The sequence below is a fragment of the Bradyrhizobium sp. CSS354 genome, from assembly GCF_029051725.1.
GTDB lineage: Bacteria > Pseudomonadota > Alphaproteobacteria > Rhizobiales > Xanthobacteraceae > Bradyrhizobium.
The window spans coordinates 566,390-621,377 of sequence record NZ_JAACFU010000003.1 but is presented as its reverse complement, the minus strand read 5'-3'; the positions used below and the strand labels follow the sequence as shown (position 1 = coordinate 621,377).

General features: G+C 64.8%; 55 protein-coding genes, 2 tRNA genes and 1 riboswitch (2 of these 58 cut by a window edge). Of the genes, 23 read left to right on the top strand and 34 right to left on the bottom strand.

The genetic code is table 11. The annotated features are described in order from the left end of the window. From GWG67_RS09975 to GWG67_RS09955, 5 genes are all read right to left on the bottom strand, one after another. On the bottom strand, window positions 1-153 hold the 5' portion of the coding sequence (locus GWG67_RS09975) for a phosphatase PAP2 family protein (RefSeq protein ID WP_275169131.1). 624 nt of this gene lie to the left of the window's left edge; the window shows 153 of its 777 coding nt (coding positions 1-153); it begins with the start codon at window positions 151-153; the stop codon falls past the left edge of the window. A 157-nt stretch (window positions 154-310) separates the two neighbouring features. Then, the gene (locus tag GWG67_RS09970) at window positions 311-805 is read right to left on the bottom strand and encodes a hypothetical protein (protein ID WP_275169157.1); all 495 of its coding nucleotides are present in this window, start codon (window positions 803-805) and stop codon (window positions 311-313) included. 123 nt (window positions 806-928) lie between these two features. Further along, window positions 929-2,122 carry a 23S rRNA (adenine(2503)-C(2))-methyltransferase RlmN gene (gene rlmN / locus GWG67_RS09965; protein WP_275169129.1) on the bottom strand — a complete coding sequence of 398 codons (1,194 nt, stop codon included), beginning with the start codon at window positions 2,120-2,122 and terminating at the stop codon, window positions 929-931. A gap of 182 nt (window positions 2,123-2,304) precedes the next feature. Beyond that, complete coding sequence (locus GWG67_RS09960) at window positions 2,305-2,967, bottom strand: invasion associated locus B family protein (protein WP_275169127.1); 663 nt, start codon at window positions 2,965-2,967, stop codon at window positions 2,305-2,307. Window positions 2,968-3,084: 117 nt separating this feature from the next. Beyond that, window positions 3,085-3,924 (bottom strand): SDR family oxidoreductase, encoded by an 840-nt coding sequence (locus GWG67_RS09955; protein ID WP_275169125.1) that lies wholly within the window; start codon window positions 3,922-3,924, stop codon window positions 3,085-3,087. 269 nt (window positions 3,925-4,193) lie between these two features. Here GWG67_RS09955 and GWG67_RS09950 point away from each other — a divergent pair, with 269 nt between their 5' ends. Next, window positions 4,194-5,168: an NADPH:quinone oxidoreductase family protein gene (locus GWG67_RS09950; protein ID WP_275169124.1), complete on the top strand. Its 975-nt coding sequence runs from the start codon at window positions 4,194-4,196 to the stop codon at window positions 5,166-5,168. A 179-nt stretch (window positions 5,169-5,347) separates the two neighbouring features. Here GWG67_RS09950 and GWG67_RS09945 read toward each other — a convergent pair whose 3' ends face one another. Both GWG67_RS09945 and GWG67_RS09940 read right to left on the bottom strand, forming a co-directional pair. Further along, window positions 5,348-5,728: a YkvA family protein gene (locus GWG67_RS09945; RefSeq protein WP_275169123.1), complete on the bottom strand. Its 381-nt coding sequence runs from the start codon at window positions 5,726-5,728 to the stop codon at window positions 5,348-5,350. 89 nt (window positions 5,729-5,817) lie between these two features. Next, on the bottom strand, window positions 5,818-6,120 hold the full coding sequence (locus tag GWG67_RS09940; RefSeq protein ID WP_275169122.1) for a 4a-hydroxytetrahydrobiopterin dehydratase: 303 nt from the start codon (window positions 6,118-6,120) through the stop codon (window positions 5,818-5,820). Window positions 6,121-6,273: 153 nt separating this feature from the next. Between GWG67_RS09940 and GWG67_RS09935 the strand changes: the two genes are divergently transcribed. Beyond that, complete coding sequence (locus GWG67_RS09935) at window positions 6,274-7,719, top strand: TAXI family TRAP transporter solute-binding subunit (protein WP_275169120.1); 1,446 nt, start codon at window positions 6,274-6,276, stop codon at window positions 7,717-7,719. Between the two features lie 89 nt (window positions 7,720-7,808). Further along, on the top strand, window positions 7,809-9,350 hold the full coding sequence (locus GWG67_RS09930; protein WP_275169118.1) for an alkaline phosphatase: 1,542 nt from the start codon (window positions 7,809-7,811) through the stop codon (window positions 9,348-9,350). Between the two features lie 10 nt (window positions 9,351-9,360). Here GWG67_RS09930 and GWG67_RS09925 read toward each other — a convergent pair whose 3' ends face one another. Next, window positions 9,361-9,762, bottom strand: a complete 402-nt coding sequence (locus tag GWG67_RS09925; RefSeq protein WP_275169116.1) for a response regulator — start codon at window positions 9,760-9,762, stop codon at window positions 9,361-9,363. 156 nt (window positions 9,763-9,918) lie between these two features. Between GWG67_RS09925 and GWG67_RS09920 the strand changes: the two genes are divergently transcribed. The 6 genes from GWG67_RS09920 (at window position 9,919) to GWG67_RS09895 (ending at window position 16,661) form a co-directional block, all read left to right on the top strand. Further along, complete coding sequence (locus tag GWG67_RS09920) at window positions 9,919-10,683, top strand: Crp/Fnr family transcriptional regulator (RefSeq protein ID WP_275169114.1); 765 nt, start codon at window positions 9,919-9,921, stop codon at window positions 10,681-10,683. Between the two features lie 79 nt (window positions 10,684-10,762). Then, window positions 10,763-11,479, top strand: coding sequence for a prolipoprotein diacylglyceryl transferase family protein (locus GWG67_RS09915; protein WP_275169112.1), 717 nt, complete (start codon window positions 10,763-10,765; stop codon window positions 11,477-11,479). Continuing rightward, window positions 11,460-12,890: a radical SAM protein gene (locus GWG67_RS09910; protein WP_275169110.1), complete on the top strand. Its 1,431-nt coding sequence runs from the start codon at window positions 11,460-11,462 to the stop codon at window positions 12,888-12,890. The genes GWG67_RS09915 and GWG67_RS09910 overlap by 20 nt, the downstream gene beginning before the upstream one ends. Beyond that, window positions 12,887-13,156, top strand: a complete 270-nt coding sequence (locus GWG67_RS09905) for a hypothetical protein (RefSeq protein ID WP_275169109.1) — start codon at window positions 12,887-12,889, stop codon at window positions 13,154-13,156. Before GWG67_RS09910 ends, GWG67_RS09905 begins: the two co-directional genes overlap by 4 nt. Before the next feature lie 256 nt (window positions 13,157-13,412). Further along, complete coding sequence (gene typA / locus GWG67_RS09900; protein ID WP_275169108.1) at window positions 13,413-15,239, top strand: translational GTPase TypA; 1,827 nt, start codon at window positions 13,413-13,415, stop codon at window positions 15,237-15,239. A gap of 174 nt (window positions 15,240-15,413) precedes the next feature. After that, window positions 15,414-16,661 carry an NAD(P)/FAD-dependent oxidoreductase gene (locus tag GWG67_RS09895; protein WP_275169107.1) on the top strand — a complete coding sequence of 416 codons (1,248 nt, stop codon included), beginning with the start codon at window positions 15,414-15,416 and terminating at the stop codon, window positions 16,659-16,661. Window positions 16,662-16,753: 92 nt separating this feature from the next. On the opposite strand, the gene GWG67_RS09890 is transcribed toward GWG67_RS09895, so the two are convergent. From GWG67_RS09890 to GWG67_RS09875, 4 genes are read right to left on the bottom strand one after another with little or no spacing between them, the layout of a single operon-like run. Further along, window positions 16,754-17,161, bottom strand: a complete 408-nt coding sequence (locus GWG67_RS09890) for a thiol-disulfide oxidoreductase DCC family protein (RefSeq protein WP_275169106.1) — start codon at window positions 17,159-17,161, stop codon at window positions 16,754-16,756. Continuing rightward, window positions 17,161-18,480: an SDR family oxidoreductase gene (locus tag GWG67_RS09885; RefSeq protein WP_275169104.1), complete on the bottom strand. Its 1,320-nt coding sequence runs from the start codon at window positions 18,478-18,480 to the stop codon at window positions 17,161-17,163. Before GWG67_RS09885 ends, GWG67_RS09890 begins: the two co-directional genes overlap by 1 nt. Window positions 18,481-18,488: 8 nt before the next feature. Beyond that, window positions 18,489-18,956 (bottom strand): DUF2269 domain-containing protein, encoded by a 468-nt coding sequence (locus GWG67_RS09880; RefSeq protein WP_275169102.1) that lies wholly within the window; start codon window positions 18,954-18,956, stop codon window positions 18,489-18,491. Continuing rightward, the gene (locus GWG67_RS09875) at window positions 18,953-19,852 is read right to left on the bottom strand and encodes a S9 family peptidase (RefSeq protein WP_275169100.1); all 900 of its coding nucleotides are present in this window, start codon (window positions 19,850-19,852) and stop codon (window positions 18,953-18,955) included. Before GWG67_RS09875 ends, GWG67_RS09880 begins: the two co-directional genes overlap by 4 nt. A gap of 262 nt (window positions 19,853-20,114) precedes the next feature. On the opposite strand from GWG67_RS09875, the gene GWG67_RS09870 reads away from it, so the two are divergent. After that, window positions 20,115-20,624 (top strand): GNAT family N-acetyltransferase, encoded by a 510-nt coding sequence (locus tag GWG67_RS09870; RefSeq protein ID WP_007598725.1) that lies wholly within the window; start codon window positions 20,115-20,117, stop codon window positions 20,622-20,624. A gap of 177 nt (window positions 20,625-20,801) precedes the next feature. Then, complete coding sequence (ppa, locus tag GWG67_RS09865) at window positions 20,802-21,338, top strand: inorganic diphosphatase (protein ID WP_275169098.1); 537 nt, start codon at window positions 20,802-20,804, stop codon at window positions 21,336-21,338. 37 nt (window positions 21,339-21,375) lie between these two features. Here the strand turns inward: ppa and GWG67_RS09860 are convergent, their stop codons facing one another. Genes GWG67_RS09860 through GWG67_RS09850 form a run of 3 tightly spaced genes read right to left on the bottom strand, consistent with a single transcriptional unit; the run spans window position 21,376 to window position 22,926 of the window. Continuing rightward, on the bottom strand, window positions 21,376-22,260 hold the full coding sequence (locus tag GWG67_RS09860; protein ID WP_275169096.1) for a bifunctional methylenetetrahydrofolate dehydrogenase/methenyltetrahydrofolate cyclohydrolase: 885 nt from the start codon (window positions 22,258-22,260) through the stop codon (window positions 21,376-21,378). A 10-nt stretch (window positions 22,261-22,270) separates the two neighbouring features. Next, window positions 22,271-22,615 (bottom strand): DUF167 domain-containing protein, encoded by a 345-nt coding sequence (locus GWG67_RS09855; RefSeq protein WP_275169094.1) that lies wholly within the window; start codon window positions 22,613-22,615, stop codon window positions 22,271-22,273. A 20-nt stretch (window positions 22,616-22,635) separates the two neighbouring features. Beyond that, on the bottom strand, window positions 22,636-22,926 hold the full coding sequence (locus tag GWG67_RS09850) for a YggT family protein (protein WP_007598721.1): 291 nt from the start codon (window positions 22,924-22,926) through the stop codon (window positions 22,636-22,638). Window positions 22,927-23,114: 188 nt separating this feature from the next. Here GWG67_RS09850 and GWG67_RS09845 point away from each other — a divergent pair. Next, window positions 23,115-23,190, top strand: a tRNA-Ala gene (locus GWG67_RS09845). Window positions 23,191-23,309: 119 nt separating this feature from the next. Here GWG67_RS09845 and GWG67_RS09840 read toward each other — a convergent pair. The 7 genes from GWG67_RS09840 to GWG67_RS09810 form a co-directional block, all read right to left on the bottom strand. Then, window positions 23,310-24,122: an enoyl-CoA hydratase gene (locus GWG67_RS09840; RefSeq protein WP_027514918.1), complete on the bottom strand. Its 813-nt coding sequence runs from the start codon at window positions 24,120-24,122 to the stop codon at window positions 23,310-23,312. A 123-nt stretch (window positions 24,123-24,245) separates the two neighbouring features. Beyond that, window positions 24,246-25,040 (bottom strand): glutamine amidotransferase, encoded by a 795-nt coding sequence (locus GWG67_RS09835; protein WP_275169093.1) that lies wholly within the window; start codon window positions 25,038-25,040, stop codon window positions 24,246-24,248. Window positions 25,041-25,167: 127 nt separating this feature from the next. Next, entirely contained in the window at window positions 25,168-25,947 is a 780-nt protein-coding gene (locus tag GWG67_RS09830; protein ID WP_275169091.1) for an SDR family oxidoreductase, read from the bottom strand. A gap of 228 nt (window positions 25,948-26,175) precedes the next feature. Next, a complete protein-coding gene (locus GWG67_RS09825; RefSeq protein ID WP_275169090.1) occupies window positions 26,176-26,664 on the bottom strand; it encodes a TerB family tellurite resistance protein in 489 nt (162 codons plus the stop codon). A gap of 194 nt (window positions 26,665-26,858) precedes the next feature. Beyond that, a complete protein-coding gene (locus GWG67_RS09820) occupies window positions 26,859-28,268 on the bottom strand; it encodes an adenylate/guanylate cyclase domain-containing protein (protein ID WP_275169088.1) in 1,410 nt (469 codons plus the stop codon). A 50-nt stretch (window positions 28,269-28,318) separates the two neighbouring features. Further along, window positions 28,319-29,686, bottom strand: a complete 1,368-nt coding sequence (locus tag GWG67_RS09815; protein ID WP_275169087.1) for a cytochrome P450 — start codon at window positions 29,684-29,686, stop codon at window positions 28,319-28,321. 34 nt (window positions 29,687-29,720) lie between these two features. Beyond that, window positions 29,721-31,088 carry a hydrolase gene (locus GWG67_RS09810; RefSeq protein WP_275169085.1) on the bottom strand — a complete coding sequence of 456 codons (1,368 nt, stop codon included), beginning with the start codon at window positions 31,086-31,088 and terminating at the stop codon, window positions 29,721-29,723. A 162-nt stretch (window positions 31,089-31,250) separates the two neighbouring features. On the opposite strand from GWG67_RS09810, the gene GWG67_RS09805 reads away from it, so the two are divergent. Further along, on the top strand, window positions 31,251-32,939 hold the full coding sequence (locus tag GWG67_RS09805; protein ID WP_275169083.1) for an MFS transporter: 1,689 nt from the start codon (window positions 31,251-31,253) through the stop codon (window positions 32,937-32,939). Between the two features lie 109 nt (window positions 32,940-33,048). On the opposite strand, the gene GWG67_RS09800 is transcribed toward GWG67_RS09805, so the two are convergent. Both GWG67_RS09800 and GWG67_RS09795 read right to left on the bottom strand, forming a co-directional pair. After that, window positions 33,049-33,261, bottom strand: coding sequence for a hypothetical protein (locus tag GWG67_RS09800; protein ID WP_275169082.1), 213 nt, complete (start codon window positions 33,259-33,261; stop codon window positions 33,049-33,051). A 196-nt stretch (window positions 33,262-33,457) separates the two neighbouring features. Continuing rightward, a complete protein-coding gene (locus GWG67_RS09795; RefSeq protein ID WP_275169081.1) occupies window positions 33,458-33,769 on the bottom strand; it encodes a hypothetical protein in 312 nt (103 codons plus the stop codon). 253 nt (window positions 33,770-34,022) lie between these two features. On the opposite strand from GWG67_RS09795, the gene GWG67_RS09790 reads away from it, so the two are divergent. Continuing rightward, entirely contained in the window at window positions 34,023-35,069 is a 1,047-nt protein-coding gene (locus tag GWG67_RS09790) for a polysaccharide deacetylase family protein (protein WP_275169080.1), read from the top strand. A gap of 72 nt (window positions 35,070-35,141) precedes the next feature. On the opposite strand, the gene GWG67_RS09785 is transcribed toward GWG67_RS09790, so the two are convergent. The 5 genes from GWG67_RS09785 to GWG67_RS09765 form a co-directional block, all read right to left on the bottom strand. Further along, window positions 35,142-35,537, bottom strand: a complete 396-nt coding sequence (locus tag GWG67_RS09785) for a hypothetical protein (protein WP_275169078.1) — start codon at window positions 35,535-35,537, stop codon at window positions 35,142-35,144. A gap of 220 nt (window positions 35,538-35,757) precedes the next feature. Further along, window positions 35,758-35,833: transfer RNA gene (locus tag GWG67_RS09780), tRNA-Thr, on the bottom strand. Window positions 35,834-35,933: 100 nt separating this feature from the next. Beyond that, complete coding sequence (locus tag GWG67_RS09775; RefSeq protein ID WP_275169076.1) at window positions 35,934-37,733, bottom strand: heme biosynthesis HemY N-terminal domain-containing protein; 1,800 nt, start codon at window positions 37,731-37,733, stop codon at window positions 35,934-35,936. 36 nt (window positions 37,734-37,769) lie between these two features. After that, window positions 37,770-39,017: a COG4223 family protein gene (locus tag GWG67_RS09770; RefSeq protein ID WP_275169074.1), complete on the bottom strand. Its 1,248-nt coding sequence runs from the start codon at window positions 39,015-39,017 to the stop codon at window positions 37,770-37,772. A 69-nt stretch (window positions 39,018-39,086) separates the two neighbouring features. Further along, window positions 39,087-39,833, bottom strand: a complete 747-nt coding sequence (locus tag GWG67_RS09765; RefSeq protein WP_275169072.1) for a uroporphyrinogen-III synthase — start codon at window positions 39,831-39,833, stop codon at window positions 39,087-39,089. Window positions 39,834-39,996: 163 nt separating this feature from the next. On the opposite strand from GWG67_RS09765, the gene tsaD reads away from it, so the two are divergent. The 3 genes from tsaD to GWG67_RS09750 are packed head-to-tail and all read left to right on the top strand — an operon-like array spanning window position 39,997 to window position 42,469. Then, the gene (gene tsaD, locus GWG67_RS09760; RefSeq protein WP_275169071.1) at window positions 39,997-41,070 is read left to right on the top strand and encodes a tRNA (adenosine(37)-N6)-threonylcarbamoyltransferase complex transferase subunit TsaD; all 1,074 of its coding nucleotides are present in this window, start codon (window positions 39,997-39,999) and stop codon (window positions 41,068-41,070) included. 2 nt (window positions 41,071-41,072) lie between these two features. Beyond that, window positions 41,073-42,053 (top strand): NAD(P)H-dependent glycerol-3-phosphate dehydrogenase, encoded by a 981-nt coding sequence (locus GWG67_RS09755; protein ID WP_275169070.1) that lies wholly within the window; start codon window positions 41,073-41,075, stop codon window positions 42,051-42,053. A 2-nt stretch (window positions 42,054-42,055) separates the two neighbouring features. Then, the gene (locus GWG67_RS09750) at window positions 42,056-42,469 is read left to right on the top strand and encodes an EVE domain-containing protein (protein ID WP_007598686.1); all 414 of its coding nucleotides are present in this window, start codon (window positions 42,056-42,058) and stop codon (window positions 42,467-42,469) included. Between the two features lie 81 nt (window positions 42,470-42,550). Here GWG67_RS09750 and GWG67_RS09745 read toward each other — a convergent pair whose 3' ends face one another. After that, window positions 42,551-43,645, bottom strand: coding sequence for an adenylate/guanylate cyclase domain-containing protein (locus tag GWG67_RS09745; RefSeq protein WP_275169068.1), 1,095 nt, complete (start codon window positions 43,643-43,645; stop codon window positions 42,551-42,553). A gap of 101 nt (window positions 43,646-43,746) precedes the next feature. Between GWG67_RS09745 and GWG67_RS09740 the strand changes: the two genes are divergently transcribed. Then, window positions 43,747-44,202 (top strand): SRPBCC domain-containing protein, encoded by a 456-nt coding sequence (locus GWG67_RS09740; RefSeq protein ID WP_275169066.1) that lies wholly within the window; start codon window positions 43,747-43,749, stop codon window positions 44,200-44,202. A 25-nt stretch (window positions 44,203-44,227) separates the two neighbouring features. Here GWG67_RS09740 and GWG67_RS09735 read toward each other — a convergent pair whose 3' ends face one another. After that, window positions 44,228-45,397 carry a DNA topoisomerase IB gene (locus GWG67_RS09735; RefSeq protein ID WP_275169065.1) on the bottom strand — a complete coding sequence of 390 codons (1,170 nt, stop codon included), beginning with the start codon at window positions 45,395-45,397 and terminating at the stop codon, window positions 44,228-44,230. Between the two features lie 400 nt (window positions 45,398-45,797). Between GWG67_RS09735 and acs the strand changes: the two genes are divergently transcribed. Next, entirely contained in the window at window positions 45,798-47,744 is a 1,947-nt protein-coding gene (gene acs / locus GWG67_RS09730; RefSeq protein WP_275169063.1) for an acetate--CoA ligase, read from the top strand. A gap of 437 nt (window positions 47,745-48,181) precedes the next feature. Further along, window positions 48,182-48,697: a L,D-transpeptidase gene (locus tag GWG67_RS09725; protein ID WP_275169062.1), complete on the top strand. Its 516-nt coding sequence runs from the start codon at window positions 48,182-48,184 to the stop codon at window positions 48,695-48,697. Between the two features lie 55 nt (window positions 48,698-48,752). Here the strand turns inward: GWG67_RS09725 and GWG67_RS09720 are convergent, their stop codons facing one another. Further along, a complete protein-coding gene (locus GWG67_RS09720; protein ID WP_275169060.1) occupies window positions 48,753-49,340 on the bottom strand; it encodes a thermonuclease family protein in 588 nt (195 codons plus the stop codon). A gap of 57 nt (window positions 49,341-49,397) precedes the next feature. Further along, a complete protein-coding gene (locus GWG67_RS09715) occupies window positions 49,398-49,607 on the bottom strand; it encodes a DUF1674 domain-containing protein (protein WP_275169058.1) in 210 nt (69 codons plus the stop codon). A 188-nt stretch (window positions 49,608-49,795) separates the two neighbouring features. On the opposite strand from GWG67_RS09715, the gene GWG67_RS09710 reads away from it, so the two are divergent. The 3 genes from GWG67_RS09710 (at window position 49,796) to purH (ending at window position 54,774) form a co-directional block, all read left to right on the top strand. Further along, window positions 49,796-51,142, top strand: a complete 1,347-nt coding sequence (locus tag GWG67_RS09710) for an RsmB/NOP family class I SAM-dependent RNA methyltransferase (RefSeq protein ID WP_275169056.1) — start codon at window positions 49,796-49,798, stop codon at window positions 51,140-51,142. Between the two features lie 157 nt (window positions 51,143-51,299). Next, window positions 51,300-53,018, top strand: coding sequence for a heparinase II/III family protein (locus GWG67_RS09705; protein ID WP_275169155.1), 1,719 nt, complete (start codon window positions 51,300-51,302; stop codon window positions 53,016-53,018). A gap of 59 nt (window positions 53,019-53,077) precedes the next feature. Continuing rightward, window positions 53,078-53,159, top strand: a riboswitch (ZMP/ZTP riboswitch). A gap of 22 nt (window positions 53,160-53,181) precedes the next feature. Further along, window positions 53,182-54,774 (top strand): bifunctional phosphoribosylaminoimidazolecarboxamide formyltransferase/IMP cyclohydrolase, encoded by a 1,593-nt coding sequence (gene purH / locus GWG67_RS09700; RefSeq protein WP_275169054.1) that lies wholly within the window; start codon window positions 53,182-53,184, stop codon window positions 54,772-54,774. A gap of 164 nt (window positions 54,775-54,938) precedes the next feature. Here the strand turns inward: purH and GWG67_RS09695 are convergent, their stop codons facing one another. After that, window positions 54,939-54,988, bottom strand: the 3' end of a protein-coding gene (locus GWG67_RS09695; RefSeq protein WP_275169052.1) for an MFS transporter. The gene runs 1,339 nt beyond the window's last position; the window shows 50 of its 1,389 coding nt (coding positions 1,340-1,389); its start codon lies off the right edge, out of view; its stop codon occupies window positions 54,939-54,941.

Genomic DNA, 54,988 nt, shown 5'->3' with positions numbered 1-54,988 from the left:
GCTCGCCCAATCGTTCAGCTTGAGCGGAAACGTCTTCGTCGCGGGGTCGAAGAACAGCGCGGCGAGCTTGAGATCGAGCTCGGGATAGAGGCCGAAAACGACGCCGATCACGAGCCACAGCGCCAGGGCGATGAAGAGTCCAGTCCGGTTCATGGCGCGCGGTTTAGCCGAGTGGGAAGGGGATGAAAACCCTTGGGACCGTCATTCCGGGGCGGTGCGCAGCACCGAACCCGGAATCTCGAGATTCCCCGGTGCGCAATTGCGCACCTGTGGTCTGGTCCTTCGGACCATCCCGGAATGACGGCGCAAGCTACCGCGCATCCGGTCTTGAATTCGACGGCAGTGGCGGAGGCGGATTGCGCGGCAGCGGCGGATTGCGCCAAGCGCCGGCATTGCGGCCGGCGATCAGCCAGTAGACGACACCGGCGACAATGCCCGCGCCGGTCATGATCTCCAGGTGCCGCCGCACGATGCCTTCGAATTGCAGCGTGTCGGAATGAAACGGGACCAGGCCGAGATAGCAGGCGAGCCCCACGACGCCGCCGCCCACGGCATAGGCGAGCGCGCTGCGGATGTAGAGCGCCTCGGTGATCGCGACGATCACCGCCGCCGGCACCAGCGCAAAACCGGAGACGAAGATGAAGCCGAACCCGAGCACGATATCGATCGTGCCCTGGTCGACGGGACCGGCGCCGAGATCGGCGAACTCCGGAAACAACAGCGCGACAACGACGATCATGCCGCCGATGAAGCAGGCGGCCAGAAAGCCGATGAAGATGACGATGAGGCGGCCGATCAGGGACATGACGTCACCCTCGCCGTCATTGCGAGCGTAGCGAAGCAATCCAGTCTGCCTCTGCGGAAAGACTCTGGATTGCTTCGCTGCGCTCGCAATGACGAGGATGCGAGAGCACGTGCGCGCATCAGCTCAGTCCGTCATCGCCATGGCGCGTAGCGTCTGGCGTTCCCTGGCGGAGAGTTTTTCGGTCTCCGACTTGAGCTGGCCGCAGGCGGCGAGGATGTCGCGGCCGCGCGGCGTGCGCACCGGCGAGGAGTAGCCGGCGTTGAAGACGTACTCCGAGAATTTTTCGATCTGGTCCCAGTCCGAGCATTCATAGGCGGTGCCGGGCCAGGGGTTGAACGGGATGAGATTGATCTTGGCGTGAATGCCCTTGAGCATCTTCACCAGCAGCTTGGCATCGTCGAGCGAATCGTTGACGCCCTTGAGCATCACATATTCGAAGGTGATGCGACGCGCGTTCGAGGCGCCCGGATAGTCGCGGCAGGCCTGCAGCAATTCCTTGATCGGATATTTGCGGTTGAGCGGCACCAGTTCGTTGCGCAGTTCGTCGCGCACCGCATGCAGCGAGATCGCGAGCATCACGCCGATCTCCTCGCCCGCACGCACGATGTTCGGCACCACGCCCGAGGTCGACAGGGTGATGCGGCGGCGGGAGATGCCGACGCCTTCGTTGTCGCCGACGATGAGCAGCGCGTCGCGCACCGCGTCGAAATTGTAGAGCGGCTCGCCCATACCCATCATCACGATGTTGGTGACGCGACGCGTGCCGTCTTCGCGATCGGCCCAATCGTTCAGACGATCGCGTGCGACCATCACCTGACCCACGATCTCGCCGGCGGTGAGGTTGCGCACCAGGCGCTGCGTGCCGGTGTGACAGAAGGAGCAGTTCAGCGTGCAGCCGACCTGAGAGGACACACACAGCGTGCCGCGATCGGTTTCGGGGATGTAGACGCACTCGACTTCATGCGCGCGCTCGACATTGTCGCCGCTCGGCAGCCGCAGCAGCCATTTGCGCGTGCCGTCGTTGGAGATCTGCTCGGCCACGACTTCGGGCCGGTCGACGGTGAAATGTTGCGCGAGTTCGGCGCGAATGCCCTTCGAGACCGAGGTCATCTCTTCGAAATTCTGGGCGCCACGGAAATACATCCAGTGCCACAGCTGCTGCACGCGCATCTTGCGTTGCGCCGGTGCAACGCCGATCTCGCCGAGGCGATCGGCAAGCTCGGTACGCGACAGGCCGATCAGCGAGGGTTTCGCCGGCGGCACATAGATTTCGAGCGGAGTCTTCTCCACGAGTGTTGCGTTGTGCGGCTCGGTCATCGGTTGCCTGAGATTGCTGCTGCTGTCTCGTCATGCCCGGGCTTGTCCCGGGCATCCACGTTCTTGTCCGCCCGTAGCCAGCGCGTGGATGGCCGGGACAAGCCCGGCCATGACGGCTGTACCTTTGGAATAGCCCTATATAGCAACCGGAACCGCCGATTGCGACCTTATCGACCGCAGCCTTAACGCCTGCAATCCTGGGAGATCCGGTCAAGCGCCTGGGCGAGGCCCTTCAGCGAAAAAGTGTCGGTCGTCTCGGTGCCCTTGGACGAGACGCCCTTGACCACGAGATCGGCGGATTTGCGCATGGCCTCGACCATCCGCTCTTCCTCGGCCGCGTTCTTGATCCAGAGACCGTCACCTTGCGAGTACATGGCGAAAGCGGCGCCGCCGACCTCAACCGAGGATTCAGAGCCCGGCTTCAGCGCGTAGCCGATCATGACCGAGACTTCGTTGTTGACCTTCTCCGCCGGGCGGGTGGAGACGAAGGCATAGGCAGGATCGCGCGGCCGATTCGGCGGGTTGGTCTTCGATGAAGACGGCTTGGCCAGCGCGAAGCAGACCTTTTTGCCGTTGGGCGCGGCCGAATAGGCGCCCCAGGTGCCGAACTGACCGATCAGGGTTGGCTCGGCGCCGCCCGCAACCGCCGCGTGCGGGGCCGTCGGCTTGCTCTCGGGCTTTGCAGCTGTCTTTCCGGTCGTATTGGCCGCCGGCGCAGCCGATTTCGGCGCGGCCTCTTTCGGTGCAGTTTTGGGCGCAGGTTGCGCCGTCTGCGCCCGCGCGGAATCGGTGATTCCACAGGCCGCCACGCCCGTCATCAAAGCTAAAATCAGCACCCGCCACATGCTGGAGTGGTTCCCTCAATATTGTGACTGGAAGATGGCCCGGCCGCGCGTTGTCCCCGAGCAGGGATAGCCGGGAAAGTCCAATTTGGGAAGGCAGTTAGCGAAGGGCCGCGGCGACTAGGCCCTGGATCGTGCCGCGCGCTGCTCCGCCCATTGCGCATCGGTCCAGCGCAACAGATCCTCGGCGCCGGAGCTGCGCAAATGCGCGCCACCGTCGATCACCACCATCTCCCCGTTGATGTAGCCGGCACGGTCGGAGACCAGGAAGCTGGCGAGGTCGGCAAGCTCGCCGTGCTCGCCGGCGCGTCCCATCGGGTTGCGCGCGGCCCACCCTTCGTCGCGACCCTCGGGGCGGAGCTGACCCGAGGCGCCCGCGGTCGGGAACGGTCCCGGCGCGATCGCGACGGTGCGGATGCCCTTCGGGCCCCATTCCACGGCGAGACTTTTGGTCATCGCCAGCACGGCCGACTTCGCCATCGCCGACGGCACGGTGAAGGCGCGGCCGGTGATGGTCGAGGTCGAGAGGATCGAGAGCACGACGCCGTCATGCTTGCCGTCGATCCAGCGCTTGCCGGCGGCAAGCGTACAATACATCGCGCCATGCAGCGTCGGCGCGAGGATCGCATCCGCGGCGCGGAATGAGAGATGCTCGCTCTGCGCAATGAAAGTTGCAGCCGCATTGTTGACGAGAATATCAAGCGGCGCCTCGCGCCAGATGGCGTCCATCATCGCTTCGACGGCGGTGCCATCGCGGATATCGCAGGCGATCGTCGTGACCTTGCCGCCGGTCTCTTTGCGCATCTCGCTCGCCGCCGCCTCGAGCCGATCGAGCTTGCGGCCGCAGATCACGAGCTCGGCGCCGAGCGCGAGGAAGCGGTGCGCCATCGCAGCACCGAGACCCGAACCGCCACCGGTGACGAGGATTCGCTTGTCCTTGAGCAGGCCTGTTTCAAACATGGTTTGAATCCTCCCTTTCTTTCTTCCCGTCATTGCGAGCGCAGCGAAGCAATCCAGGCTATTTCCGCGGCACGGATTCAGGATTGCTTCGCGGAGCCTGTCATCGGGCCGCGCTTCGCGCGGACCCGTTGGCTCGCAATGACGAGAGGATAGGGCCGAATGCAATTTCAGACAAAGAAACCGGATTGTGGGACCGCGCTAAATCCGGCAGAAACAGCCAAACTATAATTCTGCCTCGAAACGCCAAGTGCTCTCAAGAAGGTGCCGCCATGAAAGCCATCCTCTGCTCGCAATATTGCCAGCCCGACGATCTCGTTCTGGCCGACGTGCCGGACCCAGTGGCCGGTCCGGGCGAAGCCGTGATCGCGATCAAGGCTGCGGCGCTGAACTTCTTCGACATCCTGATGATCCAGGGCAAGTACCAGATCAAGCCGCCGTTCCCGTTCTCGCCGGCCGCCGAAGTCGCGGGCATGATCGAGAGCATCGGTCCCGGCGTGACCGATCTGAAGGTCGGCGATCGCGTCGTCGCCTCCTGCGGCCACAACGGCGCGCGCGAAAAGATCGCGCTGCCGGCCGCATCGATCGTGAAGATCCCCGACCATCTCGATTATGATCGCGCGGCCGGCATCATCATCATCTACGGCACCGCGCTGCATGCGCTGGAAGATCGCGCGAGCCCGAAGCCGGGCGAGACGCTCGCGGTGCTCGGCGCCGCCGGCGGCACCGGACTTGCCGCGTGCGAGCTCGGCAAGCTGATGGGCCTGAAGGTGATCGCCTGCGCCTCGTCGGACGAGAAGCTCGAATTCGCGAAGGCGCACGGCGCAGAACTCACGCTCAATTACGGCAAGGAAGATTTGAAGGAAGGCTTGCGCAAGCTCACCGGCGGCAAGGGCGTCGACATCATCTTCGATCCCGTGGGCGGCACCTATGCCGAGCAGGCGCTGCGCTCGATTGCCTGGGAAGGCCGCTTCCTCGTCATCGGCTTTGCCGCCGGCGACATTCCAAAGATGCCGCTGAACCTCGCACTGCTGAAAGGCTGCGACATCCGCGGCGTGTTCTGGGGCGCGTGGACGCGGCTCAACCCGGAAAAGAACCGCGCCAATCTCGAGAAGCTCGTGAAGTGGACAGCGGAAGGAAAAATCTCCTCGCATGTCGATCGCGTCTTCCCGCTGGCGCAGACGGCGGATGCGCTCAAGGTGCTCGCGGGACGTCAGGCCATGGGCAAGGTGATTTTGCATCCGTGAGGGTGGGATAGCGAAGACTCTCTCCCCGAGTCGTCCTGGCGAAAGCCAGGACCCATACCGCGGAATCTATCGGTCGCGGCCGGTCGTCGTACCGAGCGGCGAGTCTTCGCCAAACTCCTCCCTGGGGTAATGGGTCCTGGCTTTCGCCAGGACGACATTGGAGTTGGAGCGGCACGCTTTTAGTGCGCGTCGCCCTCATCCACGCCGCGCTTCAGCGCGGCGCGGGCGGCTTCGCGATGCTCATTCGTGATGTGGCTGGCGACCATGCGAATGGCGGTGGCGAGCACGGCGGCGTCATCGGTGAAGCCGAGGATCGGCATCACGTCGGGAACGAAATCAAACGGCAGGATGAAATAGGCGATCGCCCCGAGCAGCGACGCCTGGACATGGCGCGGCGTCTGGCGGTCGAAGGCGCAGTAATAGGCGGCGAGCAGATCCTCCGCGAACGGCAGTTGCGCGGCGACGCGCTTCAGCTTGCGCCAGAAGCGGCGGCGCACGCTGTCACGATCTTCCGCAAGCCGGTCGGCCGGCTCGAAACCGACGCTGTGTTCGGCAGCCATGTTCGCAACTCCCCGTTCCAGCCGGGGTGGCAGATCGCCGCATCCCCTGCTGATCACAAGATGGGGACGTGGCCGGTCCCCGCAAGACGTCAGCCTGGTGTCAGCTTGGCGATGGCGTTCATCGCCCTGGCGAGCTCGATGTCGAGCGCGGTGATGCCGCCGGCGTCATGGGTCGACAGCGCCACCTCCACCGTCTTGTAGACATTGCGCCATTCGGGGTGGTGGTCCATCTTCTCGGCGACCAGTGCCGCGCGGGTCATGAAGCCGAACGCCTCGTTGAAATCCTTGAAGACAAAGGTCTTCCCGATCGCCTCGCGTCCCTGAACCTCGGTCCAACCAGGTAGTCCGCCCAGCGCCTGTCCGCGCGCCTCCGCCGAGAGCCGTTCCGCCATTGTCGCCTCCGTCCTTTCAGGGGAACTTTACCCTAACACCCCGCCGACGCCCCGGGTTCATACGGGATCAGACCCATCCGCTAACCATGACGGAGATGTAACCCTGCCGGACAAGAAATTTGCTACACTTGCGGGCGTAAATCGCCGGCCAAGATGAAACTGAGCCTCAAGCGACTGTTCGGGAGATCGATGACCGGGGGATTGGACCTGGCCGAAGCGCCCACCCCGCCCTCGCCGCGATCATCGGCGCGGAAGACGGCGCTCGTGACTCTCGCGCTGGTGCTCGCGATCGTCGGCGCGCTCGCCGGCGGCTACTACTTTGCCATGCGGTCGGAGATGCTGAAGATCGCGGTCGGCCCCGCCAACAGCGATGATGTCAAGGTCGTGCAGGCACTGACCCAGGCCTTCGCGCAGCACAAGAGTTCCGTGCGGCTGCGTCCGATCCAGACCGACGGCGCCACCGCCAGCGCCAATCTGCTGGCGGAGGGCAAAGCCGACCTCGCCATCGTGCGCGGCGATCTCGACGTGCCGAAAAACGCGCAAGCCGTTGCGACCCTGCGAAAGAACGTCGTGGTGCTGTGGTCCGTACCCGGCAAGGGCAAGAAGAAGGGCGCGAAGATCAGCAAGATCGCGCAGCTCGCCGGACATCGGGTCGGCGTGGTTGGCCGTACCCAGGCCAACGTCAATTTGCTCAAGGTGATCCTGCAGCAATACGGCGTCGATCCCGCCAAGGTCGAGATCGTGCAATTCCCGGCCAATGAAGTTGCCGAGGCGATCAAGTCCCAGAAGGTCGATGCCTATCTCGCGGCCGGCCCCGTCAACAGCAAGATCACTTCGGACGCGATCGCCACTTCCGCCAAGGAGTTCGGCACGCCGACTTTCCTCGCGATCGATTCTGCCGACGCGATTGCGCAAAATCATCCGGTCTATGAAGCGGCCGAGATTCCCGCGGGCACTTACGGCGGCTCGCCCGATCGTCCCGATGACGAGGTCAAGACCATCAGCTTCTCGCACCACATCGTGGCGCGCAAAGCCGTCTCCGAGACCACCATCGCGGCGTTCACGCGCCAGCTTTTCGCCGTGCGCCAGCAATTGGTGACGGAATTCCCGCTGGCGGCGAAGATCGAAACGCCCGACACCGACAAGGATGCGGTGATTCCCGTGCATCCGGGCGCTGCCGCTTTCGTCGACGGCGAAGAAAAGACCTTCCTCGACAAGTACAGCGATTACATCTGGTGGACCCTGATGGCGCTCTCGGCCATGGGCTCGATCGGCGCCTGGTTCGCGGGCTATCTGAAGAAGGACGAGCGCGACAACAACAGCCATCTGCGCGAGCGGCTGCTCGACATGATCACCGCCGCTCGAAAGAGCGAGACCACCGAAGATCTCGATCAGATGCAGACCGAGGCCGACGAGATCCTGCGCGACACGCTGCGCTGCTACGACCACGGCGCGATCGAGGAAGGTGCTCTCACAGCCTTCAACATCGCACTCGACCAGTTCCATGCGGCGGTTGCCGACCGCAAGGCCGTGCTGTTCAGCCTGCCGCAGAACCTGCAGCGCACCGGCCCGCAATTCCGGGCCGCCGGCAGCGCGTAATCGCTGCGTCACATTGTCTCCATATAGCGTCGGGCTTCACCGTGGCGGCCGCTCTGGGCGATCGCCTCACGCGATATCGAGACCATCCCATGAACATCAAATTCTCCCGTCGCCGTTTCCTGACGACCAGTGCCGGCGCGCTCGGCGCGGTCGCAATGCCCCATCTCTCCCGCGCGGCCGACCGGCCGGCGGTGACCCATGGCGTGCAGTCGGGCGACGTCACCCTCGACGGCGGCGTGGTCTGGGCGCGCACCGACCGGCCCGCACAGATGCTGGTCGAGGTGGCGACGACGGACTCGTTCAGAGATGCCCGCGCACTGCCGCCGATCGCGGCGCTGCCCGAGAGCGACTTCACCGCGAAGATGCTGATCGAGAACCTGCCTAGCGGACAGGACATCTTTTATCGCGTCCGCTTCCGCGATCTCTCGCACACCGCGGTGGAGGGCGAGCCGGTGACCGGCCGCTTCCGCACCGCGCCCGCCGACCGCCGCGACGTCAGCTTCGTCTGGGGCGGCGACGTCGCAGGACAAGGCTGGGGCATCAACCCCGATGACGGCGGCATGTTCACCTTCTCGGCGATGCGCAAGCACCGTCCGGATTTCTTCCTGCACTCCGGCGACACCATCTATGCCGACGGCCCTATCCAGTCCGAGGTGAAGCTCGCGGACGGCAAGACCTGGAAGAACGTCACGATCCCCGAGAAGGCCAAGGTCGCCGAGACGCTGGACGAGTACCGCGCCGCGCACAAATACAATTTCACCGACGACAATCTTCGCGCCTTCAATGCCGAAGTGCCGATTTTCGTGCAGTGGGACGACCATGAGGTGACCAACAACTGGTCGCTGTCGAAGGAGCTGCCGGCGACCTACAAGGAGCGCGACATCGCACTGCTTGCGGCCCGCGCAGGCCGTGCCTTCCACGAGATGTATCCGATGCGCGAGAGCATCGTCGAGCCCGGCCGCGTCTATCGTCAGATCTCCTATGGTCCTCATCTCGACGTGTTCGTGCTCGACGAACGCAGCTATCGCGGCCCGAACGGCCTCAACCTCGAAACCGCTTACGGCCCGGCCAGCTATTTCCTCGGCCCCAACCAGATCGCCTGGCTCAAGCGCGGCCTGTTAAATTCGCGCGCGACCTGGAAGGTGATCGCCTCCGACATGCCGCTCAGCCTCGTCGTGTCGGACACGCCGAAGGGTGGATCGGAAGCCATTGCGCAGGGCGACGGCCCGGTGCGCGGCCGCGAGCTCGAGATCGCCGACATTCTGCGTTTCATCAAGATGGCGCCGGTCAGCAACACCGTATGGCTGACGGCGGATGTGCATTACGCCGCCGCGCACTATTACGATCCCAACAAGGCGCAATTCCAGGATTTCGAGCCGTTCTGGGAGTTCGTGTCGGGCCCGCTTCACGCGGGCACATTCGGTCCGAACGCGCTCGACAATACGTTTGGGCCCGAGGTGCGTTTCGTCAAGGCGCCGGGGAAAGACAACCAGAACCTGCCGCCGTCCGCCGGCATGCAGTTCTTCGGTCACGTCAAGATCGACGGCGCTTCCGGCCAGATGACGGTGACCTTGCGCGACCGCGCCGACGTGGCTCTGTGGTCGACCACGCTCGATCCGAAGCCGGCCTGACGCCGTATCGCTAGTCTGCCGCGCGTACGTGGAGCGCCGCCTCAAGCGCGTCGCTCGAACACGGCTTCTGCAGACGCGGCTGCGTGGCGAATTCCGGCGGGATGCGCGCGTCAGCGCCGTAGCCGGTGACGAAGACGAACGGAATTTTCAGGGCCGCGAGCCGTCCGGCGACCGCAAAGCTGGTCTCGCGACTCAATCCGACGTCGAGCAAGGCGAATTCGGGGGTGCGCGCCGCGATTGCGGCCAGCGCCTGCGCCACTGAACCTACCGTGCGCACGCTCTTCACGCCAAATCCGAGCAGGCGATCCTCGAAGTCGATCGCGATGATCGGATCGTCTTCGACGATGAGAACATCGGCGGGACAGTTTGAACCATCGGAAGCGGCGGGTGCCATCATCGTAACTTGGAGCATGAGGTTTCTCTGACTGGGTACCGGGTCACGACGCCTGCACCCAGCGCGGAGGGTTCCCGGAACGAAACCACCACATCACAGTTGTCAGGTCTGTCCACTTGTGCACACAGGACCTCGACGGAACTCGCTAATGTGGAGGCGGATGGGGAGTTTAAGATGGACGCGCGGACCAGTAACGCCACCGAGATCGACAGCCGGCCAACCAACAACCTGCTGCGGCGCTTGAGCGCGGCCGACTTCGCCCTGCTTGCGCCACATGTCATGCTCGAAAGCGCTGCAGCGAATGAGCTACTCTACAACCCCGGCGACGACGTTCAGGTCGTCCATTTCCCCTGCGGACCGTCGCTAGCGACCTTCCTCGTTCCCAATGAGGACGGCCGCGACGTCGAGACCATCCTGGTCGGCCGCGAAGGCGCGGTGGGCGGCATCGTCAGCGAGGGCTATCTGCCGGCCTATACCCGGATCTGCGTGAAATTCGGCGGGCCGTTTGCGCGCATTCACGTCGGCAAGCTGGAGGCCGCCAAGCAGCGCTCGCCCTCGTTGCGCCATGTCTTCGCTCGCTACGCCGACTGCATGCTGGCGCAGATCTTCCAGTCCACCGCCTGCAACGCCATTCACTCGATCGAGCAGCGCACCGCCAAATGGATGCTGGCGGCGATGGAGCGGACCGGCGACGAGAGCAGCGTGCCGCTGACTCACGAACAGCTCGCGACGCTGCTCGGCGTCGGCCGCAGCTATGCCAGCCGCGTGCTCCAATCGTTCAAGGCGGAAGGTGTGCTCGACACGCGACGCGGATCGATCCTGGTCCGCAACCGCGAGGGCCTGCGCCTGCGCGCCTGCATGTGCAACGAGGCCGTGAAGATGCACTTCGAGGAGGTGCTGCGCGGGGTCTATCCGACCGAAGAGCGGCAAGCCGGCTAGCCCCCTGCCTCGCTCCTCTTCGGGGATAAGAAGCGGCCGCACTATCCCGCCGGGCGGGAACCTGGGCTAATGTCCCCGCATGAGCGGGGCTTTCCTTCACACTCTCTTCGACATCGCAGCGTGGCTGGTGGCGGCAGTCGCCCTCTACTGGCTGTCGCGACAGGGCCTGCGGTTTCCGGCGCAATCGTTCGAGATGTCCTACCTCGCCGCTTTGGTGTTCGGTGCGGGCCTCGGCGCCTATCTGTTCGGCTCCGCCAATCTGTGGCTGTCGGGCCAGAGCGGCATTGCGCGCTCGGTCGAGGGGGCGCTGGCCGGTGGCATCGTGGCGATCGAACTCTACAAATGGTCCGCAGGGATCGCGGTACGAACCGGCGCCCGGTTTGCGCTGCCGCTGGCGATCGGCATCGCGATCGGCCGGCTCGGCTGCTATTTCGCGGGCCTCGACGATTTCACCTACGGCACGCCGACGGCATGGCCCTGGGCCCATGATTTCGGCGACGGCGTCCTTCGCCATCCCGTGCAGCTCTACGAAAGCGTCGCGATGGGCGTATTCGCGCTGCTCTACGTGGTGGCGATCTTGAACCGGAGCGCGTTTGTGATCACCAATGGTTTCTACCTCGTCCTCGTCTACTATGGCGCACAGCGCTTCCTGTGGGAATTCCTCAAGCCCTACGGCACGCTGATCGGCCCCTTCACGCTGTTTCACCTGCTGTCGCTGTCCATCCTGCTCTACGCCGTCGTAATGCTGGCGACGGCGCCCAAAGCGAGACCCATGCATGAACGCGCCGTTGCGTAAGTCGCGCCCCTATATCTTCTGGGGCCAGACCCAATCTCTCTGCGAGACCTGCCTGAAGCTGGTGCCGGCCAAGATCCAGATCCTCGACAACGAGGTCTGGTACGAAAAGCGCTGCAAGGAGCATGGCGTCCAGTCCACGCTTGTGTCGACGGACGCAGCCTATTGGCGCCTGTGCAAGGATTTCATCAAGCCCGGGGACCGGCCGCTCGCCTTTCAACGGCATACCGAATTTGGCTGCCCCTATGATTGCGGCCTGTGCCCCGACCACGAGCAGCATTCCTGCCTGGCCCTGATCGAGATCACCGAGCATTGCAATCTAACCTGCCCGGTGTGCTTTGCCGATTCCTCGCCGGCGCGGACCAGCTTCACGCCGCTGGCCAAGATCGAGCGAATGCTGGACGCGCTGGTCGCGAGCGAGGGCGAGCCTGACCTGGTGCAGATCTCCGGCGGCGAGCCGACGCTACATCCGGATTTCTTCGCGATCCTCGATGCGGTGCGCGCGCGCCCGATCCGCCATGTCATGATCAATACCAACGGCCTGCGCATCGCCCGCGAAAAGGATTTCGTGGCGCGGCTCGCCGAGAACAAGCGCGGGCTCGAGGTCTATCTCCAGTTCGACTCGCTCGAACGCGACGCGTTGATCAATCTGCGCGGCGCGGATTTGCGCAAGATCCGCCAGCAGGCGCTGGAAAATCTCGAGCATTACGGCGTGTCGACCACGCTGGTGGCAACCATCAAGCGGGGCGTCAACGATGCCGAGATCGGCGACATCGTCCGCCATGCGCTCACGTGGAAGTGCGTTCGCGGCGTCACGTTGCAGCCGGTGCAGGACGCCGGCCGCAACGAGAATTTCGACAAGAACACCGATCGCATCATGCTGTCGGAGATTCGCAAGCGCGTGGTCGAAACCGGCGTGTTCGGCGACAAGGACATGATCCCGCTGCCCTGCAACCCCGAAAGCATCTCGATCGGTTACGGCCTGCGCAACGGCGAGAAAGTGCTGCCGCTGACCTCCCTGATCCCGCAGGAACAACTCGTCGCATTGTTGCCCAATACGATAAGCCCGGAGAAGCATCCGGCGCTGAGGGAGAAATTCATCGATTTGTTTTCGCTGTCCTCGGGACCGCTGAACACCAGCGAGCGCGTCTGCGAATTGCTGTGCTGCCTGCCGAGCTTCGAGGTACCGCAGGGCATCACGTACGAGAACGTATTCCGCGTCACCATCGTGCAGTTTCTCGACCGCTTCAATTTCTGCGTCGGCAACGTCAAGCGCAGCTGCATCCATTTCGTCACCGAGAACGGCGCGATCATCCCGTTCGACACCTACAATCTGTTCTACCGGAACGGAAAGATCGACGGCATCCGCGCCGAACTGGCGGCGCAGTCAACCGAAGGAGTCCTGCAGGCATGAGCATCAGCGACCCGCCGCCGCCAGCCCCTCCGGGACCGCCTCCTGCCCCGACGAACAAGCGCAGCGGCTGCCTGACCGCGGTCATGGCGATCTTCGGGATCCTCCTGCTGCTGCCCGGTGCCTGCGCAATCCTGTTCGGCGGCATTTCGATATCCGACAGCGGCCGGATCGGCTCCGACGTCGCCCCGCTGGTGTTCCTGGGCCTAGTCGTGGGGCTGGGCGGGGTCGCCCTGATCTGGGCCGCCATCAAGGGCCGGCGCGGCTGAGCCCGGCTTTTCGCCTAACCCCCGGGAATCCCCGGACAAAATTCAATCAATCAATGGCCAAAGAACACATTGTTTTTTGGCCGTTTTTGCCTATATTGCGCCGCAACGCGTAGGGTGCCCGGTCGATATGCCGGGCTTTCCCTTTTGGGCGGAAAGCGCCCCGTTTCCAGTCTTCAAGCGTTGTTTCGAGAAGAGGTCCCGGTCTGACCGGCGAGATCGCGCTTAACCCATTGTCCGACCGCAAAGAAGCCCACTCATGAACCTTCGCAACATCGCCATCATCGCCCACGTCGACCACGGCAAGACGACCCTGGTCGACCGCCTCCTCCAGCAATCCGGCACCTATCGCGAGAACCAGAAGGTGACCGAGCGCGCCATGGACTCCAACGATCTGGAGCGCGAGCGCGGCATCACCATCCTGGCCAAAGCGGCCTCGGTGCAGTGGAAGGACACCCGCATCAACATCGTCGACACCCCCGGCCACGCCGATTTCGGCGGTGAGGTCGAGCGCATCCTCAACATGGTGGACGGCGCGCTGGTGCTGGTCGACGCCGCCGAAGGCCCGTTGCCGCAGACCAAATTCGTGGTCTCCAAAGCGCTCAAGGTCGGTTTGAAGCCGATCGTCGTGATCAACAAGGTTGACCGTCCCGACGCGCGGGCGACCGAAGTCATCAACGAGGTGTTCGACCTGTTCGCGGCGCTCGACGCCAGCGAGGAGCAGCTCGACTTCCCGATCCTCTACGGGTCGGCCAAGCAAGGCTGGATGGCCGATAGCCCGGACGGATCCCAGGAAGCCGGCATGCAGCCGCTGTTCGACCTGATCGTGCGCCATGTCGCGCCGCCGACGGTCGAGGAAGGCCCGTTCCGCATGATCGGCACCATTCTGGAAGCCAACCCCTATCTCGGCCGCATCATCACCGGCCGGATCTCCTCAGGCTCGATCAAGCCGAACCAGGCCGTGAAGGTGCTGGGCGCCGACGGCAAGACCATCGAAACCGGCCGCATCACCAAGATCCTCGCCTTCCGCGGCATTGAGCGCACTCCTCTCGACGAAGCCGAGGCAGGCGATATCGTCGCGATCGCCGGCCTGACCAAGGGCACCGTCGCCGACACCTTCTGCGATCCGTCGGTCGACACCCCGCTGGTGGCGCAGCCGATCGACCCGCCGACCGTGTCGATGTCCTTCATCGTCAACAACTCGCCGCTCGCGGGCACCGAAGGCGACAAGGTGACCAGCCGCATGATCCGCGACCGCCTGCTGCGCGAGTCCGAAGGAAACGTCGCGCTGCGGGTCGTCGAAGCCTCCGACAAGGACGCGATGGAAGTCTCAGGCCGCGGCGAATTGCAGCTCGCGATCTTGATCGAGACCATGCGCCGCGAGGGCTTCGAGCTCTCGGTGTCGCGTCCGCGCGTCGTATTTCAGAAGGACGAGGCCACCGGCGCCACTCTGGAGCCGATCGAGGAAGTCGTCATCGACGTCGACGAGGAGCATTCCGGCGTCGTCGTGCAGAAGATGAGCGAGCGCAAGTCCGAGCTGATCGAGATGAAGCCGTCCGGCGGCAACCGCCTGCGGCTGGTGTTCTACGCGCCGACCCGCGGCCTGATCGGCTACCAGGGCGAACTGCTCACCGACACGCGCGGTACCGCGATCATGAACCGTCTGTTCCACAGCTACGCGCCGTACAAGGGCGAGATCCAGGGCCGCCGCAACGGCGTGCTGATCTCCAACGACCAGGGCGAAGCGGTGGCTTACGCGATGTTCAAGCTGGAAGATCGCGGCCCGATGATGATCGAGCCGGGCTGGAAGGTCTACAAGGGCATGATCGTCGGCGAGCATACCCGCGACAACGACCTCGAAATCAACGTGCTCAAGGGCAAGCAGCTCACCAACATCCGAACCACGTCGAAGGATGAAGCGGTGCGCCTGACCCCGCCGATCCGCATGACGCTGGAAAAGGCGCTGGCCTATATCGAGGACGACGAGTTGGTGGAGATCACGCCGAAGTCGATTCGCCTGCGCAAGCGGCACCTCGACCCGAACGAGCGCAAGCGCGCGGAAAAGTCCAAGGAAGCGGTGGCTTAAGGCCGCCGCTCTCAACGCTGTCATGCCCCGGCTCGACCGGGGCATCCAGTGCGCCGCGGCTTATCGGTTCAATAACAAATGTCTCTGGAATACTGGATCACCCGCCTGCGCGGGTGATGACAGCTGTGCTTGCGGCGGCTTCAGCACTCTTTGCGAACGTGCTAGAGCCCGCCCATGAGCTCCCTTCCCTCCTCCGTCGACGTCGCGATCATCGGTGCGGGCGCCGCCGGCCTCGGCGCGGCGCATGCGCTGGCAGGATCCGGCCTCTCCGTGGTCGTGCTCGAGGCGCGCGACCGGCTCGGCGGCCGAGCCTGGACGGTGCAGGCCTCGCCCGAAGTCACCTTCGACGTCGGCTGCGGTTGGCTGCACTCGGCGGACAACAACTCCTTTGTCGCGATTGCGAAACAGCTCGGTTTCGAGGTCAACAAGGACCTGCCGCCCTGGCGCGAGCGCGCCTATGGCAACGCGTTTCCGAAAGCCGAGCGCGATGATTTCATGCACGCGATGGACGCCTTCTATCAGCGGCTGTGGAAGACCGCCCAGAAGAGCCAGGATGTCCCCGCGAGCTTGAGCCTGGAGCCGGGCAATCGCTGGAATCCCATGATCGACGCGATCTCGACCTACATCAACGGTTGCGAACTGAAGGACATGTCGACGCTGGACTGGGATGCCTATGAGGACAGTGACCTCAACTGGCGCGTCCGCCGCGGCTATGGCGCTCTGATCGCGGCCTATGGCGCGCCCTGCCCGGTGGCGCTGAACTGCAACGTCGCGCTGATCGATCATTCCGGCCAGCGCATCCGCATCGAGACATCGCAGGGCACGCTGACCGCGGACAAGGTGATCGTCACCGTGCCAACCAATCTCATCGCCGGCGAAGCCATCCGGTTCTCGCCTGGCTTGCGCGCCAAGGTCGACGCCGCAGCCGGCCTGCCGCTCGGCGTCGACGACAAGGTGACGCTGGCGCTCGAGGATGCCGAGGCCTTCCCGAAGGAAGGAAACCTGCGCGGCGCCACCATGCGCACCGACATGGGCACCTATCATATCCGCCCGTTCGGCCAGCCCTGCATCGAAGGCTTTTTTGGCGGCAGCTTTGCGCGCGAACTGGAAGATGCCGGCGAAGGCGCTATTGCCGCGCAGGGCATCGACGAGATCGCAGGCTTTCTCGGCAACGACATCAGGCGAAAGCTGAAGCCGCTCTACGAGTCGCGCTGGGCGCACGATCCCTTCGCAAGGGGCTCATACTCGCACGCGCTGCCGGGCCGCGCCGGTGACCGCGCCGTGCTGGCGGCACCGGTGGATGGACGGTTGTTCTTTGCGGGAGAAGCGACCTCGCCAAACTTTTTCTCAACGGCGCATGGGGCGAGGGATTCAGGGGAGCGCGCGGCGAGGGAGGTGTTGGGAGTTCTGGGCAGACCATAACCACACACGCCGTCGTTGCGAGCGTAGCGACGCAATCCAGAATCTTTCCGCAGCCGCAGTCTGGATTGCGTCGCTACGCTCGCAATGACGAATTACTCGATCACCCGTGCTCGCAAATCGGCGTCAGGCACGAAGCATGCATCGTACTTGCCAAAAATGCGGTAGCGGTTGCGCGCAATGAGGCTGTAGACCGGGTCGCGCAACGCTTTCGGCACGGCGAACAACGCGCGCACCCAGCCCCAGCCGGGGAGCTGCGACAGCACCGTCAGCGCAGCGTCCGACTTCATGAACACCGCGCCGCCGTGGACTACGGCATTGGTGTCGGGATCATCCGGATCGATACCGAACGTGCGCGCGAGCCGGGCGCCATAGTCCGACTGGATCGGCGTGAAGCGAAATCGCTTCGCCGTGTCGCGCGCGGCGACGAATCGGACCCAGCGCGAGCAGAAGATGCAGACCCCATCGAACAGGATCACGTCGTCGTCGGGCCAATTGGGCATCAGCGATTGTCCAATATCAGGAGGGCCACAAACATCAGCACGATCGCCGGCCCCGTCTTCACCAGTGCGCCGAGCGGCTCGACCCAGAGGTCCGGCGTCAGGATCGCGGCACCAAACATATAGCCGAGCGAAGCCAGGATGCCTGCAACGAGCCCGATCGCAGCGGTGCGACGGAAGGCGATCAGCACGCCAATGCTCATGTCCATCAGGCTGGTACCGATGGTGATGGGATTGACCAGCGCCGACGGAAAATTGTGCGCACTCAGGATGTCGGCAGCGGCGCGATAGGACACGAACAGCGCGATGAAGCCGGAGACGGACCAGAACGCAACCAGGCTGGCGATGATCAACGTCTTGACCAGGAACAGCCGCGCGAACCATTTGTCCTGGATCGTGGCGGCATGGCGCCCGACGGTCTGAGGCAACGATTTCGGCACGATGCCCGTGGCGGCGATCCACGCGGAGGGATCACCGCTCACGCCGCGGCGCAACTCGGCGATGGCCGTGGAGCGCATCGGCGGCATCCAGCCAAGATAGTTGGCGACATCGCCGCCTTTCGCGCCGAGATCGAGCATGAAGGACGGCATCGCGACGCGCGACCAGCCGGCCGTACCGAACGCGATACGAAACTGCTTGATGACGCAAGCCATGGTGATTGGTTCGATCTGCATCAGGTCCCAGGTCACAGCCTTCACCGATGCGTCGTCGATATCGCGCGCGGCAAGCCAGGCGATGGTGGCTGAGATATCCTCGACCGCAACGGGCTGGAACGGCGTCGCCATCTCCTTCTCCGGCAAGTCGAGCGGAAAGGCCGCAAGCGCGCGGATCATCGCGCTGCCGCCATAGGCTGACGGCGCGACCACGAAGCCAGGCCGCAGGATGGCGTAGGGAATGCCGGAAGCCGCGATCAAACGTTCGGCCTCGCGCTTTGTCGTTGCAAACGCGGTTCGATCCTCGCCCGCGGTCCCGGGAATCGAGATGTGCACCAGCCGGATCGCACGGCCGCTGCCGCCAATCGCCTGAAGCAATCGTACGACGAGATCGCGATGCACCGCGTTGGTATCGCTGCCGGGACCGTCCTGGAGCACGCCGAGGCAGTTCACGACGACATCAACGGCGTGCTCGCTGACGAGGTGCGTCAGCGCGGCTACGTCAAGCGAGAGGATCGGCCGCTCGATGTCCAGGGCGCTCATCTTCTGGGCGGGCGGCAGGCTGCGCGCCACGCCGATGACGCGAAATCCCTGTGCGCGAAGATCGGCGGTGACGTGGCGGCCGATCAGGCCAGAGGCACCGAGCACGAGAATGGTTCGCTGGCTCATGACCTTCCTCAAAACGGTTTTGCGATCATCAGCCAGAGGATCAGCATCGTGGCGCCGAAGCCGGGGAAACCGAACACGAACCAGCGGCGGAACAGGACGAAATAGCGCTCCGGAAGCGCGCCACACTCCTCGGCGGCCTTACGCACGAGATCGCGCATCTCGATCTGCATGAAAATCACGGGGATCCAGAACAAGCCAGCAATGATATAGAGCGCAAGCGAGGCGAGCAGCCAGCGCTCGGCGATCGACGTTGCCGAGAGCATCATCAGCAAACCGCCCGTGATCGGCTGGAGGATCACGGCGGATAACGTGAAGATCGCGTCCGCGATCACGACTACCGAAGCAGTGCGCGCGATGAACGCCACGTCGTTCGTGCGATGCGCCATCAGCATAAAGAAAGCGATACCGGTTCCAGTGCCGAGAATGACGATTGCGCCGAGCACGTGCAGATACTTGATGAGGAAATACAGCGTCATGGCTTCCTGGTCACCACAGGCTTGGGCAGGTTCAGCCCGCGCCCAAGTTCTGCACTCGCGGCGTTGACACCGGCCTCGCTCTCGATCATCCAGTGCCCCTCGCTACCCACGGCCGGCAGCGCACGGAAGTCGACCTTGCCGCCGCTGCGCCGAAACGCGTCGACCAACGCAAGCGAAAATGCCGGTGCAAAGTAGCTGTCATTGGCGGCAACGAGCCACGTGACGGGGATGCGCGCGGCCTTGCCAAATTCAGCCGCCGCCGCGAGAAGCGTGTGGGGCGCGCAGATCCGGTTCGGCTCGTCATTGGCATGGCCGCCGCGGCCCGGCGCAAAGGCGATGATGGCGGAGATCGCCTTCGGATCGGCATTGGCGAGCGCCAGCGCGCCCCAACCGCCGGCGGAATGGCCGATCACGATCACGGCGTCCTTGCGGATAAAATCCTGCTTTCGCAAATCCTCCAGCGCGAGCGAGATTTCGTCGGCCGTTGCGCGGCCCGAGCGCAGATAATCCGCCTCGTCGCAGCCACCCTGGTCCTCGACATAGCGGCCGCCTGTTGCGCCATGGCCGAGCCGTTCCGGCACCAGCACGGCGAAGCCGCGCGCAATGAGGAACGCAGTGAGTGCGCGGTATTCCGGTTGGGGCGTTTGCGCGCGCCGCAAGCCATTTTGCGTCGAAGCATGCGCGATCACCGCAAGCCGGAACGGGCCGGCACCCGGCGGGCGAAACAGCAGGGCATAGGCGGCGATGTCGGTATCTGGCGACGGCACGCGCCATTGCTGCCGGCGAAACGGATCGCCCTCCGCTCCGGACGAACCAAACGTGACCTGAGCGCACACGGGCGGCGCAGTCAGCAAGGCCAACAGAGGCAGAAGCACGAGGAGTTTGAGGAGCCGCATGAATTGCCGGAGGCGAGAACAGCAACGGCCAGACTAGTAGGAACGAATCAATATCGGCAGACTTTCTGCGTTGCGATTGCCGTTCATTCGTTGCCGCAAAGCAGTTTTGCACCGACGCATGGCACTCCGGTGCCACTCGAATCGGCGTCTTGTCTTTTTTCGGCACAACATGGTTCAAATACTGATGCAGAAAGTCCACACGTTAACCGATAATTAACGATAGGTCTTGCCGCCGGCGCGGCGACTTGGTTTGATCACGTCCATGAGCACAACCCTGATCGAGGTCCGGCCGGCCAAAGCCGCAGATGCAACTGCGGTGGCGTCCACCCATGACGAAGCCTGGCGCTCCGCCTATCAGGGCATCATTCCCGGCGCCGAACTGGAAAAGCTGATCAACCGCCGCGGTCCGCAATGGTGGGACAGCGCGATCCGCAAGGGCAGCCGCGTCAGCGTGCTGGTGTTCGGCGACAAGATCGCAGGCTACGCCAATTACGGCCGCAACCGCGCCCGCAGCCTGCATTTCGATGGCGAGGTCTACGAGCTCTATCTGCGTCCCGAATTCCAGGGCCTGGGCTTCGGCCGCCGCCTGTTCACCGCGGCCCGCCGCGACCTGATGCAGAGCGGCCTGAAGAGCATGGTGGTGTGGGCGCTCTCGGACAATGATCCGGCCACGGAGTTCTACCGTGCCTTGGGCGGCCGCATGGTGGCACGTTCCTCGGAGCGTTTCGGGCCGAAGTCGCTCGACAAGGTTGCCTTCGCTTGGACCAATTGAGCTGCTGAAGTCCAGCCGGCAGCGTTTCCCTTCCGTCGATACCGTTGCCTTTTGAGCCGGTGATCGCCGGATTCATTATTTCACAAAAACGCGATGGATCAGCGGGCCAAGCCCGCGTATGACAGCGCCAAAATCGCTGCCGGGTGCGATTTAACCTCGGCAACAACGGAGCCTTGAATGCGTATCGATGCGGTCTCGATCGGGAAAAACGTACCCAACGACGTCAACGTCATCATCGAAGTCCCCGTGGGCGGCGAACCGATCAAATACGAGATGGACAAGGAAGCCGGCACGCTGGTGGTCGACCGCTTCCTCTACACCCCGATGCGTTACCCCGGTAACTACGGCTTCATCCCGCACACGCTGTCCGACGACGGCGATCCTTGCGACGTCCTCATCATCAACACCCGCGCCATCATCCCAGGAGCGGTCATGAGCGTGCGCCCGGTCGGCGTTCTGTTCATGGAAGACGAAGCCGGCGGCGACGAGAAGATTCTGGCGGTGCCTTCGTCCAAGCTCACCCAGCGCTACGACAAGGTGAAGTCGTATTCCGACCTGCCGGACATCACGCTCCAGCAGATCCAGCACTTCTTCGAGCACTACAAGGATCTCGAACCCGGCAAGTGGGTGAAGATCCTGCGCTGGGGCGGCCCAGAGGATGCGCACAAGCTGATCCTCGAGGGCATCGATCGCGAGAAGAAGAAGAAGGCCTGAGCTCTGCTCCCTCGCCCCGCTTGCGGGGCGAGGTGAACTACACCGCCGGCTTCGGCAGCCCTGCAATCGCGCAGGCCGCGCGCAACGTGTTCACGAGCAAGCACGCGACCGTCATCTGACCGACGCCGCCCGGCACCGGCGTGATCGCGCCGGCCACTGCAAGCCCTTCCTGATAGGCGACATCGCCGACGAGACGCGTCTTCCCGTCGTCCTTCGGGATCCGGTTGATACCGACGTCGATCACGGTCGCCCCCGGCTTCAGCCAGTCGCCGCGCACCATCTCGGACTTTCCGACCGCGGCGTAGACGAGGTCGGCGCGCTTGACGAGCCCGGGGAGGTCGCGCGAGCGCGAATGCGCGATGGTCACTGTGGCGTTCTCGTTCAACAACAGCTGCACCAGCGGGCGGCCGACGAGATTGGAGCGGCCGATGACGATGGCGTTCATGCCTTCGAGCGACGCATGCACGCTCTTGGTTAAAATGATGCAGCCGAGAGGCGTGCAGGGCGACAGCGCCTCGAAACCGCCGGCGAGGCGACCGGCATTGTTCGGATGCAGCCCGTCGACATCCTTGGCGGGGTCTATGGCATTGACGACGGCCTCGGTGTTGAGGCCCTTGGGGAGCGGCAGTTGCACCAGAATACCGTGCACGGCGGGATCGCGGTTGAGTTTTGCGACCAGCGCCAGGAGATCTGCTTGCGAGACGTCGGCCGGCAGCTTGTGCTCGAATGAGGCCATACCGGCGACCTGGGTCTGGGTGTGTTTCGAGCGGACATAGACCTCGCTCGCCGGGTCGCTTCCCACAAGGACGACCGCAAGGCCCGGCACCAGATTGTGCTCGCGCTTGACGCGTGCGACCTCGTCGGCGACGCGGGCGCGAAGTTCCGCGGCGATGACTTTTCCGTCGATGATCCTGGCGGTCATGTCAGTTCCCTCAGTCTGTCGATTTGGCTGATGCGAGCTGGCGCAGGGCTTCGCCGAGCCGCGCCGGATCGCCGTCGACCGCGATCTGCTTCAGCCGCGAGGTCGCTCCCGACAGGAGTTTTACGCTGGCCTTGGGCACGCCCAGCGATTTCGCCAGCAGCACCAGAACGGCATTGTTGGCCTCGCCGCCATCGGCGATAGCGCGCACACGCACCTTGAGCACGCTGCGGCCATCGGAGAGCTGCTCGATCCCGTCGATGTCGTCGCGGCCGCCGCGGGGCGTTACCCGCAGCGCGATGCTGATTCCTGCGGCCCCGTAACGCCAAGGTTCCTTGATGACAAGGTTCTTTGGCAACCCAGGGCGCTCCAGCCTGCTTAGATCACGTTCGGGTAGATGTAATACAGGATCACCCGCTCGATGAACATGATGAGCAGGATCAGGATGATCGGCGAGATGTCGAGGCCGCCGAGGCTGGGCAGAAAATTGCGGATCGGCGCCAGCACCGGCTCCGTGATCCGGTACAGGAACTCCGCCACCGCCGAAACGAACTGGTTGCGGGTGTTCACGACGTTGAAGGCGATCAGCCAGGACAGGATCGCGGACGCGATCAGCAGCCAGACGTAGAGGTCGAGCACGATGATGACGATGTCGAGAACGGCACGCATGGCTTTTAAAAACTCTGGCTTCGGTCGGGATTGACGTCTTTTGCTAGATATCGGTTCCCCCCGGTCCAAACAAGGGAAGTCGGTGCCGGGATGGCTAAAACCGGGTTACACCCGTCCTTGACTTGACCTTGGCGGGGACTTAAATGGCGCCCGGTTGTCGGCCGCATTGACCAGAGCGGCCTACAAAAGGGGCCATAGCTCAGCTGGGAGAGCGCGTCGTTCGCAATGACGAGGTCGGCGGTTCGATCCCGCCTGGCTCCACCAGCCTTCGCTCGCTTCGCGAGCTACGGCTCGGCAAGCCCGGACAGTCCCTCGTAGCGAAACGAGCGAAGGCTGCCGCGGCGTAGCCCGAAGGGCGAAGCCGGGCTCCATCCGAAATCCCCCTACTTCCCCGTAAACCTCGGCGGCCGCTTCTCCATGAAGCTCGCGACCCCTTCCCTGAAATCGCTGCCGTTCAGCGCCACCATCATGTCCCGATTGGCCGCGATCGTCGCCTCCGCCAACGTCTGGAACGGCACCTCATAGAGCTGCCGCTTGATCACGGCCATCGCGCTCGGCGAGACGAAATCGGCGAGATCGCGCGCATAGGCGTAGGTCTCCTCGCGCAGCTTCTCTGGCGAGCAGAGCCGATTCACCAGCCCGATCCGCAATGCCTCGTCGCTCGAAACGCGGCGCGCCGAGAGCAACAGATCCATCGCGTTGGCATGGCCGACGATTCGCGGCAGCATCCAGCTGATGCCGTGCTCGGCGATCAGACCACGCCGCGCGAAGGCGGTGGTGAACACGGTGTTGTCGGCGGCAAAGCGCAGATCGCAATAGAGCGCGTGGACGAGGCCGATGCCGGCGGTTGCGCCGTTGAGCATGGCGATGACAGGCTTCCCGATCGACGGATAGAAGCCATAGCGCGTCTGCCAGTCGGGCCGCCGGTTCATGTCGAAGGGCGGCAGGTTCGACGCGCGCCTGACATCATCGGGGTCGAGCCCTTTCAGCGCATCCATGTCGGCACCGGCACAGAAGGCGCGGCCCGCACCGGTGATGACGATGACGCGGACATTGTCATCGGCGCTCGATGCTTCCATCGCATGGCGCACGTCGCGCTCCATGATGGGCGTCCACGCATTCATGCGGTCGGGACGGTTGAGCGTGATGGTCGCGACCTTGTCGCTGACGTCATAGAGAATGTGTTCATAGGCCATGGCGCTCTCCCTTTGTTTGCCGGCACGCGTTCGCGCGCGCTCGTTGGCAGCGAGCTTAGCATATCAAGGGATGAGACAAGGGCTTGCGCCAAGGACCTGCGCTAAGGACCTGAGAAGGCGTGATCACTCGGCGGCTTGCGCCAGCACCGGCCGGCGCACCAGCCAGCCATCGATGAAATGATCGAGCCAGGCGCGTTCCGCGGCATCGTAGACGGCACGGTCCGCGAAATGGTGATGCCGCTGCCGCGCGCCGGGCGCGCTGAGGCCGTCATAGCCGCGCGTGGTCCAGCGATGCATCATCGCGTAGGTCACGTCAGGATGAAACTGCACGCCGAAAGCGTTGCCCGTCCGGAACGCCTGCACCGGAAAATCATCACCTTCCGCAAGCAGTTCAGCGCCAACCGGCAACTCGAAGCCTTCGCGATGCCAGTGATAGACCCGCGCCGGCCAGTGCGGGCAGAGCCCGTGTCCCGCGGGTGTCGGGCGGATCGGGTAGTAGCCGATCTGGGTCAGTGCATCCGCATGCGGCGCGACGCGAGCCCCTAACTGCTTCGCCAGCATCTGCGCGCCGAGGCAGATGCCGAGGAACGGCCGCTGTTCGCGGAGCGGAATTTCGATCCAGTCGATCTCGCGGCGGATGTAGTCGTCGGGATCGTTGGCGCTCATGGGACCGCCGAAGACCACAGCGCCGGCATGCCGGTCGAGGGTCTCGGGCAGCGGATCGCCGAAGCGGGGACGGCGGATGTCGAGGCGATGGCCCAGCGCGCGCAGCGCATTGCCGACGCGGCCGGGCGTCGATGATTCCTGATGCAGGATGATCAGAACCGGCAACCGAGTTTCGGAGGCAGCGACGTTCGGCGTCCTTCTGGGGAAGGGCACCACTTCTGCGCCACCAAACCTGTTCGTCCGGAACGACATGGTCTCTGCGAGTGCTATCGGTTCAGACCGCCAGCATAACTAAGCGATCGTTAATTTCGTGTGAGTTTGCGCACACACACGCCCGATAGAAAGCAAGCTCCGGGCCACTACGGACCGAAAGCTCTCTCTAGTGTCTTTGCCTCTGAAACCGGCTGGTAGCCGACAGGATGAAGCCGCGCGGGAAAAACCGCAGTGCAAATGGCACAATCTTGATGCCCAGACCAGGGAGCACTGCCCGCTTGTTGGCCATCAGGCCGCGATAGGCCTGCCGTGCGACCTCGGCGGCAGGAACATTGAGAAGGGCCGTATCATGCCCGGACCCCACGCCGGCGCGCGCCTGGAATTCGGTGGGCACCGGGCCCGGGCAAAGTACGGTAACGCGAACGCCGTGTGGCGCAAGCTCCGCCCGCAAGGCCTCGGTGAATGAAATCACATAGGCCTTGGACGCGTAGTAGACGGCCATGCCGGGGCCGGGCAGAAAGCCGGCGACCGATCCGACATTGAGAAGACCACCCTTGTTCCTGATCAACTGATCGGCGAAGCGCAGCGACAGATCCGTCAGAGCCCGGACATTGACATCCACGATGCCGAGCTGCTCGACCCGGTCGTGCTCGATTGCGTCACCGAATACGCCGAAGCCGGCATTGTTGACGAGATGATCGAGCTCGACGCCTTCGGCAGCAAGTGCGGCGGCGATCTTCTCGCCGGCATCCGCGTCCTCAAGATCGCAGGCGATCACGATCGGCTTCTTGCCGCCCTTGGCGGCGATCTCGTTCGCGAGCGCCTCGAGCCGGTCCGCGCGTCGCGCCGTCAGCGCAAGACGGTGTCCGTTCGCGGCGAACACACGCGCCAGCTCCGTGCCGATGCCCGCCGAGGCACCGGTGATCAACGTTACCCGCTCAGTCACGATCGAGATCTCTTGATGTAAGGTTTTTGGCCCCGCAATGCTGGAACGAGAGCATAGGCCAAGCGCGACAGGCAAGCGGCGTCCGCCGCATAGCCACTTGAACGGGAAACGGGGAAGCAGGAAACCCGCGGATTTACAGCGGAAATTCGGAACCCGGGCAGCCCAGAGGCTACATTAAAGTTTCGTCATGTGATCTGCACAACCGTCAATTGGCGGAGTCGGCAGGGATCACCCACCGACCGCGTCGTCCTTGACCTGGCCGCCGGCGCGGTCTGCGACCGCGTGCTTCAGGTCGATCCGGTCGCGCTGGGCGATCCCGAGCAGGTCGGAGGCGCGCCAGACGACATTGTCCTCGAACTCCGTGACCTGGCCATCGGCGTAGACCAGCTCCCACATCATCTGAACGACCCGCTTGCGGCCCTCTTCGTCGAGCGAGCGCATCATGACGCTGGTGAAGTGATAAAGGTCGACCGCTTCGCCCTCGACTTCTGTCGCATCCGCGATCAGACGATCGGCAGTGCCGCGATCGAGCCCGAAGTGGCTTTCGATCAGGCTGTGCAATTTGCGCTGCTCGGCAGCCGTCGGCTGGCCGTCCAGCGAGATCACGTGAACCAGCAGCGCGGTCGCCGCCAGCCGGTAGTCGCTGTCATCAAATGCGCGGTCCTGGGCATGGGGAGCAACAATGTCGGCGATGAATTGGCGCAGGCCGTCGAGCATAAGGTCCTACCGAAATCGACGAAGCCGCGGAAGCGCGGCCGCTACCAGCATTATATGAGCAGGAAACTCAACCGGCGCAACGTGCGTCAGTTCCGCGCGCTGCATTACGTTTCGGCAATCCAAAGTCTGTGATTTTGGAGTAGGACAAGCCAAGTGCGCACATGTCGTCCCGGCGAAGGCCGGGACGACACCAATTACGGTATCTCGTACACCACCATCTTGTCGGCGATGCCACGCAGTGCGGCCTGCTTCTGGATCGGCATGATCTCGCGCTGCTTGAGGACTTCGGCGACCGCCGGCGCATCCAGCACCGGGCCGGTGATGTGGATCTCCTGCGCGGTCGAGAGGCTCTGCACGCGGGCGGCGATGTTGACGGTCTGGCCGAAATAATCCTGCCGCTCGTTGAGCATCACCGCGAGGCACGGACCTTCGTGGATGCCGATCTTGACGATGAGATCGGCAGTGCCGCGCTTTTTGTTGAGCTCGTCCATCGCCGCGCGCATCCGCAAACCCGCCGCGATCGCATGTTCGGGACGGACGAAGGTCGCCATCACGGCGTCGCCGATGGTCTTCACCACCGCGCCTTTCTCCGATGAGATGATCTCGAGCAGCGCGTGGAAATGCGCGCGCACGAGGTCGAAGGCGGCGAGATCGCCGACGCGCTCATAGAGCGCGGTCGATCCCTTCAGATCGGTGAACAGGAAGGTCAGCGAGGTGATTTGGAGCCGCTGGTCGAGACTGAGATTGTCGGCCTTGAACACATCGCGAAACGTCTGGTTCGACAGCATCCGCTTGGCGGTCAGGAACGGCTTGCGCTTGCCTATGAGGTGATGGAGCGCCTCGGCCGCGATGAAGACCGACGGCAGCACGCGTACGCCGGCCTGGTTCTCCAGCGACAGCCGCAGCGGGCCCGGCCGCATGGTCGTGGTTCCCGTCGGCGCCTGCACCCTGTTGTACATGATGGCGAGCTGCTGACGGTCCTTGGTCGGCTCGCCCTGCACGTCGATGAAATGGGCCGCGTGCGTCACCGGTTCGAAGATGATGATGAAATCGTTCGGCAGTTGCAGCGACATGGTCGCCTTCTCGCCGGCCGGCAGCTCCATCGTATCCAGCGTCACCTCGTTGGCGAGCGTCGCAAACGATTCCTTGTTGAAGTCGACGCCGGAACTCCAGAACACCTGCTTGAAGTACTCCCACACCGGAAGCGTATCAGGATCATGCGCCGCAATGCGCCGGACGCGTGAATTGACGGTGAAGGAGACTTCGACCTGATCATCGACGGAGGCCTTGTAGCCGCATGCGCACAGCGCACAATGATAATCGTCGGGCTTGAGCGCCTTCAGGGTCGAGTGCGCCCCTAACACGCCGCCGCAGCCCGGGCACAGCACATTCCAGCCCAGATCGAACAGACCGAGCCGCGCCGAATGCAGGAATGCCGAGATCGCGTGCTCTTCGTCGAGACCGTGCTGCTTCGCGAAATCGAGGACATTGACGCGGTTGAGCTCGTGGTCTTCGCCATCCTCGATCAAGCGCGAGATCGCATCGACCACTTTCGCATCGGCGGTCTGCTTCAGAACGGACAACTGGGCCTGGATATCGCTCATGGCGTAACTCTATCTGGTGTGGATCACGCCGTCGGCCAGGCGAACGCCCGTCACCGACGCGTGATGCGGAACATGGGTGAACGGTCCGGCTGGGTCGTGACGACGCCGAGGGGAATGACAGGGCTGGTATCGGCAAGCTCGACACGGAACGCGCCGATCAGCCGGGCCAGCGCCAGCACGGATTCGGCTTGCGCAAACGGGGCGCCGATACAGACGCGCGGACCCGCGCCAAAGGGTAGATAGGCAAACCGATCGGGCGCTTCCGTCGACATGAAGCGTTTCGGGATGAACGCGTTCGGCTGATCCCACAGCTTCTCGTGCCGGTGCAGCAGCCACGGTGCGATCATGATGATGTCGCCCTTGCCGATGGCGACGCCGGCCGCGTTGTCCTTCTCGCGCGCGGCGCGGGCGATCAGGAAGGCCGGCGGATAAAGCCGCATGGTCTCCTCGATCGCGGCACGGGTGAACTTCTGGCGGTCGATGTCAGCCATGCTGTCGAGATGTTCGCCACGCGTCTCGGAGGCGATCTCCTCCTGCATATCGGGATCGAGCGCGAGCAGATAGAGCGCCCAGAACAGCGCGGTCGCCGTGGTCTCGTGACCCGCGAGGATCATGGTCGCGACTTCGTCGACGAGTTGCTCGTCCGAAAAGCCCTTTCCGGTTTCGGGGTCGCGCGCCTCGTCCATGAGATCGAACAGATCGCGCGGCGGCGCGCCATCCTTCTTGCCCATCTCACGCCGCTCGGCGATCAGCATCGCGACGAATTCGGTCCAGCGCTTGCGGAAACGGGCACGGGCAAAATCCATCGGACTCGGCCAGGACAGGGGCAGCACCATGTCGAGCAAGTACGGTCGCCCAAGCCGGGCTCCATACTCCATGACGAAGTTGCGCAAGGTCGGACCATGCCGGTCCATGCCGAACGAGAACATGGTGCGTCCGGCGATCTCCAGCGTCATGCGCTGCATGATTTCGCGCAAATCGACCGGCTCGCTTGTTCGCGCGTCGAGCTTCGCGATGGTCTCGTCGAGCACCGCCGTCATGTGCGGGACGAGATTTGCCGTCGCCCGCGGCGTGAACGCCGGCGCGAGGGTGCGCCGCTGAAACGTCCACGAATGGCCCTCCGCAATCAGAAGACCGTCACCGAGCACGGGACGAAGCATGCGGATGCCCGCCGGCGTGCGCGAATAATTCTCGTAATTGCTGAGCAGCACATGCCGGATCGCATCCGGCCGGTTCAGGATAAAACTGTTGCGGAAGAAGAAGCGGCCCTCGATGACGTCTTCCTCATAGGCGCGTTGCCCCCAAGTCGCGATCATGTTCCGCTTGAGCACGGCAAGCCGGCCGAGGAACGACATGTCGTCGGGCGCACGCGGCGGGGTCGGAGGGACGATGGGCCGACGCACGCTGGCGATGTTCATGGCTCGCTCCCGCAGAGGTGACGCAGGCAATTAGCTAGTAAGTCAGCTCGGCAATCGCAATCCTGTTCTCTTGGGCAGGCCAGGCGCGTGCCACAATTCGTTCTTCGCCAAATTGGGCCACGATGTTACGCCCGATCTCGCCGGCCGGAAGGCGCAATGTTGCTGTCGAATCAGTGGGCACACCCGATTTGACGTCCGCCGGCTCCTTGCCGTCGAGCAGCACCACGTCCCGCGGCAGGCCGAAATAGCCGCGCGGACGCGACATGATCACGACAACCCCGGCGTCCTTGTCCGCGGGCCCGAGCGGACGCGCGGCGCGCAGATGCACCACGTCCGACGAGCGCGGGAAGGGCGAGCGGTAGATATGCGTCGTCGGCGCATCCGGCGCTGCGAGGGCGAATTCGAGCGACCAGGAAGGCTCGACCTGCGCCGGTCCCCAGCGGCCGTCGGCGCCGGTCTTCGCACTGTACACGGCGCTGCCCTTGCGCTCACCGGTTTCAGGATCGACGCGAAAGACATCGACGGTTGCACCGGCCACCGGCCGGTTGGTCGGCGTGCCGCCCGGTGTGCCCGTCACGAGGCCGCTCAGCCTGACGCTCTGCTCCGGCACGATCGCGACGCGCGCGGGCTCGCGGGCGGCGATGAACTTATAGATCTCGCGGAAAGCTCGGGGGTGGAATGCCACTTCGCGATGATCGAGTGCGCCGAGCACGAGGTTGGTGGCCCCCTTCAACTCCGGACCTTCGACGTTGACGCCGGTCGGCGTACCGGGCTTGCCGATGAAGCGGCCATCGGCCTGCGCGTATTTGTCCATGCCGTCGCTGCGCAAGGTGAGAAAGGCGACACCCGGCGTCACCTCGCTCTCGCCATCGTTCAGGCCGCGCAGGAACGCGCCGCGGCCGTTGAACTCGCTGTTCGGCTGGTCGTCGGTCGCGAACACGCCGTGATTGGGCGTGCCGCAGAGCACGGCGTGGCTGACATCGGCGGCGCCGCCGCTCTTGATGACGTTTCGGATCGCGTAGCCGCCGCGCGAACTGCCGACCAGCGCCACGCGGGATGCACCGGTCCGGCGCTTCAATTGAACGATGGCAGCGGCAAGCTCGCGGCGCTGGTCCTCGGTCGAGGAGCGGCCCGCCTGCTCGACCTTGTCGTCGCTTCGTGCATTGGGATCGGTGAAATTGATCGCGGCCATGCGGTCTCGCGCGATGCCGTTGGATTCCATCCGCCACAAGGTCGTCATCCAGAGCGCATCGTAATCGCCATTGCCGTGGACGAACAGGATCGGAGGCACCTCGCTCGGCGCAGCGGGTGCGGGTTGAGCCGATGCACCCGTCCGCAAGCTCGCAATTGCGAAGGGCAAGCTGCCGGCCCCTTGCAAGATCATCCGTCGCGACAGCTTCATATGTTCCTCCCCCGCCAAACCATCTCTTTGCACCGCTTATACCGGCCTAACCACTGGACAGCGAAGGACTTTCGCGGGCATCACTGAACTTGCCGGAATCGCCCAAAGACCACTCCAAGACAACCGTCAAGACAACTTCTGCCAGCCCAATTGGAAGGGGATATGACCGAGCAGACGAACCGTCAGAAAGTTGACGCCGACGGCATCATGGCGCCGCTGCGGTACACCGTGTTCAGGCGCATCTGGCTCGCCAGCCTGCTCTCCAATCTCGGCCTGCTGATCCAGGGCGTGGGCGCCGCCTGGGCAATGACGCAGATGGCGGCCTCGGCGGACAAGGTGGCGCTGGTGCAGACCGCCCTGATGCTGCCGATCATGCTGATCTCGATGCCGGCGGGCGCCATCGCCGACATGTATGACCGCCGTATCGTGACCCTGATCGCGCTCATGATCGCGCTGACTGGCGCGACCGCACTCACGGTCCTGGCCTGGCTCAACTACATTTCCCCAGAGACGCTGCTCATCTTCTGCTTCGTGGTCGGCAGCGGCAACGCACTGTTCGGTCCGGCCTGGCAGTCCTCGGTCAGCGAGCAGGTGCCGCCCGATGCCCTGCCGTCGGCCGTCGCGCTGAACGGCATCAGCTACAATATCGCGCGCAGCTTCGGCCCGGCGGTCGGCGGTGTCATCGTCGCCGCGCTTGGCGCGGTGGCGGCGTTTGCCTGCAACGCGATCCTCTATTTGCCGCTGCTGGTGGTGCTGCTGCTCTGGCGGCGCAACACCGAGCCCTCGCGCCTGCCGCGGGAGAAGCTCAACCGCGCCATGGTGTCGGGCTTCCGCTACATCACCAATTCGCCACCGATCAAGATCGTGCTGTTGCGCACGCTGGTGATGGGCCTGATTGGCGGTGCCATCATGGCGCTGATGCCGCTGGTCGCACGCGACCTGCTGCATGGCGGCGCGCAGACCTACGGCATCATGCTCGGCGCTTTCGGCATGGGCGCCGTGGTCGGTGCGCTCAACATCCACGAATTGCGCAAGCGCATGAGCGGCGAAGCCGCAATCCGCGCCTGCACCATCTCGATGGCGTTTGCGATGGCCGCGCTCGCCGTGAGCACCGAACCAGTGCTGACCGCGGCTGCCCTGGTGCTCGCAGGCGCGGTCTGGATGGCCGCCATCGCGCTGTTCAATATCGGCGTGCAGCTCTCGGCACCGCGCTGGGTCGCCGGCCGCTCGCTCGCGGCGTTCCAGGCCTCGATTTCCGGCGGCATCGCGATCGGCGCCTGGGGCTGGGGCCATCTCACCGACTATGCCGGCGTCGAGGTCGCGCTGCTGACGGCCGCCGGCCTGATGCTGATCTCGCCGGTGCTGGGGATCTGGCTCACGATGCCGCGCGTCGGCGCCCGTAACGAAGACGCCGACTTGCTGGCCGATCCTGAAGTCAAGCTGTCGCTCACGGCGCGCAGCGGGCCGCTGGTGGTCGAGATCGAATACCGCGTCGCCCAAGAGAACGCGCGCGCCTTTCACAACGTGATGCAGGACGTGCAGCTCTCTCGGCAGCGCAACGGTGCCTATGGCTGGTCGATCGCGCGCGACATCGCCGATCCCGAATTGTGGACCGAGCGCTACCACTGTCCGACCTGGCTCGACTATTTGCGCCAGCGCAACCGCTCGACACAGTCCGAACGCGCGCTGCATCAGGAGGCGATCGATTTCCACATCGGCCCCGATCCGGTGCGGATCCGCCGCATGCTCGAGCGTCCGTTCGGCTCGGTGCGCTGGAAAGAGGAGACGCCGGACCAGGCAGCAAGTGAGGTGCTGCCCGTGGTCGCCACCGCGGCGGGAAGCAGCACGTAGGGTTCTGCGAGAACATAGCCCGGATGGAGCGAAGCGCAATCCGGACGATTTCACCGCGTGGACAAAACCCGGATTTCGCGGCGCTCCATCCGGGCTACGACGCGACGTCTTACTGCCCGTGATCCGTCAGCACTTTGTCGCAGCCTTTGGTGAGCCGCGTACGGTTCTGCTTGAGGCAGGCGAGCACAGCCTGATCGCCATTGTTCATCACCGGGCGGCAGAAGCGCGTCACATCGCGCGCACAGGCGTCGTGACCGGGCTGCTGCGCTGACGCAGCCGATGCAAGCAGGATCAATGGAATGATGAAAAGAAATCTGGTCATCGCGTAATGCCTCTTACCCGGAAGATGTGCGGGCGAAGCTAGAGCGACGATCCCGAAGCCGCAACGGCTTTATTGAAAGGCGGGCTTGCGCCGCCGCGTGGCTCCGGCATTCACGCCGGGGCACATCGCGAGGGGAGCTAACTGACGCAACGACGCCATCGTTGCTGTTAGTGGCTGTCTCTTACTGACTGTCTCTTTACTGGCTGTCCTGGGCGTCAGCGACCTTGCGTGACGCGCCGCCTTTGGCGAGTTCCTTGTCCATCACGGTGCGGCAACCGGCGCTCAGATCCGAACGATGCTTCATCATGCACGCCGTGATCTTCGGAATGTTCGGGATTTCCGACGAGCACAGACGGAAGGCGTCGCCGGTGCACTGCTGCTGCGCTTCGGACGAGAAGGCGAAGCTCGAGCCGGTCGAGGCGATCGAGAGGAGGGCGGCAAAGCCCAGAGCCAGGCTGGTGTCGCGGATCTTGCTACTCAAGGACTTGGTGTTCAGAGACTTGGTCATTTGAAGCTCCCATTGGCACCGCTGGAAGCGGGCCCGTTGTTGATGGGATCGACAATGCTCCAGCAAAACAGTTTCCACTGTGATGACGGTCACGGGAGGTCCACTCTCTGTGACTTCGGTCACTTTGGCGCACCTCGCTGAAATTCCTCCCGATCGGCGGTCGTGTTGGTGTCACGTTAACCGATCCTTCGCATTAATGGCTCGTCGAGCGGGAAATTCCGCCGGTTTGGTTGCGTAATTGGAAAGAATGGCGATGCGTAATGCGTTGGGCCTGATGCTGGCCAGTGTAGTTGCGGCGGTCGTGATTGCCGCCGGCGGTTGGTTTTATTATTCCTCGCGCGCCGACCAGGCCGCTCCCAAGACGATTGCCGCCCGTGCCGCCGATCCATTGCCGGCACAGGCGAAGCTCGCCGCCAAGGACGACGTCGCGACCACGGCGGCGATTGCGGCGAAGCCGGCGGCACCTGCTCCGGCGCCCGCACCCGCACCGATGCCGGTGCAGCAGAAATCGACCTGCGCCAATCCAAACGCGCTCGGCGTCTCCCGGGTGGTCGAGATCGACACCACCGGCGGTCCGGGCTTCGGCTTCGATCATTTCAAGCAGTTCGACTTCCTCACCGACAAAGAGGTCGTACTGACCTTCGACGACGGTCCCTGGCCGGTCAACACGCCCGCCGTGCTGAAGGCGCTCGCGGATGAATGCACCAAGGGCTTGTTTTTCTCGGTCGGCAAGCATGCGACCTATCATCCCGAAATCCTGCGCCAGGTGCTGGCCCAGGGCCATACGGTCGGCGCTCACACCTGGTCGCACGTCAATTTGAACGGCAAGAAGATGACGGAGCAAATGGCCAAGGACGAGGTCGAGAAGGGCTTTAGCGCAGTGAGATTCGCGCTCGGCACCAACCCCGCACCGTTCTTCCGCTTCCCGCAGCTTCAGCACAATCCGGCGATCGTGAGCTATTTCGGCACTCGCAACGTCGCAATGTTCTCGACCGACATCGACTCCTTCGACTTCAGGAAGGGCGCGACGCCGGAGAAGATCATCGAGACCGTGATGACCAGGCTCGACAAGCTCGGCAAGGGCATCATCCTGATGCACGACTTCCAGAAGCACACCGGCGAAGCCATGCCGGCACTGCTCGCGCGCCTCAAGGCCGGTGGCTACAAGGTCGTGCAGATGAAGGCCAAGACGACCTTCCAGACGCTGCCGGAATATGACGAGGCGCTGCTGAAGGACCTGAAGGTGCCGACCTCGAGCGCGCGTCCGATCGGAAGCGTGGTGCAGACGGTTTCGCAATAACGCGTCCAGTCCGATCCAAAACTCTTGCGTGGCCGGGCTTGTCCCGGCCATATGCTTTTTGAGAGCAGGCACTTACCAGTAGATGCCGTGACGATGCAGCTCGCTGATGATGCGGCCTTCGGTCCAGCTGCGCTTGTGCTTCGGCTTGTCTGCCTTGGCCGTCGTCTTCGCAGCGGGTTGGGCCGTTGTGGCGGGCGCTGAGGCCATCGTGGTTGTGGGTGTGGTCGTGGGTGCAACGGCCGCCGCAGGCGCCGTGAGCGAAACCGCCGGCGGGCGATCGAGATATTTCGGAGCTTCGGCGGCTGGCGCTGCTTCGCTCACCTGCGTCGGCACGGCAGCAAGCACCGGCGCCGTTTGCTGAACCGAAGCCGGCTCGCTCGCCGCGGACAGCGACAGGCTGCGCGGGCCTCCGGCCTGGGCAGATGCAGAGACCAGCACCATGGCGGCCACCAGAATGATCTTGCGCATATGAAATCTCCCCGTGTTTGGCGTGAGCTGGACACTAGGAGAGCCGATCGCGCGGTTATGTGATTACGATCACTCAGACTGCCGTGCGATACTGAATCCTTCTCCAGCACGGTGATGCATTGGCTGCGCTCGACGGGACCCGTCTGCGCAGTGCGCTCATGGTGACCAAATGCGCCGGTCAGAACGCCTGGCTTGCGAGGATCAAATGAGCTGTGAGCGCTGGTGCCGCAAGAGGGATTCGAACCCCCGACCCCGTCATTACGAATGACGTGCTCTACCAACTGAGCTATTGCGGCGAACCCTGCCGGGGCCCGCGCGAGGCCGGTCCCGTTACGCGCGCTCCTGATATCGGGCGGGGCCCGAATTGGCAAGGTGGAGCCGGCTTCGAAATGCCGCTCACCCGCCCCAGCGAGACCAGAATCCGCGCCAGCCGCCGGCCTGGGCCTTTGCATGGTCCCTGGGCGTGCCGATTTGTTCCGTAAATTCATCGCTCGGCCCCTCGTCGTCGATCCCGGGATCATCCGGGGCACGGACGATCGGGATGACAGCGGGGATAGGCGCTGGTGCAGGCTTGCCGAGGTCGGCGCGGGTCCTGAAGACCGGCGTTGCCGCCGCCGGCGATGATTCGGCGATCTCAGGGACCGGTTTGACCGGCTCGGCTGGCGGGACCACCGGCTCTTCCTTGACGGTTTCTTTGGCGATTTCCTCGACGGCCTCCTTTGAGATTTCCTTGGCCTCGAGGGGCGGCGAATTGTCCTGCGGGGCAGGCACCGGATCCGGCGCGATGACAGCCGGTTCCGCCAAGCTTTCGCTCGGGGCCGCCGTCACCCGCTTCGGCGGCGGGGCCGCCAGCATGGCTTCCTCGAAGGCTGAGGATTCGATCATGGCGCCCTTTTCGGAAGGAAGACTCGCGACCGGTGTTTGCCACTGGAACGCGTCGAGGCGGCCGGTGACCGGGGAGACCGGACGCCAGCGGTCGCTGACATAACCGTCCGCGGTCCAGGCCGGATCATGGCGGGCGCGCACCGCGCGCAAGGTCCAGGCACGGGCCCGGCCGCCGTCACCATGCTCGGTACGTTCGATCTCGGCCATCAGCAGCGCCACGCGCTGGGTCGGATCGTTGACATAAGGCGACAGCACCGCGCGCGCACGGGCGAACTCGGACGCATCGATCGCGGCGCGCGCGATCGCCAGCTGGCCCTCGACATAACCAGCCTTGTCGGCAGGAATCTTGGCCGCAAGCGTCTCGACCCGCTGCAAGCGCTGCCGCGCGGAATCGCCGAGCTTCACATGCGCATAGGCATCGGCGAGATCAGGATGCGGATTGGCGAGCCAAGCGGTTTCCACCAGCTTCATGGCGCGGCGCACCTGATGCGCCTCGCTCTCGAATTTTGCAGCGAGCACCGCGGCGGGAACCAGGGTCGGCGCGAGCTTGACCGCCTGCATCACGCTCTCGCGCGCGACGTCGCGGTCCATCGTTTCCAATTCCAGCGCGCGGGCGGCGAGCAGCACGCCGCGCTGGCGGCGATAGGCCTGCTTGTCGATCAGGCCCGCGGACAGATTCGAATCGAGGATCGCGAGCGCGCCACTCCAGTCGCCGCGCGCGCAACGGAAGCCGAGCACCGCATGCGACGCCCAGGTCGAGGACGGCGACAGCTTGATCGCTTCCTCGGCGATCATCACCGCGCCGACCGCATCGTCGGCGCGCTGCGCCTCGATGAACAGGCCGCGCAGGCCGAGCAGGCGCGTGTCCTCGCGCTCGGCCATGGCACGGAAGACGCGCTGGGCCTCGTCGCGATTGCCCTCGAGCTGCGCCGATTGCGCATGCAAGAGAAGCGCGAGCGGATCGTTTGCGGCCAGCCGCCGCGCTGTATCAGCGTGACGACGGGCAAGCGCGGTGTCGCCATGGCCGATCGCAAGCAGGCCGTGGGTGATGGCGTGGCGGCCGCGCGCGTGACGCTTGTCGTGACGGCGGCGGCGCAGACGCCCCGGAGCGCGCCAGGCCATCGTCAGCAGGCTCCAGACCAGCACGACTGCCGCGGCAAAGAGGCCAAGCAAGAACACGAATCGGGGAAGCGTCGTTGTGGCGCGGAAACTGCCTGCGGTCAGGACGAGATCGCCGGGCTGGTCGGCAACCCAGGCCGCGCCGGCCGCCGCCAGCGCGATCAAGACGAGGAAGAGGACGATGCGAAGCATGACGATCCCTATACGCGCTGATTGTTGCGCGAACCTTTATTGACCAGGCTTGACGAGATCCGCCATGGCGCCGTCGGCGAATTTGCGTGAGGCGGCGAGCGCCGCGTCACGGGCATCGGCCTTGTCGAGCCAGGCTTGTGCCGGTGCACGATCGGCCTCGGGCAGCGTCTTCAACTCGCGCCGTGCCTCGACGAAATCGTTGCGCAACGCAGCCGCCGTCACCCGCGCGACGATGGCGCCGCGATCGTTGCCGACCCCGTCGGTACGCTCGATGCGGACGAGTTTTGACGCCCCCGCCTGAAGGCGCTCGACGATGCCGGTGCCGCTGGCCGGGGCTTCCGCCGGCGGCGACAGTTTTGGCACGATGTTGAGGAGCTCACGACTCAACGTGACCGGCGTCGGAATGCCCGACGATGCAAAGGTGTCGAGCGGCTTCAGCATATCCGGCTTCGTTGCCAGCGACCGCGCCGCGGCGAGCTGGGATTCGTAGGCGTCGCCGTGGCGAACAGCGACGTCGAGCAGGGCCGCCGCCACGACGTGGCGCAGCGGCTTGTCGTCCATCGCCTTGGCGTCGGCGATCTTCTCGCTCTGCTGCGCAAGTTCGGCACGTTCGGTCTTGCTGGCGCGCTCAAGCTGCGCGAGGCGGTCGTTGAGAGCGGCAAGATCGGGCGCGGCGGCACTCGGCGCGGATTTCGCGTCGTTCATGGCACTCGCGGTCTTGTCGGACTGTGCGCGCAAATTGGCGATGTCGCCGCGCAGGCTCGTTGCGGATTTCTCCAGCGCGTCGATCCGCGCCACCATGGCCGGATCGGCGGCAGGCTTGCCCGCCTTGGCTTCGACTGCGGCCACGCGCCCGCTCAGCGCCTCGACGGTTGCGCCCGTCACTTGCGGAGCAGCCGGCGGCGCCTGCACGGCAGGCCAGCCCAGCATCCAGCCCACCGCGATCACAATGGCGGCTGCGACGGCGCCGGAGAACGGAGCGATAATCCAGGGTGAAATCGAGGGCGATACCGACGCGGCCGCAACGGAAGATTCTTCCTCGGCAGGTTCGGGCTGCGGCTCGGCATTGGCCTGTTCGGAGTTGCCCTCTTCAGACTTGCCCTCTTCAGATTTGGCTTGCTCATGCACGGCCTGTTCGGTCGCTGCCTCAGTCTCAGGCGCGCCCGCCACCTCCTGCGGCTGGGTCGAGACTTCGGTTGCCTCGAGGTCGATGGTGGGCGGGGTGCGCCTGGCACGGCCGGACTCGGGAGCCAATCCTGCGTCTTCAGGCTTGTCGTCGGCCATCGTGACGGTTCCTCACACTTACCTGCCCTGAACGAACGGATCCGATTGCGTCGGATTCGGCCCGACCTCTTACGCCAAACGGGTACGCAAAGCACGCTCCAAGGTGTCAAATAAGGCATTTTCGTCCGGCGTCGCGGCCACCAGAACCTGCGCGGCACCGGCCTCGCGCAGAACGCCGGCGACGGTCTCGGACAGGCAGCATTGCGGGATCGCCAAGGCTGAGATTTCGACGCCTTCGTCCTGCGCGGCCTCTAGGAAAGCCCGCGCGCTGCGCCTGGAGTAATGCAGCACCGCCTCGATCCCATGGGCGGCAAAGCCCTCACAGACATCACGCGGCAACAGCTTGACCGGCGCCATGCGATAAGTCGTCTGCGTGACGACGTTGAAGCCTTCAGCGCCCAGCTCACCGCCGAGGTCGCGCGACAGATCCGCGCCCGCGAGATAGAGCAACGTGCTCTTCTTGTTGAGCCGCTTGTCGCGCGCGCTCTGTATCACCTTGTCGCGCAAGGCCGCGGCATCGCCGGCGGCGACGACCACCTCGGCAAAGCCGGCATCGCGCGCCGCGGCGGCGGTGTGCTCGCCGACCGCGAACAGCGGCAGTTCCAGGAGACCAAGCTCCTGCAATTGCGGCGCGACACCACGAATCGCATTGGCCGACGTGACAATGACGGCGCTGTAGCTCGTTTCACTCTCGTCATGGAAGGCGACCGGCTCGCACTTGAGCACCGGCGCGAGCAGCACCACATGACCCCGTGCACGCAGATTTTCCGACGTCGCCTCATTGTCGGGATGCGGCCGTGTGACAAGAATGGACATCGCTTGTGTTCCCGAACCACGTGGCGGTGGCGCTTTGACGAGGGACGGCCGCGCGTGACGATTGCGTTGGCCGACCCCGGAATGCTACCGGACGTACCAGAACTCTGCTTTGCGGATGAGCGCAAGGGGGCGAGAAGGGCGCAAATTGGATAACAATTCGCCAATGCTGGTACTGGGCATCGAAACCACCTGCGACGAGACCGCCGCGGCGGTGATCGAGCGTGCTCCTGACGGCAGCGGCAAGATCCTGTCCAATATCGTGTGGTCGCAGGTCGAGGAGCATGCCCGTTTCGGCGGCGTCGTACCGGAGATCGCGGCCCGCGCCCATGTCGACCTGCTCGACGGCATCATCGACCGCGCCATGACTGAGGCCGGCATCGACTTCGCCCAGCTCGACGGTGTCGCGGCCGCCGCGGGCCCGGGACTGATCGGCGGCGTCATCGTCGGGCTCACCACCGCGAAGGCGATCGCGATGGTGCACGACACACCGCTGGTCGCGGTGAACCATCTGGAAGCGCATGCGCTGACGCCGCGCCTGACCGACGCACTCGAATTTCCCTATTGCCTGTTTCTCGCCTCGGGCGGCCATACCCAGATCGTCGCCGTTACCGGCGTTGGTCAGTATGTGCGCCTCGGCACCACCGTCGACGATGCGATCGGCGAGGCCTTCGACAAGGTCGCGAAAATGCTGGGACTTCCCTATCCGGGCGGGCCGCAGGTCGAGCGCGCGGCAGCCAGCGGCGATCCCGCGCGATTTGCGTTTCCGCGGCCGCTGCAGGGACGCCCCGACGCCAACTTCTCGCTGTCGGGATTGAAGACGGCGGTGCGCAACGAAGCGAGCCGGTTGGCCGAGATCACGCCGCAGGACGTCAGCGATCTCTGCGCGAGCTTTCAGGCGGCCGTGCTCGACTCCACCGCCGACCGGTTGAGCGTCGGTCTGAAACTTTTCCGCGAGCAGTTCGGTGCGCCGCGTGCGCTGGTGGCGGCCGGCGGCGTCGCCGCCAATCAGGCGATCCGCGGCGCGCTGCATGACGTTGCGAGAAAGGCCGGAACACAATTGATCATGCCGCCGCCGGCGCTCTGCACCGACAACGGCGCGATGATCGCCTGGGCCGGCGCCGAACGTCTCGCACTCGGCATGACCGACACGATGGAAGCACAGCCCCGTGCGCGCTGGCTGCTCGATGCGAACGCGACGGCACCGGCCGGATACGGCAAGACGCGCGCGGGGTTCTAGCAATGACAGCATTCCCATCGGTCGCGGTGATCGGTGCGGGCGCCTGGGGTACGGCGCTGGCGATGGTGGCGGCGCGGGCCGGACGAAACGTGACGCTGTGGGCGCGCAATCCCGAGCACGCGACGCGGATCGCATCGAGCCGCGACAATCCGCGACTGCCCGGCGTGCGGCTTGCGCCGGACATCATCGTCACGAGCGATCTGGCCCTCGCCGCGCGCGCGGACATGCTGCTGATCGCAGTGCCCGCGCAGCATCTGCGCGGTGCTGTCAACATGCTCGCCTCGCATCTGGAAAAGCCGGTGCCGATCATTGCCTGCGCCAAAGGCATCGAGCACGGCACCCACAAGTTCATGACCGACGTGATTGCGGAGGCTGCGTCGCACGCGGTGCCGGCGATCCTGTCGGGTCCAAGCTTTGCCGACGATGTCGCGCGCGGCCTGCCGACTGCGGTCACGCTGGCGGCGAGGGAGGAAGCGCTGGCCAATAGCCTGGTGCAGGCGCTGGGCTCGACGACCTTCCGGCCCTATCACTCCACCGATGTCCGCGGCGTCGAGATCGGCGGCGCCGCCAAGAACGTGCTGGCGATCGCGGTCGGCATCGCGGTCGGGCGCAAGCTCGGCGCTTCCGCCCAGGCCGCACTCACCACCCGCGCCTTTGCCGAGCTGACACGCCTCGGCCGCGCGCTCGGCGCACGCAGCGAAACACTCACGGGCTTGTCGGGCCTCGGCGATCTGATCCTGACCTGCTCGAGCCCACAATCGCGCAATTTCGCGCTCGGCCTGGCGCTTGGCCGCAGCGAGCAGCCGCCCGCCGGCAAGCTTGCCGAAGGCGAATTCACCGCGCCGGTCCTGATCGAGCTCGCGGCTTCGCAAAACATCGAAATGCCGGTATCGGAAGCCGTCGCATCGATCCTGACCGGCAGAAGCACGATCGACGCCGCGATCTCGGGGCTCATGACGCGACCTTTCAAGGCAGAGGAATGAACATGGCGTACTGGCTGGTGAAATCCGAACCATCGGTGTGGTCCTGGGACCAGCAGGTGGCGAAAGGCGCCAAGGGCGAAGCCTGGACCGGCGTACGCAATTACACCGCGCGCCAGAATCTCGTCGCCATGAAGAAGGGCGACAAGGCGTTCTTCTATCATTCCAACGAGGGCAAGGAGATCGTCGGCATCGCGGAGATCGTCAAGGAAGCCTACCCCGATCCGACCGACAAGACCGAAAAATTCGTCTGCGTCGACATCAAGGCCGACAAGCCGTTGAAGATTCCGGTAACGATGGCCGCGATCAAGGCCGAGAAGAAGCTCGCCGACATGGCGCTGGTGAAATATTCGCGCCTCTCGGTGCAGCCGGTGACGGCCGAGGAATGGAAGCTCGTCTGCAAGATGGGCGGCATGTAGGCTTAGGTGCTGTAGCCCGGATGAGCGAAGCGGTATCCGGGACTACTGCTGCGATCCCGCATGTCGCTACGCTCATGCGGGCTACGATATCCCAGCTTGCGTCTCTGGCAGCGCAAACACCTCGCATGGCGCGGCGATGCCGCGCAGCGAATGCGATCCGAGCGCGATCAGAGGCATGTCGGTTTCGGCGGCGAGCGCGCCCGACACCAGCACGGTCTTTTCGAGCGGCTTGCACAATCCTTCGAGCCGGCTGGCGAGATTGACGGCGGGACCGATTGCCGTGAAATCGAGCCGGTTGGCGGCACCGATATTACCCCACAACATCTCGCCGAGATGCAGCGCCGCCCCGAACGCGAGCGGCGGCAATCCCTGGGAACGGCGCTCCGCGTTGAGATACGCCATCCCGGCTTCGGCTGCGCTCGCGGCACGCAGAGCTGCATCGCACGCTTGGCGCGGTGACGTCCCGACCACCGGAAAGATGGCGAGCACGCCGTCGCCGATGAATTTCAGCACCTCGCCGCCGAAGGCGTGAACCGCGCCGGCGATGCGATCGAACCAGGCATCGAGAGCCGCGATGACGTCGGCAGGCGGATTGGCTTCCGACAGGAGCGTGAAGTTGCGCAGATCGGCATAGAGCAGCGCGGCCTGTATGGTCTCGCCGAGATCGCGCCGCAGCGGTGCCGCCAGCACCCGCTCCGCGCTGCGCTTGCCGAGATAAGCATCCAAGGTCGCGCGCAACGTTGCACGCGCGGCAAGCACCGCAAGAGGTGTCGCGGCAAAACGCGCGGCCTGGCGCAATTGCTCGGTCTCGTCCGCGGTGAACGGGCGCGGCCCGATCCAGCCGAGCAACGGCCCGTCGGGCTGTCCGACCGCGTCTTCGTGCACCTCGCCGTCCGCGATGTCGCGCAGCCAGCGGCGGCCGGCATCGTTGGGTAGGTCGGGCGCGAGGCCGCCTGGTGCGAAGCCGAGCGCTTCGATCACCCGGCCGTTCTCCGCGCGCCACAACCAGGTCCGCTTCGCGATCAACGGATGCGGCACCTCCAGGGTCAGGCTGCCTGCCGCAAGCGGCACGCCGTCGGCGACCAGATGCGCGCCGAGGTCCGCGAGCAGGCGGTCGGCCCCGGCGCTATCGGCGGCGGCATCGACAAGCCAGGCGAGCGTCGGCGAGAGGTGCATGGCCCGATCATGACGAAGGCAGGACCTCTTTGTCACGGGCAATCCTTGACGGGCCGCCCGAGCGCCGCCATGTCCCACAGTCAGCCCAGGGATGATCGTCGATGACCGAACCGTTCATAGTGCGACGCGAGACCCAGATCGCCGCCCCACGGGCCACCGTTTTCGCTTACCTCACCGACCCCGAGAAGATTTTGAGCTGGATGGGTTCCGATGCGACCACGGAGCCGCATCCCGGCGGGGTATATCTGCTCAAAGGCATCGGCCCCCGCGGCGGCGTCGCCCGCGGCGCGTTCCGCGAAGTCGTGCCGGTGCATCGTCTTGCTTACACGTTTGGATGGGAGGGCGGCCAGGAGGTGCCGCCCGGCTCGAGCCTGATCGAGATCGACCTGATCGAACGCGACGGCGGCACATTGCTGCGCATGACCCATAGCGGGCTGCCGACCGAGGAACAGGCTGCCGCACACGCGACGGGATGGGCGCACTATCTGGGACGGCTCACGGCGGCAGCCGCGGGCGGCAATCCCGGTCCCGACAACGGCGTTTCCAACAAGGCGTAACGACGCCGAGGTCAGACCGCCCAGGTCAGACCGCCGCGGTCGCCACCACCTGCTGCAAGAGCTGCTCGCGCCTGGCCTGCGAGCGCTGGCCCTTCATGGTCGCGGCGAAGCGTTCGAGGATGCCGTCCTCGAACGCGGTGACGATGGTGTCGTGAACATAGCTCTTGCGGCAGATCGCCGGCGTATTGGAGAGCTGGTCGGCAGCGCCGCGGATCGCCTCCAGCACCTGCTTCTTGCGGCCACGCTGGCTGGTCGCCGGCGTGATCCGCGACAGCGATTCCACGACGACGGCAGAGGCCATCAGCGTGCGGAAATCCTTCAGCGATATCTTGATGCCGGCGATCTCGCGCAGAAACGCGTTCACCTGCGTGGTGCTGACCGCGCGCACGATGCCATAGGGATCGCGATACTGGAACATGCGCTTGCCGGGAACGCCCTGCAAAATGCCGATGGCGCGCACGAGCTTGGCCGCGTCGCACTCCTTGCGCACGGCCTTGCCGCCCTTCGCCTTGAACGTCAGCACGAAGCTGTCGTCTTCCAGCGAGACGTTGGACTTCAGCAGCGTGGTGGCCCCGCGGGTGCCGTTGAGACGGGCATAGGATTCATTGCCGGGGCGGATCGCGGTGCGCGCAATCAGTTCGATGACGGCCGAGAGCGCGAACTCGCGGGTCGGCTCGTCGCCTGACAGGAACGCCGAGACCTTGCGCCGGATCTTGGGCAGCGCGCCGACGAGCTTTTCCAGGCGATGCGCCTTGCGTTGCTCGCGGACCTTCTCCCAATCGGCGTGATAGCGATATTGCAGCCGGCCCGCGGCATCGCGTCCCACCGCCTGGAGATGCGTGCTCGGATCGGCCGAGTAGCGCACCTCGCGATAGGCCGGCGGCACCGCCATGGAATGCAGCCGCCGAATGGTGCGGGCATCGCGGATGTGGGCGCCGTTGGGCCGCACGAACGAATAGCCCTTGCCACGCCTGATGCGGCGGATGGTCAGCTCGTTCTGGTCGCCGAGCCGCAGGCCCAGCTCCTTGGCGAGGGCCTCGACCGTCGCCGCAGGCGCCGCGTCGAACACTTTTTTCGGGCTGGGACGGCCGGAACCGGCTGGTTTCGGCCATTGTCCGAGGGCTTTGGCCAGCGCAATGGCTGCAGGATCGGCTGAAGCGGGCCGCAAAGTCCCGAGATTCTGCTGATCCATCATAGTCTTATGCCTTAGTCCTGTTTGTTATCGGTCAATGCCGCTGTTCTGATTTTTGTTCCAAGGGGCCTCGTTGGACCCGGGTTGGCCATTTAGGGTGTTCCGAACCGCATTGCGAGTCCCGAATCAGTGAGAGGCGGTTTCTAAATACCTCTGCCGGGTGCATGGCGCTCTGCGCGGGCCCCTTCCGAGGATCTGGGTAAAGACCCGAAAGCCGCCCGTCGCCCTGTTTCAAAACTGCGACAGTCGCACGAAGCGGCTTGATGCTCCGCATGGCAGGCTGCTCGCCGAAGGTCCAGCTTGTGCACCTTGTCGGGTCCGGTTAGCCCGACGCATAATCGGTTCAACGATCAAGTCGGCTCGCCAGCGGTCTGCGCTCGGCTTGCCGTATGTGGAGGGAAGCATGTCCGAGAAGATCTACGACGTCCCCGCGGAATGGGCGAAGCGCGCCTGGGTCGATCAGGCCAAGTACAAGGACATGTACGCCCGCTCGATCTCGGACCCGAACGGTTTCTGGGCGGAGCAGGCCAAGCGCATCGACTGGATGCACGCTCCGACGAAGATCGAGAACGTCTCCTTCGCGCCCGGCAACATCTCCATCAAATGGTTCGAGGACGGCATCCTCAACGTCGCCCATAATTGCATCGACCGGCATCTCCACAGCCGCGCCAACCAGACAGCGATCATCTGGGAAGGCGACGATCCCTCGCAATCCCGGCACATCACCTACAAGGAGCTGCACGACGAGGTCTGCCGGATGGCCAACATCCTGCGCACCCGGAACGTCAAAAAGGGCGACCGCGTCACCATCTACCTGCCGATGATTCCGGAGGCGGCCTATGCGATGCTGGCCTGCGCGCGGATCGGCGCGATTCACTCCGTGGTGTTCGCCGGCTTCTCGCCCGACAGCCTCGCCCAGCGCATCAACGACTGCCAGTCCAAGGTGATCATCACCGCGGATGAGGGCCTGCGCGGCGGCAAGAAGGTGCCGCTGAAGGCCAATGTCGACGCGGCGCTCGCCAAGGCAGACGGCGTCGACTGGGTCGTCGTGGTCAAGCGCACCGGCGGCAAGATCGACATGAACCCGACGCGCGACCTCTGGTATCACGAGGCTGCCGCGATGGTGACGACGGAATGCCCGGTCGAGCACATGCACGCCGAGGATCCGCTGTTCATCCTCTACACCTCGGGCTCGACCGGCCAGCCCAAGGGCGTGCTGCACACCTCCGCCGGCTATCTCGTGTTCGCCGCGATGACGCATCAATACGTCTTCGACTATCACGACGGCGACATCTACTGGTGCACCGCCGACGTCGGCTGGGTCACTGGCCACAGCTACATTCTGTACGGACCGCTCGCCAACGGCGCGACCACGCTGATGTTCGAAGGCGTGCCGAATTATCCGGATAATTCGCGATTCTGGAACGTCATCGACAAGCACAAGGTCAACATCTTCTACACCGCGCCGACCGCGATCCGCGCGCTGATGCAGAGCGGCGACGCGCCCGTGAAGAAGACCTCGCGCGCCAGCCTGCGCCTGCTCGGCTCGGTCGGCGAGCCGATCAATCCGGAAGCCTGGGAGTGGTATCACCGCGTCGTCGGCGACGAACGCTGCCCGATCGTCGACACCTGGTGGCAGACCGAGACCGGCGGCATTTTGATCACGCCGCTGCCCGGCGCCACGAAGCTCAAGCCGGGCTCGGCGACCCAACCGTTCTTCGGCGTGGTGCCTGAGATCGTCGACGCCGACGGCAAGGTGCTGGACGGCGAGACATCAGGCAATCTGTGCCTGACGCGGTCATGGCCGGGCCAGATGCGCACGGTCTATGGCGACCACGCCCGCTTCGAACAGACCTATTTCTCGACCTACAAGGGCAAGTATTTCACGGGCGACGGCTGCCGGCGCGATGCCGACGGTTATTACTGGATCACCGGCCGTGTCGACGACGTCATCAACGTCTCCGGTCACCGCATGGGCACGGCGGAAGTCGAGAGTGCGCTGGTCGCACACGAGAAGGTCTCGGAAGCCGCCGTGGTCGGTTACCCGCACGACATCAAGGGCCAGGGCATCTACGCCTATGTGACCCTGATGGCCGGCGTCGAGCCGAGCGACGAACTGCGCAAGGAGCTCGTCACCTGGGTGCGCAAGGAGATCGGCCCGATCGCTGCGCCCGACCAGATCCAGTTCTCGCCAGGCCTGCCCAAGACCCGCTCCGGCAAGATCATGCGCCGCATCCTGCGCAAGATCGCCGAGGACGAGCCGGGCAGCCTGGGCGACACCTCGACCTTGGCCGATCCCGGCGTGGTCGACGACCTCGTCAAGAATCGGCAGAACAAGAAGTCCGCGTAAGGCAGTCCCGTGTCCCGGACGCAGCGCAGCGCTCCTTCGCGGTGCGCTGCTGAGCCGGGGCCCATGCAACGGCAGACTCTGTGGCTTTCTATGCCCCGGCTCTGCGTCGCACCGCTTCGCGCTGCGCCGCGTCCGGGACACGAGACCGCATCTCCGCGTTAGCGCCTCCCGGACAACGGCCGTTCACATCTTCACGCACTTGTCAGGCCGCGCGCCGGCGCCCGGGCATCTTTCCGGGCAAGTGTTGTTTTCAGGTCATTTACTTTGTTTCGAACATTTCCTTTGTTCCCCCTGCTGGCTGGCCCTTGGCGGCCGTGCGTGGAAACCATCCGGTTAACAGGCGCGGTTAAGAATGTCCCCTAACGAGGACTTGGTGAGCCGGAGATTGCCGGTTTTGCGTAATTTTGGACGGTCCGTTCGGGGCAAGGGGAAAATCGATGTCGATGAGGATTGCTGTGGCGCTGGCCGCCACCATTGGGGCTGGGGTGATGATGTCGACGGCGGCGCAGGCGCGGCCGGAAATGGTGGGGACGCACCTGGCCGACTATTCGCCGGGCACCATCGTGGTCAAAACCAACGAGCGTCGGCTCTATCTCGTCCTCGATAATGGCCACGCCGTGCGCTACCCGGTCGGCGTCGGCAAGTCCGGCAAGCAGTGGGCCGGCACCACCCGCATCGACGGCAAGTACCGCAATCCGGCCTGGTCGCCGCCTGCCGAGGTGAAGCGCGACAAGCCGAGCATCCCGGACGTCATCCCGGGCGGCTCGCCGCGCAACCCGATGGGCGTCGCGGCGATGACGCTGTCCGGCGGTGAGTATGCCATCCACGGCACCAACGTGCCGGGCTCGATCGGCGGCTTCGTCTCGTATGGCTGCATCCGCATGCTCAACGACGACATCACGGATCTCTACAGCCGCGTCTCGGTCGGCACGACGGTGGTCGTGACGCGCTGATCGCCGGCATCAGGGCAAGACGGCAAGAGCCGCGTCTTTCGACGCGGCTTTTTTGTTACCAGAAGCGCCAGCTCCGCGCGCACCAGCCGTCGCGATGGCCGCCATTGTAGTTCCGCGCGTAGCCGCCGGCGAGCAACGCCGCCGAGACATTGGCCGTGCGTTTGGTCGCGACGTCAGCGAGAACGCGTCCGTATTTATCGGAGCCGAGATTGGTGATCACCACGCCACCCTGGCCGAGCAGATCGCGCAATGCGCGGGCCGCGGCTTCGGCCTTGTCCAGTTCCTCCTGGCAGGAGGCTTTCATCTCGGGTGCATCGATGCCGCGCAGGCGAACGCGCACCACGAGATCGCGGCCGTTGCGCTGACGAACGCGTGCGAGAAAGGTGTCGCCGTCAATGGTGCGAACGACGTCGACCGGCTCACGGACGTCAGGATTGGCCTGCTGTAAGATGATTTCGGCGTCCCGCGACTGACCGTCAGTCGCATGAGGGAAGGGCCAGTTCATCCCGTGCCGGAACGTGAACACCACGGCCACCACGATTCCGACCACGAACATCCACGGCAACAGGCCTGAGAAGCGGCGGCCAAACGGCGAGCCGCTGTATGAAGGCCGATACGGATGGCTTGGATCGAAACGCGACATCCGCGCACGCTAGGGCTGAGTCGGGCAGTACGGCAAGCGAGCCTCAAAAGGCAAGCTTCAGAAGTCGGAAGCGATGCCCTTGCGCTCCCAATCGCCATAGCGGGTCGGTTCGGGTCCTTTTGGGCCCTGCAACTCCTTTGGCGCCGCCTGGCCGTTGTTTTTGGCTCGGACTGCCGCAGCCTGCCGGCGCGCGTCGGCCTCGGCCAGCGCACGCTGGGCGGCCGGCGTAAGCTGCTTGCGGTCGGGAACAGGAGGCTGGTCACTCATCGTAGGCTTTCTAGCGCGGGACGGCGCACGGCGCGACGCCCAATAACGCATTCCTGAAATGGCGCCGAAAGGGCTGAAAAAACCCGGAAGCGATTCTTACATTTGGCATATTCGCGTGCCAGAGATCGCCTTCTCAAGGCATGCGCCCATTACGGCGAACTGCCGCTCGCTCAGAACCTTGTTTCCGCATGCCTTCTCAACGTTTCGCTCCTCCATCCGAAGTGCCCGGTCTCGCGGCGCGGCGGATTGCCGCCGACATCGTCGACGGCGTGCTGCAAAAGCACCGCACGCTTGACGAGCAGCTCGATGGCAGCGGCGCCCATCCCGGACTGAAGACGCTCCCCGACCGCGACCGCGCGCTGATGCGCCGCCTGGTCGCCACCGTGCTGCGCCGGCTCGGCACGCTCGGCCATGTGCTGTCTCGGTTGCTCGACAAGGGCATTCCCTCCGACGCGCCGCGCGCGCAGAGCGCGCTGTTGATCGGCGCCGCCCAGATCCTCTGGATGGACGTGCCCGATCACGCGGCCGTCGATCTTTCCGTTCGCCTCGTGCAATCCGACCGGCGCGCCGCGCGCTATGCCGGCCTCGTCAACGCCGTGCTGCGCCGCTGCGCCCGCGAGGGCAAGGCGCTGGTGGACGAGGTTGCGGCACAGTCGCTGGATCTGCCGCCCTGGATGGTCGCGCGCTGGCGCGCGCATTACGGAGAGACGGGCGCAAGAGACATGGCGCTCGCGCTCAGCCACGACCCTTCGCTGGATCTGACCGTGAAGTCGGACGCCGCGCAATGGGCGAGCCGCTTACATGGCGAGGTGCTGCCGACCGGATCGGTGCGTACGGTGCTGCATGGCGCGGTGACCATGCTTCCCGGCTTCGCCGAAGGACAATGGTGGGTGCAGGACGCCGCCGCTGCGCTGCCAGCTCGGCTGTTCGGCGACATCAAGGGCAAATCCATCGCCGATCTCTGCGCCGCTCCCGGCGGCAAGACCGCGCAACTGGCGCAGGCCGGCGCGCACGTCACGGCCATCGACCGCTCGCCCGCCCGGGTGGCGCGGCTGCGCGAGAATCTGATGCGGTTGTCGCTCCAGGCCGAGACCGTCGTCGCCGACGCCGTGGAATGGGCGGGTCCGGCCGATGGCTTCGACGGCATCCTGATCGATGCGCCCTGCACCTCGACCGGGACGATCCGCCGCCACCCCGATGTCTCCTGGCTCCGGCAGGAATCCGACATCGCGGCAATGACCGTGCTCCAGCGGCGGCTGCTGCAAAAATCGATCTCGCTGCTCAAGCCCGGCGGGACGCTGGTCTACTGTACCTGCTCGCTGGAACCCGAAGAGGGCGAGCATGCGGTCGCCGCGCTGCTGGCCACAGAGCCTGGGCTTCGCCGGGTTCCTATCGATGCGTCCGAGGTGTCGGGACTCAGCGAGATCGTCACCGCCGAGGGCGATTTGCGCACTCTGCCCAGCCATCTGCCGAACGCCGATCCCAAGCTCGGCGGGCTCGACGGCTTTTTCGCGGCCCGGCTCGTTAAATCCTGATTTTGCACTGGATTTTGCAACCACGGCGCTGATTCGCGTCGTTCAAGGTGGTGTCGGCCGTCCGATTTTGGGATTAATAAGGATTCGGCGGAATCCTCTCCCCCCATCAAGGCAAGGCGTGTCGGTCGCTCAACGCAGACGTATCTCGACGCTGGTGATGAACCGCTTCGCGCGGAACATGCTCGCGCGCGCGAGCGGCGGTTCCGTCGCCCTGTCGCGGGTCTGGCCCGGCCGCGCCGACCGGCTGATCATCGCGCCGCATGATCTGCGCACCGCGGATGCGACCCGCGCCGCCGAGATCTATGCCGGCCGCTTCGTCTTCGCCGGCAAGATCGTCAATTGCCACGGCCGTTCGATCTTCGATCTCGAGCCGCCGTCGGAGGATTGGGAGGTTGCGCTGCTCGGCTTCGGCTGGCTGCGCCATTTGCGCGCCGCGGACACCGCGCTGACGCGCGCGAATGCGCGCTCGCTGATCGAGGACTGGATCGGCAACCCTGCCAGCAAGCGCCGTCCCGTCGCGCGACGCGCCGACGTGCTGGCGCGACGCGTGATCTCCCTGCTGTCGCAGGCACCGCTGGTGCTCAACGATACCGACAACAAATTCTACCGTCGCTATCTGCGCGCGCTGGCGCGCGAAATCCGCTTGCTGCGCTACACCATGGTCAACATTCCCGACGGAGTGCCGAAGCTCCAGGTGCTGATCGCGCTATGCTATGCGGCGCTGTGCCTCGCCAACCAGGCAAGTCACATCCGCAGCGCCTCAAAAAAGCTCTCCGATGAATTGCAGCGGCAGATCCTGCCCGACGGCGGGCATGTCTCGCGCAACCCGGGCGCGCTGATCGAGCTGTTGATCGACCTGTTGCCGTTGCGGCAGACCTTTGCCGCACGCAACATCGCGCCGCCGCCCGCGCTGCTCAACGCGATCGACCGCATGATGCCGATGCTGCGCTTCTTCCGCCACGGCGACGGCAATTTCGCGCTGTTCAACGGCATGAGCGCGACGCCCTCAGACCTGCTTGCCACGCTGCTTGCCTATGACGACACCCACGGCGCGCCGATGTCGAACATGCCGCATACCGGTTTCCAGCGCCTCGATGCCGGCCAGACCACTTTGATTATCGACACCGGCCCGCCGCCGGCTGCCAGCGTCAGCCACGACGCCCATGCCGGCTGCCTGTCGTTCGAACTGTCCTCCGGCATCAGCCGCATCGTCACCAATTGCGGCATGCCGACTACGGGCCGCGACAATTGGCGGCCGTTCGCACGCGGCACGGCGGCGCATTCGACGCTGACCTATCACGACACCTCGTCATGCCAGTTCGTGGAGATGTCGGCGATGAAGCGGCTCTTGCACGGCGCTCCGGTCACCAGCGGTCCCGTCGAGGTCGAGAGCTATCGCGAAATCGTGCAGAACGGCACGCTGCTCACGACATCGCATGACGGTTACCTGACAAAATTCGGCGCGATCCATCGCCGCGTGCTGATGATCGCCAATGACGGCGCGCGCATCGACGGCGAGGACACGCTGTCGCCGCCGCAAGGCGGACGCTTCAAGGGTGCCGATGCCGATTTCGCGCTGCGATTCCATCTGCACCCGGCGGTGAAGGCGAGCCGGCTGTCCGATGCCCGCGGCGTCATGCTGGTGCTGCCGAACCGCGACGTCTGGACCTTCGAGGCGCTCGACGACAAGGTGGAGCTGGAGGACAGCGTGTCGCTGGCCGGCAATGACGGCCCGCGCCGCACCGCGCAGATCGTGATCCGCCAGGATGCGCGACAGGCGCCCTCGATCCGCTGGAGTTTTGTCCGCTCCACCGCCTCGCCGGCGATCACGAATGCCCGCAGAAATGCGCGGCGGGAGCCGGAACTTCCACTGTAGACGCCCGCGATTCGGCCCCATCTGAGCGTTGTGAAAGCGACCGAAAACTGCTATCGAGCCCTCGCTCGCGCGACTGGCGACCTTGGATGGAGCACCATCGGGAAGCGCGGGACATAGCTGCCGCGCGCCTGGGCATTACTCCTTCAGACAGAGGATCTTGCTCATGACTGACCATCCCCGCCGCGTCACCCGCGCCCTTCTCTCCGTTTCCGACAAGACCGGTCTGATCGAATTCGCGAAGGCGCTTGCCGCGCACGATGTCGAGCTGATCTCGACCGGCGGCACCGCAAAGGCGATCGCCGCGGCCGGCCTCAAGGTGAAGGACGTCTCCGAGCTGACCGGCTTCCCCGAGATGATGGATGGCCGCGTCAAGACGCTGCATCCGAAGGTGCATGGCGGCCTGCTCGCGATCCGCGACAACAAGGACCATGCGGAAGCGATGACCGCGCATGGCATCGCGCCGATCGATCTCCTCGTCGTCAATCTCTATCCGTTCGAAGCAACCGTCGACAAAGGCGCGGGCTTCGAGGATTGCATCGAGAACATCGATATCGGCGGCCCCGCGATGATCCGCGCCGCCGCGAAGAACCATGACGACGTCGCCGTCGTGGTCGAGGCGGAGGACTATCAGGCCGTGCTCGACGAGCTCGCCGCCAACAGCGGTGCAACCACGCTGAAGCTGCGCCGGCGCCTTGCCGCCAAGGCTTACGCGCGCACTGGCGCCTATGACGCCGCGATCTCGAACTGGTTCAACCGCCAGCTCGAGATCGACGCGCCCGATTTCCGCGCCTTCGGCGGCAGGCTGATCCAGTCGCTGCGCTATGGCGAGAATCCGCACCAGACCGCGGCGTTCTATGCAACGCCCGACAAGCGGCCGGGCGTCTCGACTGCACGGCAGCTCCAAGGCAAGGAGCTCTCCTACAACAATATCAACGACACCGATGCGGCCTATGAATGCATCGGCGAGTTCGACGCCAAGCGCACCGCGGCCTGCGTCATCGTCAAGCATGCCAATCCCTGCGGCGTCGCGGAGGGATCCGACCTCGTCAGCGCCTATCGCAAGGCGCTGGCCTGCGACTCCACCTCGGCCTTCGGCGGCATCATCGCGATGAACCGCGCACTCGATGCCGACACCGCGCGCGAGATCACGAAAATCTTCACCGAGGTCATCATCGCACCCGACGCAAGCGAGGAAGCCATCGCCATCATCGGCGCGCGCAAGAACCTGCGCCTGCTGCTCGCCGGCAGCCTGCCCGATCCGCGCGCGCCCGGCCTCACCGCCAAGACGGTGGCCGGCGGTCTCCTCGTGCAGAGCCGCGACAATGCCGTGGTCGACGACATGACCTTCAAGGTTGTCACGAAGCGCGCGCCCACTGATGCCGAGATGCGCGACCTGAAGTTTGCTTTCCGTGTCGCAAAACACGTCAAGTCCAACACCATCATCTATGCCAAGGATCTCGCCACGGTCGGCATCGGTGCCGGCCAGATGAGCCGGGTCGATTCAGCGCGGATCGCGGCACGCAAGGCTCAGGATGCGGCCGCCGAGCTGAAGCTCGCCGAACCGCTCACCAAGGGCTCGGTGGTGGCGTCGGATGCGTTCTTCCCGTTCGCCGACGGCATGCTCGCCTGCATCGAGGCCGGCGCCACCGCCGTGGTGCAACCCGGCGGCTCCATGCGCGATGACGAGGTCATCAAGGCCGCCGACGAGCACGGCATCGCCATGGTGTTCACGGGCACGCGGCACTTCAGGCATTAGGTCTGTCGTGCACTAAACTCTCAACGGGTCGTCCCGGCGAAGGCCGGGACCCATAGCCCCAGGAAGTAGTTTGGTGTGCGGTACTAGCCGCGTCGCGGCAACGAGAAATCACGCGGTATGGGTCCCGGCCCCCGTGCGCAATTGCGCACTAGGCCGGGACGACACTAATTTTCCCGCACCCGCATCAACAGCGCCAGCCCCGCGACGAAGAACA

What these genes read in the sequence shown, in the direction of transcription:
- GWG67_RS09910 (WP_275169110.1), top strand. Translation starts at nt 11,460, where the DNA reads ATGAACGCGCCGTTGCGTAAGTCGCGCCCCTATATCTTCTGGGGCCAG.
- GWG67_RS09810 (WP_275169085.1), bottom strand. Translation starts at nt 31,088, where the DNA reads ATGAAGCTGTCGCGACGGATGATCTTGCAAGGGGCCGGCAGCTTGCCC.
- GWG67_RS09725 (WP_275169062.1), top strand. Translation starts at nt 48,182, where the DNA reads ATGTCGATGAGGATTGCTGTGGCGCTGGCCGCCACCATTGGGGCTGGG.
- GWG67_RS09825 (WP_275169090.1), bottom strand. Translation starts at nt 26,664, where the DNA reads ATGCTCGACGGCCTGCGCCAATTCATCGCCGACATTGTTGCTCCCCAT.
- GWG67_RS09820 (WP_275169088.1), bottom strand. Translation starts at nt 28,268, where the DNA reads ATGAGCGATATCCAGGCCCAGTTGTCCGTTCTGAAGCAGACCGCCGAT.
- purH (WP_275169054.1), top strand. Translation starts at nt 53,182, where the DNA reads ATGACTGACCATCCCCGCCGCGTCACCCGCGCCCTTCTCTCCGTTTCC.
- GWG67_RS09930 (WP_275169118.1), top strand. Translation starts at nt 7,809, where the DNA reads ATGAACATCAAATTCTCCCGTCGCCGTTTCCTGACGACCAGTGCCGGC.
- GWG67_RS09945 (WP_275169123.1), bottom strand. Translation starts at nt 5,728, where the DNA reads ATGGCTGCCGAACACAGCGTCGGTTTCGAGCCGGCCGACCGGCTTGCG.
- GWG67_RS09950 (WP_275169124.1), top strand. Translation starts at nt 4,194, where the DNA reads ATGAAAGCCATCCTCTGCTCGCAATATTGCCAGCCCGACGATCTCGTT.
- GWG67_RS09920 (WP_275169114.1), top strand. Translation starts at nt 9,919, where the DNA reads ATGGACGCGCGGACCAGTAACGCCACCGAGATCGACAGCCGGCCAACC.
- GWG67_RS09800 (WP_275169082.1), bottom strand. Translation starts at nt 33,261, where the DNA reads ATGACCAGATTTCTTTTCATCATTCCATTGATCCTGCTTGCATCGGCT.
- GWG67_RS09815 (WP_275169087.1), bottom strand. Translation starts at nt 29,686, where the DNA reads ATGAACATCGCCAGCGTGCGTCGGCCCATCGTCCCTCCGACCCCGCCG.
- typA (WP_275169108.1), top strand. Translation starts at nt 13,413, where the DNA reads ATGAACCTTCGCAACATCGCCATCATCGCCCACGTCGACCACGGCAAG.
- GWG67_RS09750 (WP_007598686.1), top strand. Translation starts at nt 42,056, where the DNA reads ATGGCGTACTGGCTGGTGAAATCCGAACCATCGGTGTGGTCCTGGGAC.
- GWG67_RS09970 (WP_275169157.1), bottom strand. Translation starts at nt 805, where the DNA reads ATGTCCCTGATCGGCCGCCTCATCGTCATCTTCATCGGCTTTCTGGCC.
- GWG67_RS09790 (WP_275169080.1), top strand. Translation starts at nt 34,023, where the DNA reads ATGCGTAATGCGTTGGGCCTGATGCTGGCCAGTGTAGTTGCGGCGGTC.
- GWG67_RS09840 (WP_027514918.1), bottom strand. Translation starts at nt 24,122, where the DNA reads ATGGCCTATGAACACATTCTCTATGACGTCAGCGACAAGGTCGCGACC.
- rlmN (WP_275169129.1), bottom strand. Translation starts at nt 2,122, where the DNA reads ATGACCGAGCCGCACAACGCAACACTCGTGGAGAAGACTCCGCTCGAA.
- GWG67_RS09740 (WP_275169066.1), top strand. Translation starts at nt 43,747, where the DNA reads ATGACCGAACCGTTCATAGTGCGACGCGAGACCCAGATCGCCGCCCCA.
- GWG67_RS09940 (WP_275169122.1), bottom strand. Translation starts at nt 6,120, where the DNA reads ATGGCGGAACGGCTCTCGGCGGAGGCGCGCGGACAGGCGCTGGGCGGA.
- GWG67_RS09770 (WP_275169074.1), bottom strand. Translation starts at nt 39,017, where the DNA reads ATGGCCGACGACAAGCCTGAAGACGCAGGATTGGCTCCCGAGTCCGGC.
- ppa (WP_275169098.1), top strand. Translation starts at nt 20,802, where the DNA reads ATGCGTATCGATGCGGTCTCGATCGGGAAAAACGTACCCAACGACGTC.
- GWG67_RS09715 (WP_275169058.1), bottom strand. Translation starts at nt 49,607, where the DNA reads ATGAGTGACCAGCCTCCTGTTCCCGACCGCAAGCAGCTTACGCCGGCC.
- GWG67_RS09880 (WP_275169102.1), bottom strand. Translation starts at nt 18,956, where the DNA reads ATGACGCTGTATTTCCTCATCAAGTATCTGCACGTGCTCGGCGCAATC.
- GWG67_RS09755 (WP_275169070.1), top strand. Translation starts at nt 41,073, where the DNA reads ATGACAGCATTCCCATCGGTCGCGGTGATCGGTGCGGGCGCCTGGGGT.
- GWG67_RS09765 (WP_275169072.1), bottom strand. Translation starts at nt 39,833, where the DNA reads ATGTCCATTCTTGTCACACGGCCGCATCCCGACAATGAGGCGACGTCG.
- GWG67_RS09785 (WP_275169078.1), bottom strand. Translation starts at nt 35,537, where the DNA reads ATGCGCAAGATCATTCTGGTGGCCGCCATGGTGCTGGTCTCTGCATCT.
- GWG67_RS09935 (WP_275169120.1), top strand. Translation starts at nt 6,274, where the DNA reads ATGAAACTGAGCCTCAAGCGACTGTTCGGGAGATCGATGACCGGGGGA.
- GWG67_RS09745 (WP_275169068.1), bottom strand. Translation starts at nt 43,645, where the DNA reads ATGCACCTCTCGCCGACGCTCGCCTGGCTTGTCGATGCCGCCGCCGAT.
- GWG67_RS09860 (WP_275169096.1), bottom strand. Translation starts at nt 22,260, where the DNA reads ATGACCGCCAGGATCATCGACGGAAAAGTCATCGCCGCGGAACTTCGC.
- GWG67_RS09850 (WP_007598721.1), bottom strand. Translation starts at nt 22,926, where the DNA reads ATGCGTGCCGTTCTCGACATCGTCATCATCGTGCTCGACCTCTACGTC.
- GWG67_RS09895 (WP_275169107.1), top strand. Translation starts at nt 15,414, where the DNA reads ATGAGCTCCCTTCCCTCCTCCGTCGACGTCGCGATCATCGGTGCGGGC.
- GWG67_RS09735 (WP_275169065.1), bottom strand. Translation starts at nt 45,397, where the DNA reads ATGATGGATCAGCAGAATCTCGGGACTTTGCGGCCCGCTTCAGCCGAT.
- GWG67_RS09835 (WP_275169093.1), bottom strand. Translation starts at nt 25,040, where the DNA reads ATGTCGTTCCGGACGAACAGGTTTGGTGGCGCAGAAGTGGTGCCCTTC.
- GWG67_RS09720 (WP_275169060.1), bottom strand. Translation starts at nt 49,340, where the DNA reads ATGTCGCGTTTCGATCCAAGCCATCCGTATCGGCCTTCATACAGCGGC.
- GWG67_RS09710 (WP_275169056.1), top strand. Translation starts at nt 49,796, where the DNA reads ATGCCTTCTCAACGTTTCGCTCCTCCATCCGAAGTGCCCGGTCTCGCG.
- acs (WP_275169063.1), top strand. Translation starts at nt 45,798, where the DNA reads ATGTCCGAGAAGATCTACGACGTCCCCGCGGAATGGGCGAAGCGCGCC.
- GWG67_RS09875 (WP_275169100.1), bottom strand. Translation starts at nt 19,852, where the DNA reads ATGCGGCTCCTCAAACTCCTCGTGCTTCTGCCTCTGTTGGCCTTGCTG.
- GWG67_RS09885 (WP_275169104.1), bottom strand. Translation starts at nt 18,480, where the DNA reads ATGAGCCAGCGAACCATTCTCGTGCTCGGTGCCTCTGGCCTGATCGGC.
- GWG67_RS09905 (WP_275169109.1), top strand. Translation starts at nt 12,887, where the DNA reads ATGAGCATCAGCGACCCGCCGCCGCCAGCCCCTCCGGGACCGCCTCCT.
- GWG67_RS09805 (WP_275169083.1), top strand. Translation starts at nt 31,251, where the DNA reads ATGACCGAGCAGACGAACCGTCAGAAAGTTGACGCCGACGGCATCATG.
- GWG67_RS09960 (WP_275169127.1), bottom strand. Translation starts at nt 2,967, where the DNA reads ATGTGGCGGGTGCTGATTTTAGCTTTGATGACGGGCGTGGCGGCCTGT.
- GWG67_RS09915 (WP_275169112.1), top strand. Translation starts at nt 10,763, where the DNA reads ATGAGCGGGGCTTTCCTTCACACTCTCTTCGACATCGCAGCGTGGCTG.
- GWG67_RS09890 (WP_275169106.1), bottom strand. Translation starts at nt 17,161, where the DNA reads ATGCCCAATTGGCCCGACGACGACGTGATCCTGTTCGATGGGGTCTGC.
- GWG67_RS09705 (WP_275169155.1), top strand. Translation starts at nt 51,300, where the DNA reads ATGAACCGCTTCGCGCGGAACATGCTCGCGCGCGCGAGCGGCGGTTCC.
- GWG67_RS09870 (WP_007598725.1), top strand. Translation starts at nt 20,115, where the DNA reads ATGAGCACAACCCTGATCGAGGTCCGGCCGGCCAAAGCCGCAGATGCA.
- GWG67_RS09795 (WP_275169081.1), bottom strand. Translation starts at nt 33,769, where the DNA reads ATGACCAAGTCTCTGAACACCAAGTCCTTGAGTAGCAAGATCCGCGAC.
- GWG67_RS09925 (WP_275169116.1), bottom strand. Translation starts at nt 9,762, where the DNA reads ATGCTCCAAGTTACGATGATGGCACCCGCCGCTTCCGATGGTTCAAAC.
- tsaD (WP_275169071.1), top strand. Translation starts at nt 39,997, where the DNA reads ATGCTGGTACTGGGCATCGAAACCACCTGCGACGAGACCGCCGCGGCG.
- GWG67_RS09955 (WP_275169125.1), bottom strand. Translation starts at nt 3,924, where the DNA reads ATGTTTGAAACAGGCCTGCTCAAGGACAAGCGAATCCTCGTCACCGGT.
- GWG67_RS09775 (WP_275169076.1), bottom strand. Translation starts at nt 37,733, where the DNA reads ATGCTTCGCATCGTCCTCTTCCTCGTCTTGATCGCGCTGGCGGCGGCC.